Origin of the sequence: Pseudomonas sp. Je.1.5.c (genome assembly GCF_051129895.1) — a bacterium.
GTDB lineage: Bacteria > Pseudomonadota > Gammaproteobacteria > Pseudomonadales > Pseudomonadaceae > Aquipseudomonas > Aquipseudomonas urmiensis.
The window spans coordinates 1-40,469 of record NZ_JBCPSP010000046.1; the positions used below are offsets into that span (position 1 = coordinate 1).

Genomic DNA, 40,469 nt, shown 5'->3' on the forward strand with positions numbered 1-40,469 from the left:
GCTAACGCTTCGTTCTAAGGCATCTGAGGCACAACGCTGGGCTGGTCAGCCAAAGCCACTGGCGGCCGGCCTGGCGCGATCGCGGGGCAAGCCCGCTCCCACGAGCGCCCAGGGTGAGTACCAGGTCTGTCGCAATCCTGTGTTTTAGAGACACATATGCGGTAGACCGAAAACCCTCATTCCTGTAAGCTACAGCTTTAGTGTGTCCACTAAAAGCGCGCAGAGAAATTCAGCACATGAAGCGGGGTGACGTGTCCATACGTCACTCCGCTTTTTTGCAACCTGCGATCGCCCTTTCAGGCTTGATTTACGGGAGGTCTTCTTGACTAAGCCAGCCATACTCGCCCTTGCCGATGGCAGCATTTTTCGCGGTGAAGCCATCGGAGCCGACGGGCAGACCGTTGGTGAGGTGGTGTTCAACACCGCTATGACCGGCTACCAGGAAATCCTTACAGACCCTTCCTACGCCCAGCAAATCGTTACCCTGACTTACCCGCACATCGGCAACACCGGTACGACTCCGGAAGACGCCGAATCCAACCGCGTCTGGTCTGCCGGCCTGGTCATCCGTGACCTGCCGCTGGTGGCGAGCAACTGGCGTAAGACCCAGTCGCTGTCCGAGTACCTGAAAGAACACAACGTCGTCGCCATCGCTGGCATCGACACCCGCCGCCTGACCCGCATCCTGCGTGAAAAGGGCGCCCAGAACGGCTGCATCCTGGCCGGTGACAACATCAGCGAAGAAGCCGCCATCGCCGCTGCTCGCGGCTTCCCAGGCCTGAAGGGCATGGACCTGGCCAAGGTCGTTTCCACCAAAGAGCGCTACGAGTGGCGCTCCAGCGTGTGGGAGCTGAAAACCGACAGCCACCCGACCATCGAAGCTGCCGACCTGCCGTACCACGTGGTCGCGTTCGACTACGGCGTCAAGCTGAACATCCTGCGCATGCTGGTCGCCCGTGGCTGCCGCGTGACTGTGGTGCCAGCCCAGACCCCGGCCAGCGAAGTGCTGGCGCTCAACCCGGACGGCGTGTTCCTGTCCAACGGCCCTGGTGACCCTGAGCCGTGCGACTACGCCATCCAGGCAATCAAGGAAATCCTCGAAACCGAGATTCCGGTATTCGGCATCTGCCTCGGCCACCAGCTGCTGGCCCTGGCGTCCGGTGCCAAGACCGTGAAAATGGGCCACGGTCACCACGGTGCCAACCACCCGGTCCAAGACTTGGACACCGGCGTGGTCATGATCACCAGCCAGAACCACGGTTTTGCTGTTGACGAAGCCACCCTGCCGGGCAACGTTCGCGCCATTCACAAGTCGCTGTTCGATGGCACCCTGCAGGGTATCGAGCGCACCGACAAGAGCGCGTTCAGCTTCCAGGGCCACCCTGAAGCGAGCCCTGGCCCGACCGACGTCGCGCCACTGTTCGATCGTTTCACCGATGCCATGGCCAAGCGCCGCTGAGCATCCTGCTTCAAGGCCCCGGACCGGCTCGCGCCGCGCCCGGATGCGCCTGACCCAGATTGTTCAAAGCGGCTTGCCGACTGACCCCGGATTTGAGTGACCACCATGCCAAAACGTACAGACATCAAAAGCATCCTGATTCTCGGTGCCGGCCCGATCGTGATCGGCCAGGCCTGTGAATTCGACTACTCCGGCGCCCAGGCCTGCAAGGCCCTGCGCGAGGAAGGTTTCCGCGTCATCCTGGTGAACTCCAACCCAGCCACCATCATGACCGACCCGGCCATGGCCGACGCCACCTACATCGAGCCGATCAAGTGGCAGTCGGTGGCCAAGATCATCGAGAAAGAGCGTCCGGACGCCGTTCTGCCGACCATGGGTGGCCAGACCGCACTGAACTGCGCCTTGGACCTGGAGCGCCACGGCGTTCTGGAGAAGTTCGGCGTAGAGATGATCGGTGCCAACGCCGACACCATCGACAAGGCTGAAGACCGTTCGCGCTTCGACAAGGCCATGAAGGACATCGGCCTGGAATGCCCGCGCTCCGGTATCGCCCACAGCATGGAAGAGGCCAATGCGGTCCTCGAGAAGCTCGGCTTCCCATGCATCATTCGCCCGTCGTTCACCATGGGTGGCACTGGCGGTGGTATCGCTTACAACCGTGAAGAGTTCGAAGAAATCTGCACCCGTGGTCTGGACCTGTCGCCGACCAAAGAGCTGCTGATCGACGAATCGCTGATCGGCTGGAAAGAGTACGAGATGGAAGTGGTCCGCGACAAAAAGGACAACTGCATCATCGTCTGCTCGATCGAAAACTTCGACCCGATGGGCGTGCACACTGGTGACTCGATCACCGTTGCTCCAGCGCAGACCCTGACCGACAAGGAATACCAGATCATGCGCAACGCCTCGCTGGCGGTGCTGCGTGAAATCGGTGTCGAAACCGGCGGTTCCAACGTGCAGTTCGGTATCTGTCCGAATACCGGCCGCATGGTCGTCATCGAGATGAACCCGCGCGTATCGCGTTCGTCCGCCCTGGCTTCCAAGGCCACCGGCTTCCCGATCGCCAAGATCGCCGCCAAGCTGGCCATTGGCTACACCCTCGACGAGCTGCAGAACGACATCACCGGCGGCCGCACTCCGGCTTCCTTCGAGCCGTCGATCGACTACGTCGTCACCAAGCTGCCACGCTTTGCCTTCGAGAAATTCCCGAAAGCCGACGCGCGCCTGACCACCCAGATGAAATCCGTGGGTGAAGTCATGGCCATCGGCCGTACCTTCCAGGAGTCCCTGCAGAAAGCCCTGCGTGGCCTGGAAGTCGGTGCCTGCGGTCTGGACCCGAAAGTCGACCTGGCCAGCCCGGAAGCTGCCGGCATCCTCAAGCGCGAGCTGACCGTGCCGGGCGCCGAACGTATCTGGTACGTCGCTGATGCCATGCGTTCGGGCATGACCTGCGAAGAAATCTTTGCTCTGACCGGCATCGACATGTGGTTCCTGGTGCAGATGGAAGATCTGATCAAGGAAGAAGAGAAGGTCAAGACCCTGGCCCTGTCGGCCATCGACAAAGACCTGATGCTGCGCCTCAAGCGCAAAGGCTTCTCTGACCAGCGTCTGGCCAAGCTGCTGGGTATCACCGACAAGAACCTGCGCCGTCACCGCCACAAGCTCGAAGTGTTCCCGGTGTACAAGCGCGTCGACACCTGCGCCGCCGAGTTCGCCACCGACACCGCCTACCTGTACTCCACCTACGAGGAAGAGTGCGAAGCCAACCCGTCCACCCGCGACAAGATCATGATCCTGGGTGGCGGCCCGAACCGTATTGGCCAAGGTATCGAGTTCGACTACTGCTGCGTACACGCGGCTCTGGCGCTGCGTGAAGACGGTTACGAGACCATCATGGTCAACTGCAACCCGGAAACCGTCTCCACCGACTACGACACCTCCGACCGCCTGTACTTCGAGCCGCTGACGCTGGAAGACGTGCTGGAAGTGTGCCGCGTCGAGAAGCCAAAAGGCGTGATCGTCCACTACGGCGGCCAGACCCCGCTGAAACTGGCGCGTGCCCTGGAAGAAGCCGGCGTACCGATCATCGGTACCAGCCCGGATGCCATCGACCGTGCCGAAGACCGTGAGCGCTTCCAGCAGATGGTTCAGCGTCTGAACCTGCTGCAGCCGCCAAACGCCACCGTGCGCAGCGAAGACGAAGCCATCCGCGCTGCTGGCAGCATCGGTTACCCGCTGGTTGTGCGCCCGTCGTACGTACTGGGCGGCCGCGCCATGGAAATCGTCTACGAACTGGACGAGCTCAAGCGCTACCTGCGTGAAGCGGTACAGGTGTCGAACGACAGCCCGGTACTGCTCGACCACTTCCTCAACTGCGCCATCGAGATGGACGTGGATGCGGTGTGCGACGGCACTGACGTGGTGATCGGCGCAATCATGCAGCACATCGAGCAGGCCGGCGTTCACTCCGGCGACTCGGCGTGCTCGCTGCCACCTTACTCGCTGAGCAAGGAAGTGCAGGACGAAGTCCGCGTACAGGTCGCCAAAATGGCCCTGGAGCTGGGCGTTGTCGGCCTGATGAACGTGCAGTTGGCCCTGCAGGGCGACAAGATCTACGTGATCGAAGTCAACCCGCGCGCCTCGCGTACCGTGCCGTTCGTGTCCAAGTGCATCGGCACTTCCCTGGCCATGATCGCTGCCCGCGTAATGGCCGGCAAAACCCTGAAAGAGCTGGGCTTCACCCAGGAAATCATCCCGAACTTCTACAGCGTCAAGGAAGCCGTCTTCCCGTTCGCCAAGTTCCCGGGGGTTGACCCGATCCTCGGCCCTGAGATGAAATCGACCGGTGAAGTCATGGGTGTCGGTGACACCTTCGGTGAAGCGTTCGCCAAAGCCCAGATGGGTGCCAGCGAAGTGCTGCCGACTGGTGGTACCGCGTTCATCAGCGTGCGTGACGACGACAAGCCACAAGTGGCTGGCGTTGCCCGCGACCTGATCGCCCTGGGCTTCGAAGTGGTTGCAACTGTCGGCACCGCCAAGGTTATCGAAGCGGCTGGCCTGAAGGTGCGCCGTGTGAACAAGGTGACCGAAGGTCGTCCGCACGTGGTCGACATGATCAAGAACGACGAAGTGTCGCTGATCATCAACACCACCGAAGGCCGCCAGTCGATCGCTGACTCCTACTCGATTCGTCGCAATGCGCTGCAGCACAAGATTTACTGCACAACTACCATTGCGGCCGGTGAAGCCATCTGTGAAGCGCTGAAATTCGGCCCTGAAAAGACCGTTCGTCGCTTGCAGGATCTGCATGCAGGACTCAAAGCATGAGCATTACCAAGTACCCGATGACCGTCCAGGGCGCTCGCGCCCTGGAAGAAGAGCACCTGTTCTTGAGCAAGACCGAGCGTCCGCGCTTGAGTCAGGCTATTGGCGAAGCCCGCGAACTGGGCGATCTCAAGGAAAACGCCGAATACCATGCCGCCCGTGAGGAGCAGGGCATGGTCGAAGCGCGCATCCGCGACATCGAGGGCCGTCTGCAGAACTCGGTGGTGATTGATATCACCACCATTGCGCATACTGGCAAAGTGATCTTCGGTACCACCGTGCTCTTGGCTAACGCCGAGACCGGTGAAGAAGTGACCTACCAGATCGTTGGTGAAGACGAAGCCGATATCAAGCAGGGCAAGCTCTCTGCTGGCGCACCCATCGCCCGAGCCATCATTGGCAAGGAAGAGGGTGATGTTGCAGCGGTCAAGACACCTAGCGGTGTGGTCGAGTACGAGATTGTCGAAGTCAAGCACATCTGACCGGCGCCAGCGCGCGCCATCCCTCGAGGGGATCCTCTGGCAGCTGGCCCAGGTATTCTGGGTCGGCGGCTTGTGGGTGTTCCATGTGGGCTTGGTGCCGGCGCTCAAGGTCAGTGGCCTGGCGCCGTTGCTGGTGCACGACGTGGCTGCGCAGATCGACCGTTGGTTGATTGGCGTGGCTTGGCTCGGGTTGATGACCCAGCTGGCGGTGTTGGCGAGGGTGGAGGGCCTGGCGGCCTGGTGGCGGCAATTTCGCGGCCAGATGCTGCTGCTCGGCTTTGCTGCCTGCGTCAGCTACTACACGCTACGCTACGGGATATCCGTGGGCGAACGTTGGCAGATGTTCTGCTTTTTGGTGCTGGGCTTCTCCGGCATCGTGCTGGTGGCCCAGCCGGTCCCGGTCAGGGCGCGCAAGGCGCGCCACTGATCGGAGCCACCGTTACTTGAAGCGGTGGATGTTCGACAGCTGCTTGTTCGGTTGCGGGTTCTTGCGGTAGATCAGCGCTTTTTTGCCGATGGTCTGCACCAGTTCGGCGCGGCCGGCCTTGCACAGCCCGGCGATGGCGGCGGCACGTTCTTCGCGATCCTCGGAGCGAATTTCGACCTTGATCAGCTCATGGTCGGCCAGGGCGCGTTCCAATTCGGCGATAACGCCTTCGTTCAGGCCGTTGCCGGCAACGATCAAGACCGGCTTCAGGTCGTGACCAATAGACTTGTACTGCTTCTTCTGCTCGTTATTGAGCGGCATAATCTGACCCTTTTCGTCTGATTCTGTAAAATTGGTAGCCATTTTACCCGAGGGCCTGTGGCTCCGCCCAGTCAATCACGACGCTAATCATCGAGGTGCCCCGTGGTACAGCGTTCTAAAAGCAGCCATAACTGGCTGAGAGAGCATTTCAACGATCCTTTCGTCAAGCAGGCGCAGAAGGATGGTTATCGCTCGCGTGCGAGCTACAAACTGCTGGAGATCCAGGAAAAGGACAAGTTGATCCGTCCTGGCATGAGCGTAATCGACCTGGGCGCGGCCCCGGGTGGCTGGTCGCAGGTGACCAGTCGTCTGATTGGTGGCCAAGGTCGGTTGATCGCCTCCGACATCCTGGAAATGGACTCGATCCCGGATGTCACCTTCATTCAGGGCGACTTCACCGAGGACGCGGTGCTGCAAAGCATCCTTGAAGCGGTCGGCAATTCACACGTGGACCTTGTGATTTCCGATATGGCCCCCAATATGAGTGGTACGCCTGAGGTGGACATGCCGCGGGCCATGTTCCTCTGCGAGTTGGCACTGGACCTGGCGACCCGGGTTCTGCGTCCAGGCGGAGATTTCCTGATCAAGATCTTCCAGGGCGAAGGTTTTGATGTGTACCTCAAGGACGTGCGCAGCAAGTTCGACAAGGTGCAGATGCGCAAGCCGTCCTCCTCGCGGGATCGATCCCGTGAGCAATACCTGCTCGGCAGGGGCTTCAAAGGGGCGTGAAATGGCACTTGGCGTGGTGGGTGATAGTTAATTCCAATCAGCCGCCGCGTCAGGATTGTCCGAACTTCGTGTAGTCTAGGTTTCACAAAGGGTTACAGACGGCACCTGCGGATGCGTGGGTAATGTAGTAAGTTAGGGCGGTGAATATCATGCGAGGCACGGCTGCGTCGTGCGCCGACCTCAGAGGGTAGCTAATTGAACGACATGGCAAAGAATCTGATCCTGTGGTTGATCATCGCGGCCGTCCTGGTGACGGTGATGAACAACTTCTCCAGCCCGAACGAGCCGCAAACCCTCAACTACTCTGACTTCATCCAGCAGGTCAAAGACGGTAAGGTCGAGCGAGTCACGGTCGACGGTGCCGTCATTACCGGCAAGCGCACCGATGGCGACAACTTCAAGACCGTACGTCCGGCCATCGCCGACAACGGCCTGATTGGCGACCTGGTCAACAACAATGTTGTTGTCGAAGGTAAGCAGCCTGAACAGCAAAGCATCTGGACCCAACTGCTGGTAGCCAGCTTCCCGATCCTGGTGATCATCGCGGTGTTCATGTTCTTCATGCGCCAGATGCAGGGCGGTGCGGGCGGCAAGGGCGGGCCGATGAGCTTCGGCAAGAGCAAGGCGCGCCTGCTTTCCGAAGACCAGGTCAAGACTACCTTGGCTGACGTCGCCGGTTGCGACGAGGCCAAGGAAGAAGTTGGCGAACTGGTCGAGTTCCTGCGCGATCCGGGCAAATTCCAGCGTTTGGGCGGTCGTATTCCACGCGGCGTGCTGATGGTTGGCCCGCCAGGTACCGGTAAGACCCTGCTGGCCAAGGCCATCGCCGGTGAAGCGAAGGTGCCGTTCTTCACTATTTCCGGTTCCGACTTCGTCGAAATGTTCGTGGGTGTTGGCGCAAGCCGCGTTCGTGACATGTTCGAGCAGGCCAAGAAGCACGCGCCGTGCATCATCTTCATCGATGAAATCGACGCCGTCGGTCGCCACCGTGGCGCCGGCATGGGCGGCGGTCACGACGAGCGCGAGCAGACCCTCAACCAATTGCTGGTCGAGATGGACGGCTTCGAGATGAACGATGGCATCATCGTTATCGCTGCCACCAACCGTCCAGACGTGCTCGACCCGGCGCTGCTGCGTCCTGGTCGCTTTGACCGCCAGGTGGTGGTAGGGCTGCCGGATATCCGTGGTCGCGAGCAGATCCTCAAAGTGCATATGCGCAAGGTGCCGATTGGCGAGAACGTCAACCCTGCCGTTATTGCACGTGGTACTCCGGGCTTCTCCGGTGCCGACCTGGCCAACCTGGTCAACGAAGCGTCGCTGTTCGCTGCTCGTTCGAGCAAGCGGGTAGTTGAAATGAAGGAGTTCGAGCTGGCCAAAGACAAGATCATGATGGGCGCCGAGCGCAAATCCATGGTCATGTCCGAGAAGGAAAAGCAGAACACCGCTTACCACGAAGCAGGTCACGCCATCGTTGGTCGTGTCGTGCCTGAGCATGACCCGGTCTACAAGGTCTCGATCATTCCGCGCGGCCGTGCGCTGGGTGTGACCATGTTCCTGCCTGAGGAAGACCGTTACAGCCTGTCCAAGCGTGCGCTGATCAGCCAGATCTGCTCGCTGTACGGCGGCCGTATCGCCGAAGAAATGACCCTGGGCTTCGATGGCGTCACCACTGGTGCCTCCAACGACATCATGCGTGCCAGCCAGATTGCGCGGAACATGGTCACCAAGTGGGGCCTGTCCGAGAAGTTGGGCCCGCTGATGTATGCCGAGGAAGAAGGCGAGGTGTTCCTGGGTCGCAGTGCAGGTTCCCAGCACGCCAGCGTGTCGGGCGAAACCGCCAAGCTGATCGACTCCGAGGTGCGCAGCATCATCGACCAGTGCTATGCCACGGCCAAGCAGATTCTCACCGAGAACCGCGACAAGCTTGACGCAATGGCCGAAGCCCTGATGAAGTACGAAACCATCGATGCCGACCAGATCGACGACATCATGGCCGGTCGTACACCACGCGAGCCTCGTGACTGGGATAACGATGCCGGCACCTCCGGCAACCAGGCTTCCCAGGGTGATCGACCGGAGTCGCCGATCGGCGGTCCTGCGGCTCAACACTAAGGGTTATCATGACCTCACAGCTGTACCCGACCCGGTTGCCTTGCGGCAACCGGGTTCTTGATTTGTCCCGTACCCATGTCATGGGTATTCTCAATATCACCCCTGATTCCTTCTCCGACGGTGGCCGTTTCAGCCAGCGCGATGAAGCCCTGCGCCATGCCGAAGCCATGGTCGCGGCAGGTGCCACCTTGATCGACATCGGCGGCGAGTCCACTCGTCCAGGTGCCCGGGCAGTGTCTGTCACCGAGGAGCTCGAGCGCGTGGCGCCGATGGTCGAGGCGATCAACAGTCGCCTGGATGTGGTTATCTCGGTCGATACCTCTACCCCAGCAGTGATGCGCGAGTCGGCCCGTCTGGGCGCAGGCCTGATCAACGACGTGCGCGCGCTGGAGCGCGATGGTGCGTTGGACGCCGCCGCGGCGACCGGCTTGCCGGTGTGCTTGATGCACATGCGCGGTGACCCGGATAACATGCAGGACAACCCCCACTACGACGATGTCACCGTCGACGTGACGCGCTATCTTGAACAGCGTATGGCGGCCTGCGTGGCGGCCGGAATCAGCGCCGAGCAGATCGTCCTCGACCCGGGCTTTGGTTTTGCCAAGACCCTCGAGCACAACCTGAGCCTGTTCAAGCACATGGAGGCGCTCTATCGCCTCGGTCGCCCGCTGTTGGTGGGCGTATCGCGCAAGAGCATGATCGGCCTGACCCTGGATCGTCCGGTCGGTGAGCGGTTGTATGGCAGCTTGGCCCTGGCCGCCCTGGCCATGACCAAGGGTGCAAGCATCCTGCGTGTGCACGATGTGGCTGAGACAGTCGATGTGGTGCGCATGATCGCCGCCGTGCAGAACGCCGAATAAGTACACTGGAGTTCCTATGAGCAGAAAATACTTTGGTACCGATGGTATCCGTGGCCGCGTTGGCGAATATCCGATTACTCCGGACTTCATGCTCAAGCTGGGCTGGGCGGCAGGAATGGCCTTCCGCAAGCAGGGTGCTTGCCGGGTGTTGGTGGGCAAGGACACGCGGATTTCTGGCTACATGTTCGAATCTGCGCTGGAGGCCGGTTTGTCCGCGGCGGGTGCCGATGTGATGTTGCTCGGGCCGATGCCAACTCCGGCGATCGCCTACCTGACTCGCACCTTCCACGCCGAGGCGGGGATCGTTATCAGTGCTTCGCACAATCCTCATGATGACAACGGTATCAAGTTCTTCTCCGGTCAGGGCACCAAGTTGCCCGACGAAGTCGAGATGATGATCGAGGAGCTCCTCGACCAGCCGATGAATGTGGTCGAATCGAGCAAGCTGGGCAAAGTTTCCCGGATCAACGATGCCGCGGGTCGCTACATCGAGTTCTGCAAGAGCAGCGTCCCGAGCAGCACCAGCTTCGAAGGTCTGAAGCTGGTGATCGATTGTGCTCACGGTGCTACCTACAAAGTCGCGCCAAGCGTGTTCCGCGAGTTGGGCGCCGATGTCACGGTGCTGCACGCACAGCCCGATGGCCTGAACATCAACCTGAACTGTGGCTCGACCCATATCGAGTCGCTGCAGGCTGCGGTGTTGGTCGGTCATGCCGATTTGGGCATCGCCTTCGATGGTGATGGCGATCGGGTGCTGATGGTTGACCATACCGGCGCTATCGTCGACGGCGACGAACTGCTGTTCATCATCGCCAGGGACCTGCAGGAACGCGACAAGCTGCAGGGTGGGGTGGTGGGTACCCTGATGAGCAACTTGGGCCTGGAACTGGCCTTCAAGGAGCTTGATATCCCCTTCGTGCGCGCCAAGGTTGGCGACCGCTACGTGATGGCCGAGCTGATCGAGCGTGAGTGGATCCTCGGTGGGGAAAACTCCGGGCACGTGGTGTGCTGTAACCACACCAGCACCGGTGATGCGATCATTGCCGCGCTGCAGGTGCTGATGGCACTCAAGCGTCGTGGCGAGAACCTCGCCCAGGCGCGTCAGGCGGTGCGCAAGTGCCCTCAGGTGCTGATCAATGTGCGCTATGGTGCCGGTGCCGACGATCCGTTGGAAAACCCTGCGGTGAAAGAAGCCAGTGCCAAGGCTACTGAGGCGATGGCCGGTCGCGGCCGGGTGCTGCTGCGCAAGTCCGGCACCGAGCCGCTGGTGCGGGTGATGGTCGAAGGCGATGATGAACATCAGGTCCGTGGCCATGCCGAAGCCTTGGCTAAGCTGGTTGCCGAAGTTTGTGCGTGAAAGACCCTTGCCAGCGCAGTTCGGGTTGGGTAAGATCTGCGCCCACTTTGACCGACGAGGTAAAGCATGCGTCGCCCCATGGTAGCTGGTAACTGGAAGATGCACGGTACCCGCGCCAGCGTCGCTGAGCTGACCCAGGGCTTGAGCAATCTGTCCCTGCCGAGCGGTGTAGAAGTTGCGGTTTTTCCTCCCGCCTTGTTCATCAGTCACGTGATTGATGGGTTGGCTGGTAAAGGAATTATCGTTGGAGCACAGAATTCTGCTGTACAGTCCGAACAGGGCGCGCTGACCGGCGAAGTTGCACCGAGTCAGTTAGCTGAAGTGGGTTGCAAGTTGGTGCTGGTCGGGCACTCTGAGCGTCGCCAAATCATTGGTGAAAGCGATGAAGTGCTCAACCGCAAGTTTGCAGCCGCTCAGGCAAGTGGTTTAACGCCAGTGCTTTGCGTAGGGGAAACCCTCGAAGAGCGTGAGGCAGGCAAGACGCTCGAAGTTGTAGGGCGTCAACTAAGCAGTATCATCGATGAGTTCGGTGTTAAGGCTTTTGCCAATGCTGTAATCGCCTATGAGCCTGTATGGGCCATTGGTACGGGTTTGACGGCCTCGCCTCAACAGGCTCAGGATGTGCATGCTGCCATCCGTAAGCAGTTGGCGGCAGAGAACGCCGAAGTTGCCGAGAATGTGCAGCTTCTCTACGGCGGCAGCGTGAAGGCGGCCAATGCGGCCGAACTGTTCGGCATGCCGGATATCGATGGGGGGCTCATTGGTGGAGCGTCCCTGAACGCAGACGAATTCGGTGCAATTTGTCGCGCCGCAGGAAACTGAACAAATGATGGAAACAGTCGTAGTTGTTTTTCATCTGTTGGCTGCACTGGCACTGGTAGTGCTGGTATTGCTGCAACAGGGTAAAGGTGCGGAAGCAGGTGCATCTTTCGGCGCAGGTGCTTCTAATACTGTGTTCGGAAGCCAAGGTTCTGCTACCTTCCTGAGTAAATTTACTGCTATACTCGCTGCCACTTTCTTTTTAACTGCACTTGGGTTAGGATACTTCGCGAAAGAGCAAGCTCACCAGCTGACTCAAGCAGGTCTGCCAGATCCAGCAGTTTTGGAAGTTAAAGAGCAGAAGCCGGCAGTAAATGATGATGTACCGGTGCTCCAGGAGCAGAAGAGCGAAGCCACCAACACTGGTGATGTACCTCCTCCGAGCCAAGAGCAGAAGTAACGGGTTTCAAGAAGTAGTATTGCCGAGGTGGTGGAATTGGTAGACACGCAACCTTGAGGTGGTTGTGCCCATAGGGTGTAGGGGTTCGAGTCCCCTTCTCGGTACCAATTGAAGCAAGAGAGCCCGCTTTAGCGGGCTTTCTTGTAGGTGGAGGTCGGATTGACCCAGTAGCGGGTTCAGTCTTATACTTTCGCCCCAGCTTTGTCGCGGGGTGGAGCAGCTTGGTAGCTCGTCGGGCTCATAACCCGAAGGTCGTTGGTTCAAATCCAGCCCCCGCAACCAGCTTCAGCGGAGCCCCTTTTCAGGGGCTTTTTGCTAGCCGAACAGTTTTAGGCGTCGTTGTCCAACGGCGCTTTCAGGGATGGGCGCTTTGCCCATTTTTTATTTGCACAGCATGCACGAGGGGGTTCAGGTGTCGAGCAAGCTAGAACAGTTGCAGGCCTTGTTGGCCCCGGTTGTCGAGGGTCTGGGCTATCAGTGCTGGGGGATCGAGTTCATCTCCCAGGGCAAGCATTCGGTGCTGCGTATCTACATCGACAAGGAAGGCGGAATCCTGGTGGACGACTGCGAAGCAGTCAGCCGACAGGCCAGCGCGATCCTCGATGTGGAAGATCCGATTACTTCCGAATACACCCTTGAAGTGTCCTCTCCTGGCATGGATCGCCCGCTGTTCACGCTTGAACAGTTTGCCTCGCATGCCGGCGAGCAAGTGAAGATCAAGCTGCGTTCACCCTTCGAGGGTCGTCGTAACTTCCAGGGCCTTCTCCGCGGCGTGGAGGAGCAGGATGTGGTCGTCCAGGTAGACGATCAAGAGTTCCTGTTGCCGATCGACTCGATCGACAAGGCCAATATTATTCCCAGTTTTGACTGAGACGTGCCGGACCCGGCGGACTATCCGGGCCCAATGGCTTGCGCAAGGCGAGGCGTACGATGAGCAAAGAAGTACTGCTGGTTGTTGAATCGGTATCCAACGAAAAGGGTGTACCGCCCGGCGTCATTTTCGAGGCGCTGGAAGTGGCTCTGGCCACTGCAACCAAAAAACGTTTTGAGGACGAAGTCGACCTGCGTGTGGAAATCAACCGCCACACCGGTAGCTACGAGACCTTCCGTCGCTGGACCGTGGTCGACGAAGCCGATCTTGATGATCCGGCGATCGAGACCTGGTTGGACAAGATTCACGAGACCCACCCTGAAGCCAAGGTCGGTGACGTGATCGAAGAGAAGATCGAGTCTATCGAATTCGGTCGCATCGCCGCTCAGACCGCTAAGCAGGTCATCGTGCAGAAGGTCCGCGAGGCCGAGCGTGCGCAAGTGGTCGACGCTTACCGCGAACGTGTTGGCGAGATCATCTCCGGCACCGTGAAGAAGGTCACCCGCGACAACGTCATCGTCGACCTGGGCAACAACGCCGAGGCGTTGCTGGCTCGCGAAGACATCATTCCACGCGAGACTTTCCGGGTTGGCGTGCGCCTGCGTGCGCTGCTCAAGGAAATCCGCACTGAGAACCGCGGTCCGCAGCTGATCCTGTCGCGTACCGCGCCGCAGATGCTGATCGAACTGTTCCGCATCGAAGTGCCGGAAATCGCCGAAGGCCTCATCGAGGTCATGGCCGCTTCCCGTGATCCGGGTTCGCGCGCCAAGATCGCCGTTCGCTCCAAGGACAAACGCATCGACCCGCAAGGCGCCTGCATCGGCATGCGTGGTTCGCGTGTCCAGGCGGTGTCCGGCGAGTTGGGCGGTGAGCGTGTGGATATCGTCCTGTGGGACGAGAACCCCGCGCAATTTGTCATCAACGCCATGTCGCCGGCTGAAGTCGCGGCGATCATCGTTGATGAGGATGCCCACGCCATGGATATCGCCGTGGCCGAGGACAACCTGGCCCAGGCCATCGGTCGTGGTGGTCAGAACGTTCGCCTGGCAAGCCAGCTCACCGGCTGGACCCTGAACGTGATGACCGAGAAGGACATCCAGGCCAAGCAGCAAGCCGAGACTGGCGACATCCTGCGCAACTTCATCGACGAGCTGGAAGTCGACGAAGAGCTCGCCCAGGTGCTGGTCGACGAAGGCTTCACCAGCCTGGAAGAAATTGCCTACGTACCGTTGGAAGAAATGCTCAACATCGATGGCTTCGACGAGGATATCGTCAACGAGCTGCGCGCTCGTGCCAAGGACCGCCTGTTGACCAAAGCCATCGCTACCGAGGAAAAACTGGCAGACGCCCATCCGGCCGAAGACCTGCTCTCGCTTGAGGGTATGGACAAGGACCTGGCGGCCGAACTGGCGGTGCGCGGCGTGGTTACCCGCGAAGACCTGGCCGAGCAGTCGATTGACGACCTGCTCGACATCGACGGCATCGACGAAGAGCGTGCCGGCAAGTTGATCATGGCCGCCCGAGCCCACTGGTTCGAGTAATTAGGCGCGGCCTGAGGAGAGAAGTGCATGACGCAAGTCACGGTGAAAGAATTGGCCCAAGAGGTCGCTGCACCGGTTGAGCGCCTGCTGCAGCAGATGCGTGAGGCAGGTCTGCCGCACACCGACGCCGGTCAGGTAGTGACCGACAATGAGAAGCAGGCTTTGCTGGCTCATCTGAAGAGCAGCCACAAGGCAAAAGTGGAAGAGCCGCGCAAGATCACCTTGCAGCGCAAAACCACCAGCACCCTGCGTGTCGCCGGTAGCAAGAGCATCAGCGTAGAAGTACGCAAGAAGAAAGTTTTCGTTCAGCGCAGCCCGGAAGAGATCCAGGCTGAGCAGAACCGCGAGCTGGAAGAGCGCCGCGCCGCTGAAAACGCTGCACGCGACAAGGCTAACGCCGAAGCGCGTCAGCGCGCCGAGGAGCAATCCCGTCGCGAAGCGCCACAAGCCGCTGTTGCCAGCAAGCCTGAGGCCGCGCCTGCCGCTGCCCCGGTGGCTGCTGCCCCAGCTGCGGCCCAGGAGCCTGTGAGCGAAGAAGCCGCAGTCCGCGCAGCCGAGCGCAAGAAAGAAGAAGCGCGTCGCACCGAAAACCGCACCCGCGATGAAGATCGTCGTGGCGGTCGTGGCGAAGCGCCGCGCGTCTCGATCAAGGTCAAGGTCAAGGAGAAAGAAAAAGCTCCGACGCCTCGTGCCGCTCCGCGTACCACCGAAGAAGAAAGCGATGGCTTCCGTCGCGGTGGCCGTGGCAAGGGCAAGCTGAAAAAGCGCAACGCGCATGGCTTCCAGAGCCCGACCGGTCCAGTCATTCGTGACGTGACCATCGGCGAGACCATCACGGTTTCCGACCTGGCCAACCAGATGTCCGTCAAGGGCGCTGAAGTGGTCAAGTTCATGTTCAAGATGGGTACTCCGGTCACCATCAACCAGGTGCTCGATCAGGAGACCGCTCAGCTGGTCGCCGAAGAGCTCGGCCACAAGGTCACCCTGGTCAGCGACACTGCCCTGGAAGATTCCCTGGCCGAATCGCTGAAGTTCGAAGGTGAGAGCGTACCGCGTGCTCCGGTTGTGACCGTCATGGGTCACGTTGACCACGGTAAGACCTCGCTGCTCGACTACATTCGTCGTGCCAAGGTTGCCGCTGGCGAAGCCGGTGGTATCACCCAGCACATCGGTGCTTACCACGTCGAAACCGACCGCGGTATGGTCACCTTCCTCGACACCCCAGGTCACGCTGCGTTTACCCAGATGCGTGCCCGTGGTGCCAAGGCGACCGACATCGTCATTCTGGTGGTGGCGGCGGACGACGGCGTGATGCCGCAAACCCGCGAAGCCGTTCAGCATGCCAAGGCAGCTGGCGTTCCGCTGGTCGTTGCAGTGAACAAGATCGACAAGCCGGGTGCCGACCTCGATCGCATTCGTAACGAGCTGTCCGTCGAAGGCGTGACCTCCGAGGACTGGGGTGGTGACACTCCATTCGTCAAGGTTTCGGCGAAGATGGGTACCGGTGTCGACGAGCTGCTCGAAGCCGTACTGCTGCAGGCCGAGATCCTCGAGCTCAAGGCCACCCCAACCGCGCCTGGTCGTGGTGTCGTGGTCGAATCGCGCCTGGACAAGGGCCGCGGCCCAGTTGCCACCATCCTGGTTCAGGACGGTACGCTGCGTCAGGGCGACATGGTCCTGTGCGGTTCGAACTATGGCCGCGTTCGCGCCATGCTCGACGAGAACGGCAAGCCTGTGAAAGAAGCCGGTCCGGCCATTCCAGTCGAGATCCTCGGCCTGGACGGCACGCCGGAAGCCGGTGACGAGCTGTCGGTAGTGGCTGACGAGAAGAAGGCCCGTGAGGTCGCTCTGTTCCGTCAAGGCAAGTACCGTGAGGTCAAGCTGGCCCGTGCTCACGCTGGCAAGCTGGAAAACATCTTCGAGACCATGGGTCAAGAAGAGAAGAAGACCCTCAACATCGTCCTCAAGACCGATGTTCGTGGTTCTCTCGAAGCGCTGCAGGGCTCGCTCGGCGGCCTGGGCAACGACGAAGTGCAGGTGCGCGTGATTGGTGGTGGCGTCGGTGGTATCACCGAGAGCGACGCCAACCTGGCCCTGGCGTCCAACGCGGTGCTGTTCGGCTTCAACGTGCGTGCCGATGCCGGTGCCCGCAAGATCGTCGAGCAGGAAGGTCTGGATATGCGTTACTACAACGTGATCTACGACATCATCGAAGACGTCAAGAAAGCACTGACCGGCATGCTCGGCAGCGATGTTCGCGAGAACATCCTGGGCGTCGCCGAAGTGCGTGACGTGTTCCGTTCGCCGAAGTTCGGCGCCATCGCTGGCTGTATGGTCATCGAGGGTACCGTTCACCGCAACCGTCCAATCCGCGTTCTGCGCGAGGACGTGGTGATCTTCGAAGGCGAGCTGGAATCGCTGCGTCGCTTCAAGGACGACGCGGCCGAAGTCCGCTCGGGCATGGAGTGCGGTATTGGCGTCAAGAGCTACAACGACGTCAAGGTCGGCGACAAGATCGAAGTCTTCGAGAAAGTCCAGGTGGCTCGTACCCTGTAAGGGTCGAGCTGGCAGAAGCCCCGCCCCAGGGCGGTTGGCAACGCCTCTGCAGGTAGCGCCCGGTCCGGCTTCAAGCCTGGCCGGGCGTTTGCCGCTTTAAGTTACAGGTAGCAAAGAATGGCAAAAGAATATAGCCGTACCCAACGCATTGGCGATCAGATGCAGCGTGAGCTGGCCGAGCTGATCCGCCGTGAAGTCAAAGACCCGCGCGTCGGCCTGGTGACCATCACCGCCGTCGACGTCAGCCGTGACCTGGGCCATGCCAAGGTGTTCATCACGGTCATGGGCCAGGAAGATGCCCCCGACGCGATCAAGCAGTCGGTCAAGGCCCTGAACAGCGCCGCCAGCTTCCTGCGCCTGCACCTGGGGCGCTCGATGCAACTGCGCAGCGTGCCGCAACTGCATTTCCATTTCGATGAAAGCGTCAGCCGCGGTGTGCACCTGTCGGCACTGATCGAGCGTGCAGTGGCTGAAGACCGTCTGCATCAGGGTTCCAACGAGCCGGACACCAAGGAGTAACGGGTGGCCCAGGTCAAACGAATCCGCCGCAACGTCAGCGGCATCATCCTGCTCGACAAGCCATTGGGGTTCACCTCCAACGCCGCCTTGCAGAAGGTCCGCTGGTTGCTCAATGCCGAGAAGGCCGGCCATACCGGCAGTCTCGATCCCCTGGCCACCGGCGTGTTGCCGCTGTGCTTCGGTGAAGCGACCAAGTTCTCCCAATACCTGCTCGATTCCGATAAAGGTTACGAGACGGTCATGCAGTTGGGGCAGACTACCAATACCGCCGATGCCGAAGGCGAAGTCTTGCAGACTCGCGAGGTGACCGTTGGTCGCGCCGATATCGAGGCCTTGCTGCCACGTTTTCGCGGCCCGATCAGCCAGATCCCGCCGATGTACTCGGCGCTCAAGCGTGACGGTCAACCGTTGTACAAATTGGCCCGTGCAGGAGAGGTAGTGGAGCGCGAGGCGCGTTCTGTTACTATTAACCGCTTGGAGCTGCTCGAGTGCGAAGGCACCCGTGCGCGCCTGTCGGTTGGTTGCAGCAAAGGCACCTATATTCGTACCCTGGTGGAGGATATCGGTGAGGCGCTGGGCTGTGGTGCCTATGTCGCCGAACTGCGTCGAACCCAGGCTGGCCCCTTCGAGTTGGCACAGACCGTGACCCTCGAGGCGCTCGAACAAGCCCATGCCGAAGGTGGCAATGAAGCGCTCGATCGCTTCCTGATGCCGTCCGATAGCGGGTTGCAGGACTGGCCGCTGGTGCATCTATCCGAGCACAGTGCGTTCTACTGGCTGCATGGCCAGGCAGTACGTGCGCCGGATGCGCCGCAGTTCGGCATGGTCCGGGTACAAGATCACAATGGTCGCTTCATCGGTATCGGTGAAGTGAGCGAAGACGGGCGCATTGCGCCGCGTCGCTTGATTCGGTCGGAATGACCGATACCAGCTGCGAAAGCCTTGGCTGACACAGGTGGATACGAGGATGGCTGTCAGTAGGCACGGTCACACCTCTTTTTATTAATACAGGGTTCGTCCCTGGCCTATTGGACCCCGCTTGCGGGATCCGTTTATCTGGAGATGCCAAATGGCCCTCAGCGTTGAAGAAAAAGCTCAAATCGTTGCCGACTATCAGCAAGCCGCCGGCGACACCGGTAGCCCGGAAGTGCAGGTTGCTCTGCTGACCGCCAACATCAACAAACTGCAAGGCCACTTCAAGGCCAACGGTAAAGACCACCACTCGCGTCGTGGCCTGATCCGTATGGTTAACCAGCGTCGCAAGCTGCTGGACTACCTGAAGGGCAAAGACACCACTCGTTACAGCGCCCTGATCGGTCGTCTGGGTCTGCGTCGCTAATAGCGGCCTGGCCAGTGGTGTGCATGGCGTGTCGCATTCTTCGGCAGTGCTGCTTGGCAGCGCTACCGTCGGACACGCTACGCGTATCTTCGAGGTTGGCAGCCTGGCATCGCTGAGCGGTTTATCCGCCCAGCAGCCAGGCTCCCAGCCTCGATTTGTATCTGGACGGTCAATGGGGCCGATTCCCCGTTCTGCCCAAGAATTCGTAAGAAACCAGTTCCCCCAGAGCCACTGAAAAGGTAGGAAACCGTGAACCCGGTAATCAAGAAATTCCAGTTCGGTCAATCGACCGTTACGCTCGAAACCGGCCGCATTGCCCGTCAGGCATCCGGCGCCGTGCTCGTCACCGTCGACAACGACGTCACCGTTCTGGTGACCGTGGTCGGTGCCAAGCAAGCTGATCCAGGCAAGGGCTTCTTCCCGCTGTCTGTTCACTACCAGGAAAAGACCTACGCCGCGGGCAAGATCCCAGGTGGTTTCTTCAAGCGTGAAGGCCGTCCTTCCGAGAAAGAGACCCTGACCTCGCGCCTGATCGACCGTCCGATCCGTCCGCTGTTCCCAGAAGGCTTCATGAACGAAGTGCAGGTTGTCTGCACCGTCGTCTCCACCAGCAAGAAGACCGATCCGGACATCGCTGCGATGATCGGTACCTCGGCTGCCCTGGCGATTTCCGGCATTCCATTCGAAGGCCCGATCGGCGCCGCCCGTGTTGCTTTCCATGAGAGCACCGGCTACCTGCTCAACCCAACCTACGAGCAACTGGCCGCTTCGAGCCTGGACATGGTCGTCGCCGGTACTGCCGACGCTGTCTTGATGGTTGAATCGGAAGCCAAAGAGCTGACCGAAGACCAGATGCTGGGCGCTGTGCTGTTCGCCCACGATGAGTTCCAGGCCGTTATCCAGGCTGTCAAAGAGCTGGCTGCCGAAGCTGCCAAGCCGACTTGGGACTGGAAACCTGCCGTTGCCAACACCGAGCTGCTCAACGCTATCCGCGCTGAGTTCGGCGACGCCGTTTCCCAGGGCTACACCATCACCGTCAAGGCCGACCGTTATGCGCGCCTGGGCGAGCTGCGCGATCAAGCGATCGCCAAGTTCTCCGGCGAAGAAGGCCAGCCTTCTGCCGCCGAAGTCAAAGAAATCTTCGGTGAGATCGAGTACCGCACCGTTCGCGAAAACATCGTTAACGGCAAGCCACGTATCGACGGTCGCGACACCAAGACTGTACGTCCGCTGAACATCGAAGTCGGCGTTCTGCCAAAGACTCACGGTTCGGCCCTGTTCACCCGTGGCGAAACCCAGGCCCTGGTCGTTGCGACCCTGGGTACTGCCCGTGACGCCCAGTTGCTGGACACCCTCGAAGGCGAGAAGAAAGACCCCTTCATGCTGCACTACAACTTCCCACCGTTCTCGGTAGGTGAGTGTGGTCGTATGGGCGGTGCTGGCCGTCGCGAAATCGGCCACGGCCGTCTGGCCCGTCGTTCGGTTCAGGCCATGTTGCCTGCTGCTGACGTGTTCCCGTACACCATCCGTGTCGTTTCGGAAATCACCGAATCCAACGGCTCGAGTTCCATGGCTTCGGTCTGCGGCGCTTCGCTGGCCCTGATGGACGCTGGTGTACCGATGAAGGCGCCGGTTGCCGGTATCGCCATGGGTCTGGTCAAGGAAGGCGAGAAGTTCGCCATCCTCACCGACATCCTCGGTGACGAAGACCACCTGGGCGACATGGACTTCAAGGTAGCCGGTACCGCCAAAGGTGTTACCGCGCTGCAGATGGACATCAAGATCAACGGCATCACCGAAGAGATCATGGAAATCGCCCTGGGCCAGGCCCTGGAAGCGCGCCTGAACATCCTCGGCCAGATGAACCAGATCATCGGTCAATCGCGTACCGAGCTGTCGGCCAACGCTCCGACCATGATCGCGATGAAGATCGACACCGACAAGATCCGCGACGTGATCGGCAAAGGTGGCGCGACCATCCGTGCCATCTGCGAAGAGACCAAGGCTTCGATCGACATCGAAGACGACGGCTCGATCAAGATCTTCGGCGAAACCAAGGAAGCGGCTGAGGCAGCACGCCAGCGCGTTCTGGGTATCACCGCTGAGGCCGAGATCGGCAAGATCTACGTGGGTAAGGTTGAGCGCATCGTCGACTTCGGCGCGTTCGTCAACATCCTGCCTGGCAAAGACGGCCTGGTGCACATCTCGATGCTCAGCGATGCGCGTGTCGAGAAAGTCACCGACGTGCTCAAAGAAGGTCAGGAAGTTGAAGTACTGGTACTGGACGTGGACAACCGCGGCCGTATCAAGCTGTCGATCAAAGACGTTGCCGCGGCCAAGGCTTCGGGCGTTTAACAGCACAGCTGTAGCGTAAGAAAAGGACCCTTCGGGGTCCTTTTTTTTGCCCTGGATTTTACCGCTGGTGCTCTGGCAGCAAACCCTTGGTGTACTTGCATCTTGCACGCAGGTTTATCCCGCTACATGCAAAATGCACGATACCTACTGTTGAGTAAAAATACTAAGGTATTGATTTATAAGGATTTTATTGAATGCAAAAACCTGGCACAGCCCCTGCAATAGTATCTTCACCTGACGCCAAAAGACCTGGCGCAGACCTTTCGAACAACAGGAGTGTCTCGTATGAAGAAGTTCGCCATTGCTGCCGCTGCTGCAACCGCTCTGACCCTGACCATGGCTAACGCGGCCTTTGCCCAGCAGCCAACCCAGGCGCCTATGATGCTGGCGGCTGGTGAAGTCACCAAGGCCAAGGAAGAGACCAAGGACACCTGGATCACCACCAAGGTAAAAGCTGATCTGCTGACTGAAAAAGGGATTCCAGGCAGTGACATCAAAGTCGAGACCAACAAAGGGGTAGTTTCTCTGTCCTCGGATGTAGCTATCACCGAAGCCCAGAAAACGACCGCTGTTGCGATTGCCAAGAAAATCAAAGGCGTTCAAGCCGTTTCGGCTGACGGCCTGAAAGCCGAATAAGGATTGTCCCGACGGCCACAAGGATTTGGCCACCCACACAAAAACCCCGGCTCAGGCCGGGGTTTTTATTTGCCTGGTGGGCTTTCAACTCACCGGGTTACGCGCCACTACATCACTTTCAAAACACGTTTGATCGACAATCAACGGCTCAACCAGCGGCCGGCTGTCGCGAAAGTGCGCGGTTTGTGTGTGTGCTTCATAAGCTGCGTCGTCGCAGTAGATCTCGTAGAGATAGATCACATCGGGGTCGAGGCGATCCTGGGATACGTCGAACACCAGGCAACCAGGCTCAGTCGCCACAGAGGCAGCAGCGTTGGCTGTGATTGCGCTCAGGAAAGCATCCGCACTGCCGGGTTTGACACGGGTCTTGATGAACAGGCTATACACAGGTCGTCCTTTTTGTTTTAAATTCTGTTTTGAATTGTATACAAAAATGGAGCCCTGCCAATGTCCGAATTACCTGCCCGCCCTGGTCGACTCAACGGTCTGCGCCACATTGCCCTGTTGGTACCCAATCTGGAGGAGTGCGAGCGCTTTTATGTCGATGTACTCGGTATGGAAGTGCTGCACCGAGCCAACGAAGACCTGGTCTATCTCACCTGCGGCAACGACAACCTATCGTTGGGGCGTGGCGCTGGGGCTGCCAACGGGCTGCAGACCTTGGATCACTACGGGTTCATTGTCGACAGCGTGGAAGAGTTGGACGCCTGGTACCAGTATTTCAAAGCGCACGGCGTCACCCTGCTCGATAGGCCTTTCAATCATGGCGATGGCGCGCGCAGTTTCCATTTGCTCGATCCTGCGGGCAATAAAGTGCAGCCGCTGTATCACCCGGCAGTATCGGGGCAGCGGTTGGTCTAGGCGGGAGGAAGCTGCAGGGTTGCGATTTGAGTTGTCTGTTTTGGGGCTGCTTTGCAGCCCTTCGCGGGTACAGGGACCGCGCCGCTCTGTAGAAGCGGGTTTGGCGAGGCACCGGAACGCCGCGAAGGGCTGCACAGCAGCCCCAAGACAGACGATACTACTCAGCGTCTAGATGCATCGGCGTGATCACCCGCCCATCGCTCTCGGCTTTACCCAGGGTGGTATCGATGAAGTACACCCGGTCATCCTCAAGCTTGCCCTTGTCCACCAGGTAATCCTTGATGTTGCCGGCGCGTTCCTGGCCCAGCTGACGCAGCAGTGCAGCGCTTTCCGCCCACGACTTGATCACCGCTTCGCGCAGCTTGGCCGTACGTTCATCGCGGCTCAGTTCCTGCCATTCGCCCGGGGGCTGCTGTTTCAAGCGCGTGCGGTAGATGCCTTCGAGCATGGCCGGCTTGTCGCTGTCATCTACCACCAACATGGAGGCGTTGGCCGGCACCTTGTCACCACGGCGCTGGAGGATCTTGTACCAAGTAGCCTGGTACTCGCGCTCCAGACGCTGTTCGGCGATCAATGGGCCGTCGCTGGTCTGGGCGCTGGTGCCTTCGATTTCCAGGCGCAGTTCCGGGCGCTCTTTAAGGGCGGAGGCCAGCTTGTCCAGGGCCGACTGGGCGTCGCCACTCAGGTCGCTGGAACCTGGAGCAAAGGCCACGGTACCGAGGTCTTCCGAACCGCCGCCGGCGACCAGCCCACCAATGAACTTGAACGGCGCCTGGGCTGCACGCAGCACCAGGTTGCGCAGGGTCTGCCAGACGATCGGCATGACGCTGAACTGGGGATTATTAAGGTCGCCGGTGACCGGCAGCTCGATCGAGATCTTGCCTTCGGTATCCTTGAGCAGCGCCACCGCCAGGCGGATGGGCAGGTCCACGGCATCCGGGCTGTCGACTTTCTCACCCAGTTGCAGCTGCTCGACCACCACTTTGTTCTCGGCTTTGAGCTGGCCGTTGGTGATCAGGTAGTGCAGGTCGAGGTTCAGCCGCCCCTTGCGGATGCGGAAACCTGCGAACTTGCCGGAGTAGGGCGTCAGGGTGGTCAGCTCGACCCGCTTGAAGCTGGTAGCGATGTCCAGGCTGGCCATCGGGTTGAATGGATTGAGCGCACCTTTGATGGTGACCGGGGCATAACGGTCGACCTTGCCCTTGATGTCGACTTTCGCCGGAGCCGGCTTGCGGTTGTCGATGGTGCCAACCTGGCCATTGAGCTGCTGCACCGCCGTGGCGAAGTTGGGGGTCAGGGTCAGATCGGCGAAATTCGCCGAGCCATCGTTGATGTCGATCTGGCCGATGTGAATCCCCAGCGGCTTGTCGTTGCTGGCCGCTGCCGGCTTGGCTTGGGCAGTACTGGCGCTACCGGCCGGTTGTGGAATCAGCAGGTCATCGACGTTGGTGGTGCGGTCTTCGTTGATGATGAAGCGCGCATACGGCTGCAGCAGATTGACCTTGTCGATCGACAGGGCATCACCATGCACATAGGACAGACCGTCGAGGTTCAGTTGCTGCCATTTGACGAAGTCGCGGTTCTTGATCGTATCGAGGGTGTGCAGTTGGTTGACCTGGGCCTTGCCGCCGACGCTGAAGGCCAGCGGCTCGGTGCTCTTGAGGTCGACCTTGAGGTTGCTCGAGAGCATGCCACTGCGCAGTTCCAGGCGAATGAACGGGCTGATGTAGGCCTGGGCCACCCGCAGGTCGATATCGCTGGTAGTGACATCGAGCTTGGCCGTTACCGGTGCCAGGTTGACCTGGCCTGCGGCCTGCAGCTTGCCTTGCTTGCCGACGCCAGTGTCGAGCTTGAGGGTGAAGGGCGACTTGTTGAGGCTGTCGAAACCCTGCAGGTCAAGGTTGAGCGGACCGACGTCCAACGCTACCGGCTCTTTCTGGCTGCGGTCAGCCAGGTGAATCATGTAGTTGCGCGCCTGTACATCCTTGAGCAATACCTGCCAAGGCTTGCTCGGCTCTGCTGCGGCTTTCTCCTCGCTGCTGGGCTCAGCGGCAGCGGGTTCGGCTTTTTCTTTTGGGCTGGCCTTGGCCGGCTGGCTGGCGAATAACTTCTGCCAATCGAGCTGGCCATCTTTTTCCAGTGCTGCCCAGGTTTCCAGTTTCTCACTACGGATCTTGCCGACGGTGACCAACTGCTTGGCCAGGTCGATAGAGGTCTCGCTGACCTCAAGGCTCGCCAGGCGGGCCAATGGGCGGCCGTCCGGTGCCTTGATGGCGAACGGGGCGATGCGCACCGAAGTGTTGTCCAGCAACAGCTCGGTTTCCTTTGCCAGGTTGAGCTTGTAGTGGGTGTCGAGGCTGATTACGCCGTCTTCCAGGACCAACGGCACAGCGTCGCGCACGTAGGGCCACCAGGCTTTCATCTTGCCGTCGGTGATCTTCAAGGTGCCTTCGGAGGCAATCGGGGCCAGACCCAGGGTGCCTTTCCAGTCGATGCGGCCACCGGCCGGGCCATTGGCGACCAGGCTCATGTCAGCGTTGTCGTCAGGTAGGGTGCTGAGGTTCTTCAGCTCAAGGTTCATCGAGTCGTAAAGAAACTCGATGGGCTCACTCGGACGCAGGTCCTGGAAGTGCAGGTAGCCTTCGTTGAGCTTGATGCTGCCAATGCGCAGCGGGAACGGATCGCTCGCCGGCTCTTCAGCTTTCGGCTCGCTGGGCGGCAGTTTGAACAGCTGGGTGAGGTTGAGGCTGCCGTCTTTGGCGAACAGCACTTCGCTGCGCGCCTTGTCCAGCTCCACTGCATCCAGGTGCAGGGCGCCGCTCCACAGGCTGTCGAGCGAGAGGTTGGCGTAAAGGCGTTCGAAGCCGACCTGCTCTTTGCCCGGCTCGCCAATCTGCAAGCCCCAAAGCGTCAGTTCAAGGCTGAAGGGGTTGAGCTCGATACGCGTCAATTGCGCCGGCACCGTGGCGTACTTGGCCAACTGCTGGTTGGCAATACGCAGGCCGACGCCGGGGAGAATGAGGAAGCCGAGCAGGCTATACAGGGCCACGAGGGCCAGCAAGGCGCCGATGGCGCGAGTCAATCCTTTGGGCATGTGCAGCTTCGTCTATCCAAGCGGGAGTGCTTGGAGTATGGCACGTTAAATCGGTTCCGCAGAACCAGCCAAATTACCTTAGTCGATGCCCATGCGCCGCCTGGCCCGATGCGCCGAGCTGTCGCGCATGGCCCAGCGCAAGACCGGCGCGGTGCGGGCTATGCCCAGGCGGATCATGCGACTGCGCAATTGCCCCTGGTGCAGACCGAGCATGTCCCGGCCCCAGTCCGGCAGCAGGTCGATGCCCGCTTGCAGCATGAGCTTGCCCACAGGCTCAGCCAGACGGCTGGGGGCAGGGGCCTTGAGCAGAATGCTCACTACCTCAAGGCTACGGGCGTCGCACTGCAGGTGCGGGCGCATGCGTTGCAGGTAGTCGTCGATCTGCTGGCAGGAGCGAGGCACGTTACGTGCCCCAAGGCGCTCGGCGATCAGTGCGATCTCATCGTAATACGCGTCCTGGTCGGCGCGAGACAGATGGGGGTTGCGGTAACGCAGGTGCGCGGCAAGAAAACTGCTGACCTCGGCCACATGTACCCAGGTCAGCAGATCGGGATCACTGGCGGCATACGGGCGGCCATCGGCAGCGGTGCCGACCACTTGCAGGTGGATGGTGCGCACCTTGTCGATCAACCATTGGGCATCGCGGGTCGAGCCAAAGGTGGTGCCGGAGATGAACTGGCTGGTGCGGCGCAAGCGACCCAGCAAGTCCTGACGAAAGTTGGAGTGATCCCATACCCCGGCCAACGCCAGCGGATGCAGCAGTTGCAGCATCAGCGCACTAATGCCGCCTACCAGCATGCTGGGGAAGTCGCCATGCACCTGCCAGCTGATGCTCTTGGGTCCGAACAAGCCAGGGTCGCCTTTGGGCGATTCCAGGTCGAGCTGGCCGAGGGCCAACCCGGTGAGGCTCATGACCTGGGTTTCGATACGACGGCGTAAGGCTTCCATGGCGACCTGCTGTTGGGGGCAGCCCGCCATGGGCCGCCGTCATTGGTTGAGGCGTTTGTCGATCAAGCCCTGGACCACGCTGGGGTCGGCCAAGGTCGAAGTATCGCCCAGGTTGTCCAGCTCGTTGCAGGCGATCTTGCGCAGTATACGCCGCATGATCTTGCCCGAACGGGTCTTGGGCAGGGCAGGCGCCCACTGGATCATCTCGGGCTTGGCGAAGCTGCCGATCTCCTTGCTGACCAGTGCCAGCAGTTCAGCCTTGAGAGTATCGTCAGGGTCGACCCCATTCATCGGCGTGACGAAGGCGTAGATGCCTTGCCCCTTGAGATCGTGAGGGTAACCGACCACGGCCGCCTCGGCGATGCTGTCGTGCAGCACCAGCGCGCTTTCCACCTCGGCAGTGCCGATGCGGTGGCCGGAGACGTTGATCACATCGTCGACCCGCCCGGTGATCCAGTAGTCGCCATCGGCGTCGCGGCGGGCGCCGTCACCGGTGAAGTAGTAGCCGGGCAACGGCTTGAAATAAGTGTCGACCATGCGCTGATGGTCGCCATACACACTGCGAATCTGTCCAGGCCAGCTGGCCTTGATCGCCAGCAGCCCAGCGCCTGCGCCCTCGATCAGCTTGCCCTGCTCGTCCAGCAGCACCGGCTGCACACCAAACAGCGGCTGGGTGGCGCAGCCTGGCTTGAGCTGCGGGTTGCCTGGCAGCGGGCTGAGCATGATGCCGCCGGTTTCGGTCTGCCACCAGGTATCGACGATCGGGCAGCGCTTCTGCCCAACCTCCTCGAAGTACCATTCCCAAGCTTCCGGGTTGATCGGCTCGCCGACGCTGCCAAGCAGCCGCAGGCTTTTCCTCGAGGTGCTTTGCAGTGGGCCTGAGCCTTCGCGCATCAGCGCGCGCAGGGCGGTTGGCGCGGTGTAGAAGATGTTCACCTGATGCTTGTCGACCACCTGCCAGAACCGCGAGGTGTCCGGGTAGTTGGGCACGCCCTCGAACATCAGCGAGATCGCCCCATTGGCCAATGGGCCGTAGACGATATAGCTGTGGCCAGTGACCCAGCCGACATCGGCAGTGCACCAGAACACCTCGCCGTTACGGTAATCGAACACCACCTTGAAGGTCAGCGTGGCTTGCAGCAGGTAACCGCCGGTGGTGTGCAGCACGCCTTTGGGTTTGCCGGTGCTGCCGGAGGTGTACAGGATGAACAGCGGGTCTTCAGCTTCCATTGGCTCAGGCGGGCAGTCGTCGCCAGCCAGTTCGGTCGCGGTGTGGTACCAGAGGTCGCGGTTGTTGTCCCAGGCGACTTCGCCACCGGTGCGCCGCACCACGAACACGCTGCTGACGTTGGGGCAGCTGGCCAGGGCCTTGTCGACGTTTTGTTTGAGCGCGATACGTTTGCCACCGCGTACGCCTTCGTCGGCGGTGATCACGGTGCGGCAATCGGCATCGAGAATACGGTCGCGCAGGGCATCGGGGGAGAAGCCGCCGAAGACCACCGAGTGAATCGCGCCGATGCGAGCGCAGGCGAGCATGGCGTAGGCCGCTTCAGGGATCATCGGCATATAGATGCATACCCGATCGCCTTTGTTCACGCCGCGGGCCTTGAGCGCGTTGGCCAGGCGGCAGACTTGCCGGTGCAGTTCGCGGTAGCTGATGGCGTTCGAATCTTGCGGATCGTCACCTTCCCAGAGCAGCGCGGTCTGCTCGCCGCGCTTGGCCAAGTGACGGTCGATGCAGTTGTAGCTGACGTTCAGTTGGCCACCGTCGAACCAGCGCGCCTCGCCGGTTTTCAGGTCCGACTGCTGCACGCGGGTCCAGGGTTTGATCCAATCCAGGCGTTTGGCCTGTTCGGCCCAGAAGTTGTCTGGGTCGTCTACCGACTGGCGGTAGAGGCGTTGGTAATCGTCCACAGTCAGCTGTGCGGACTGGCTGACGGCCAAGGCGGTGGGGTATTTGCTGAGATCGAACATGGCGGGTTGTCCTGCTCTTGTCGTGGCAATCATTCGATGGACAGTGTAGTCAGCGAACGTGTTCCACGAAGTTGGCAGGGCAGAAACCATCGCGGGGCAAGCCTGCCCCCACGCCCTTCAAGGCTGCGTGAGAGCGGGCTTGCCCCGCGATAGAGAGTGGGCAGCGGTAGGATCAGCCGCGGTGACGCCCACGGAAGTAGTTGATCAAGCCTTGGGTAGAGCCGTCTTCGGCGGACTCTTCCTGAGCGCCCACCAGACGCTGGTAAACACCCTTGCCGAGTTCTTTGCCCAGTTCCACTCCCCACTGATCGAAGGCGTTGATGCCCCACACCACGCTTTGCACGAACACCTTGTGCTCATACATCGCCACCAGTGCGCCGAGGCGGCGCGGACTGATGCGCTCGACTACCAAGGTGTTGCTCGGGCGGTTGCCCGGGATCACCTTGTGCGGCGCGAGCTTGTCGATATCCGCTTCGTTCAGGCCTTTGCCGCGCAGTTCGGCCTCAGCCTCTTCGCGGGTCTTGCCGAGCATCAGCGCCTGGCTCTGCGACAGGCAGTTGGCGTACAGCCACTGGTGATGGTCGGCGACCGGATTGAAGCTCACCACAGGGACGATGAAGTCCGCCGGGATCAAGTGGGTGCCTTGGTGCAGCAACTGGTGATAAGCGTGCTGACCGTTGCAACCCACACCACCCCAGATCACCGGGCCAGTCTCGGTTTTCACCGGGGTGCCGTCTTGCAGCACGCTCTTGCCGTTGGACTCCATGTCCAGCTGTTGCAGGTGCTTGGTGATGTTACGCAGGTAGTGGTCGTATGGCAGGATCGCGTGGCTGTTGGCGCCCCAGAAATTGCCGTACCAGACGCCGAGCAGGGCCAGCAGGACCGGCATGTTCTTGTCGAACGGCGCGGTCTGGAAGTGCTGGTCCATGGTGTAGGCGCCAGACAGCAGTTCTTTGAAGTTGGCGGTGCCGATGGCCAGGGCGATCGGCAAGCCGATGGCCGACCACAGCGAGTAGCGCCCGCCGACCCAGTCCCACATGGGGAAGATGTTCTCTTCGCGAATACCGAAGGCCACGGCGGCGGCCTTGTTGCTCGAGACGGCGATGAAGTGGCGATACAGCTCGGCCTCGGAGCCGCCTTGGGCCAGGTACCAGGTCCGTGCGGCCATGGCGTTCTTCAAGGTCTCGAGGGTGTTGAACGACTTCGACGAGACGATGAACAGCGTGGTTTCGGCGCGCAGGTTGGCCGACAGCTCATGGAATTCACTGCCGTCGATGTTCGCCAGGTAATGGCAGCGTACCCCGCGCTGCGCGTAGGGCAGCAGGGCTTCGGAAACCAGCTCCGGGCCGAGGAACGAGCCACCGATGCCGATGTTGACCACATCGGTGATCGGCTTTTCGCTGTATCCGCGCCACAGGCCGTCGTGGATGCGGCCGACCAGCTCGGTGATCTGGTTGAGGACCTTGTGCACCTCAGGCATCACGTTGACGCCATTGACGCTGAGCTTGTCGCCCACCGGGCGGCGCAGCGCGGTGTGCAGCACCGGGCGTCCTTCCGAGGCGTTGATGATTTCGCCGTTGAACATCGACTCGATGGCCTGGGCAAGATCGACTTCATTGGCCAGGTTGACCAGCAGCTCGCGGGTCTGCTCGGTAATCAGGTTTTTCGAGTAGTCGAGGAACAACCCGCAACTGCTCAGGGAAAACTGGTCGAAGCGCTTGGAATCGGCAGCGAAGGCTTCGCGCATGCTGAAGCCCTGCATGGCGTCGCGGTGTTGCACAAGCGCCTGCCAAGCGGGCAGCGCCGTCACATCATGGGGGGTACGGTAATACGCCATTGCGGATGGTTTCCTTGATGCATGATCGTGCCTTGGACAACGGGCAGTCGCTGCCGGTTGCAGGCTGGGGATCATTATAGGCATTGCTTGCGTGGGGGGAATGGGGGCAGGCAGGGAGAATTTGGGCCGCTGCGCGGCCCTTCGCGGGCAAGCCCGCTCCCACAGGGATCGAGATGACCTTGAGAGATTCACTATGACTCACGGCAAGCAGTGGGCCTCACAGGCACAACAATGATCGCGTGAAACATGCAAGTCCCTGTGGGAGCGGGCTTGCCCGCGAAGAGGCCAGCACTGACACAGCAAGGCCAGTTGCTCCCCCAAGGCCTAGGCAGTCAGTTCATCCAGATGCAGGTACAGGTTATCGATCAGTCGTGTAGTACCCAGGTACGCTGCAGCAATTACCACCACATCGCGATCATCGATCATTGCCGGACGCAAGGTCAGTGCATGGCGCACCTCCAGATAGTCCGGGCGAAAACCTGCTGCCAGCAGCTGCGCCTGAGCCGCAACGATCAACGCTGCATAGTCGCGCTGACCATGGCGAATGGCGTCGGCCATCGCACTCAGTTCACGATACAGCGCCGGCGCCGCTGCGCGCTGCTCCGGGCTCAGGTAACCATTGCGCGACGACAGTGCCAGGCCATCCTCGGCGCGCACGGTCGGCTCGCCGATGATCTGGATCGGCATGTTCAGGTCGCGCACCATGGCGCGGATCACCGCCAGCTGCTGGAAGTCTTTCTCGCCGAATACGGCAAGGTCGGGCTGGACCATGTTGAACAGCTTGCTGACCACGGTTGCGACACCTTCGAAGTGCCCAGGACGGCTGGCGCCGCACAAGCCTTCGGACAACTGCGGCACGCTGACCCGGGTCTGCACGCTCATGCCGTCGGGGTACATCTCTTCGACGGTGGGTGCGAATAGCAGGTGGCAGCCAGCCTGGAGCAAGCGCTCCTGGTCGGCGGCCAGGGTCCGTGGATAGCTGTCGAGGTCTTCGCCGGCGCCAAACTGCAGCGGATTGACGAAGATGCTGGCAACCACGAAATCAGCACGCTGGGCGGCCTTGGTCACTAGCGCAGCATGGCCGCTGTGCAGGTTGCCCATGGTCGGGACGAAGGCGATGCGCTTGCCTTCGCCACGCGCGCGGGCGACGGCAGCGCGCAGCTCGCGCACGGTCTTGACTGTGTTCATGCGCTGAATCCGTGTTCGCTGGCGGGGAAGCTGACGTCTCTGACCGCAGTGACATAGGCGACCAACGCACTGTGGATATCTGGCTGGCCGACCATGAAGTTCTTCACGAACTTCGGCACGCGACCGCTCAAGGACAGGCCGAGCATGTCGTGCAGCACCAGCACCTGGCCGTCAGTTGCACTGCCGGCACCAATACCAATGACCGGAATGCTCACCGCCTGGGTGATCTCCGCCGCCAACTCGCTGGGTACGCATTCGAGCAGCAGCATGGCCGCGCCGGCTTGCTCCAGGGCAATGGCGTCAGCGCGCATCTGCCGCGCTTGGGCTTCCTGGCGGCCTTGGACCTTGTAGCCACCCAGTACATTGACAGTTTGCGGGGTCAAGCCCATGTGCGCGCACACCGGCACGCCGCGCTCGGCCAGCAGGCGGATGGTTTCGGCCAGCCAGGCAGCACCTTCGAGTTTGATCATGTGGGCGCCGGCCTGCATCAGTGTGGCGCAGTTGGCAAAGGCCTGTTCGGCGGTGGCGTGGGCCATGAACGGCAGGTCGGCAAGGATCAACGCGCCGTCATTGCCGCGTTTGACGCAGGCTGTGTGATAGGCCATCTCGGCGGTAGTGACCGGCAGGGTGCTGTCGTGACCTTGCAGGACCATGCCCAGCGAGTCACCCACCAGCAGTACGTCCACACCGGCCTGGCTGGCGACCTTGGCGAAGGTCGCGTCGTAGCAGGTCAGCATGGTGATTTTCTCACCTTTGGCCTTACGGCCGTGCAGGGTGGTCAGGGTTACTTCAGGCATGTAGGAAATCCTCGTTCAGGCGCTGTGAAAAACGACTGCGAACAACGCATGCATTCATCTTCCGGAGCGGCACATCATCGACTGTGATGTTCGGGCACAGGTCCGTCCGGGCCTAAATAGGTGATATGTGGCACATCGACGCCACGGGACGCCTATAGTCGTGAGCGAGGGGGGCGAAGTCAATGACCCTGTTACCGCATTGTTACGGCGCGGGTGTTACTGGCGTTACCGTCGCCTGCAACGCCCGAATTACAGGCGTTCCAGACCGACGAACGGACAGTCTTCGAGCAGCTCGGCGAGGCGCCGGCCATCGGCGAGGGTGAAATCCGCCGGGACCAGTTCGGCCAGCGGGTAGAGCACGAAGGGGCGCGCCTGCATGTGGTAATGCGGCACTTTCAGGCGGGGAATATCGATGACCTGGTCAGCGAACAGCAGTACATCCAGGTCGAGGGTGCGTGGCCCCCAGCGCTCCTGACGGACCCGGCCCTGCTCATTCTCGATCGCTTGCAAGGCATCGAGCAGTTGCAGCGGGGCCAGCGAGGTGTCCAGCGCGGCCACGGCATTGGTGTAGCGCGGCTGGCCTGGCAGCAGCGAGTCACTGGCATAGAAGCTCGACACGCCTGCCAGGCGGGTGCCCTCGGCCTTGTCCAAGGCATCGAGGGCATTGCGCAGCTGTTCGGCGGGATCGGCCAGGTTACTGCCCAGGCCGATGTAGGCGCGGCTGCTCATGCTCAGTCAAAGGCCTCGTCACCGCTGCGCTTGCGCTTGGAGCCGCTGCGCTTGCGTTTGCGTGGGGCGGCACCGGCGCCATCGTCACGGTTGCCCAGGTCGCGGATCATGTCGCGACGCTCGCTGTCGTTGGCTTCCTGGTAGTCAGTCCACCATTGGCCCAGTTCTTCGGTTTCCTCGCCTGCGCTTTCACGCAGCAGCAGGAAGTCGTAGCCGGCACGGAAACGAGGGTTGTCGAGCAGCATGTCGGCGCGTTTGCCGCTGCGGCGCGGCAGGCGCTCCTGCATGTCCCAGATCTCGCGGATCGGCAGGGTGAAGCGTTTCGGGATAGCGATACGCTGGCACTGCTCGGCGATCAAGTCGTGCGCGGCCTGGTTCATGGCCGGGATTGGCGGCACGCCTTGGCTTTGCAGATACAGCGCGCGGCCCGGCAGGGCTGGCCAGAGCAGGGCGGCGAAGAGGAAGGCGGGGGTAACCGGCTTGCCTTGCTTGACGCGCAGGTCGGTGTTGGCCAGTGCCTGGCTGATCAGTGTATGGGTATAGGTCGGACGCTCTTCCAGGGCATGGCTGCTGCCTGGGAACAGCGGCTCGAACAACTCCAGGTCGACCAGCATTTCAAAGACGATTGCGCCTTGGCCGGAGAGGAACAGCTTGAGGCTCTCCTCGAACAGGCGGGCAGCGGGAATCTCGCGCAGCAGTGGCGCCAGCTCACGAATCGGCTTGACCGTGTGCTTTTCGATGCCGAAGTCGAGCTTGGCGGCGAAACGCACGGCGCGCAGCATGCGCACGGGGTCTTCCTGGTAGCGATGGACCGGGTCGCCAATCAAGCGCAACAGGCGGTTGCGGATGTCATGGATACCGTTGGCGTAGTCGAGAATGCGCTCGCTGACCGGATCGTAGTACAGCGCATTGATGGTGAAGTCGCGGCGCTGCGCGTCTTCTTCCAAGGTGCCGTAGACGTTGTCACGCAGGATGCGACCGCTGGCATTGTGCGACGAGCGATGGCTATCGCCTTCGCCTTCGTCCGAATGATGGGCGCGGAAGGTGGCGACTTCGATGATCTCACGGCCGAAATGCACGTGGACCAGCTTGAAGCGACGGCCAATGATCCGGGCGTTGCGGAACTCGGCACGGATCTGTTCGGGGGTGGCGCTGGTGGCGACGTCGAAGTCCTTGGGGTTGATCCCCAGTAGCAAGTCGCGCACGCAGCCACCGACCAGGTAGGCCTGATAGCCGGCGGCCTGCAGGCGGTCGACGATGCTTACCGCATGGCGGCTGAACTGGCTGCGTTGCAGCGAGTGCTGGCTCTTGTTGATCACTTCAGGCGTGGTGCGCCTGTGGTGTTGACCACCGGTGGGCGGACGGAATGACTGGAACAGCTTCTTCAGCATGGGATGCACTGTTTGAAGGAATGTTCGGCCACGGATAGGAGAATGGCCGCATGATGGGCGGGGATTCTAGCATTTACTGGGGGAATGGTGTAGGCGATGCGCCAAGGGGTGTTTCAGGGGGGGAGAAACGACAAGGGGAGCCTAAGCTCCCCAAGAAGTCGTTGCGTGCTCTTATTGTTTTTCTGCTGGGCTTCTTGTTTTTGTTGAGTGCCCTGTCCACAAAGCTCGAAACTTGTGGACGACCCCCAAACCGGGGGTAAAGAGCAAACGGATTGCTTTGGCCGCTGAGGTGATGCTGATCTGTCGATCCAACCAGTGTAGGCGCTGCTTTAGTGCAGTTTTTGTTGTTCTCTGCCTGGTTGTGGGGCAAGCCCCAAACACAACTCCTCTCCAAAAGAATCAGTTAGCTGCGCCTCCGCCGTCTTGTTTTTATTGTGCGTGAGCCGTTTCGTCTTGTTCTTATTCTGAGTTGCAGTGCTTGTTATTGTTCTTGTACCAAACATATAGCAGGTGCCGTGCCAACTTTGGCAGGTCCAGCAAAATCAGGGGTTTGCGGGTTTCTGGCGGGGTTGTCGGGCGGGCAAATGTAGAAATTTCGTTACCGTACGCCTCGGCATCTGTTACGGCGGGAGGGGTGGGGTAACAGATTTTTGCGCGAACTGATCTGTTACCTCTGAACGCATCGCGGGGCAAGCCCGCTCCCACGCGCGTGGGAGCGGGCTTGCCCCGCGATGATGTCGGATCGTTATCAGTTATCGCTGGTAGCGTTGCTCTTGCGCCGTGGAATGCCCAGGCGCTGGCGGCGTTCCCACAGGCACTTGCGGCTGACACCCAGCTTGCGGGCAAGCTCGGTCTCGGTCATGTGGTCCTGGTGTTCGAGGACGAAATGTTGGAAGTAATCTTCCAGCGACAGATCCTCGGTCGGCTCATGGCTGGCGTTGTTGGCGCTGACACCGCTGATGGTCGGCAGATTGTTCAGCAGGTCGTCATCGTCCAAATCGCTCAGTTCGATGTCGATGCCCAGCAGCTCGGCGGAAATTTCCGGGCTCTCGCTGAGAATAACCGCGCGCTCGACAGCGTTTTCCAGCTCGCGCACGTTACCCGGCCAGCTGTAATGACGAATGGCCTGCTCGGCTTCGTGGGAGAAGTGCAGGTCAACGCGACCGATGCGCGCGCTCTGTCGGGCGAGGAAGGCATTGGCGATCTCATTGACGTCACTGCCACGCTCACGCAGGGCCGGCAGCTTCAGGGCGATCACGTGCAGGCGGTAATAAAGGTCTTCGCGGAACTGCCCAGCCTTGGCCAGGTTCTTCAAGTCGCGGTGGGTCGCTGCGATCAGGCGCACATCGACTTTCTGCGACTGCACCGAGCCGACCCGGCGAATTTCGCCTTCCTGCAACACACGCAGCAGACGCGCCTGGGCTTCGAGTGGCAGTTCGCCGATTTCATCGAGGAACAGCGTCCCGCCGTCGGCCGCTTCGACCAGGCCGGCACGACCCGCGCTGGCGCCGGTGAATGCGCCTTTCTCGTGGCCGAACAGCTCCGACTCGATCAGGGTCTCCGGGATGGCCGCGCAGTTGACCGAGATCATCGGCGCCTTGGCCCGTCGCGATAGATTGTGCAGGGCGCGGGCGACCAGCTCTTTACCGGTGCCGGATTCGCCCTGGATCAACACATTGGAGTCAGTCGGGGCGACCTTGCGGATCTTGCTGTACATATCCTGCATCGGCGGGCACGAGCCGATGATGCCGATCTCGCCGTTGGCGGCGTTGTTGCTGCCCTTGTCGGCGGCGCCTGCCTTGCCATTGGCCCGTGGCTCGGCGCTGGCTGGCGCCGCGGCGGGGGCGTTCTGGCGGTCGCGCAGAATCCGCGCCACGGCCTGGAGCATCTCGTCATGGTCGAAGGGCTTGGCGATGTAGTCCACCGCGCCCATCTTCATCGAGTCGACTGCCGAGCGCAGGCTGGCGTAGCTGGTCATGATCAGCACCGGGGTGCCCTGGCCGAGCTTGATCAGCTCGGTGCCGGGCGCGCCAGGCAGACGCAGATCGCTGACGATCAGGTCGAAGGTGGCAATGCTGAAGCGTTCCTGGGCTTCCTGCACCGAGCCGGCTTCGCTGACCTGGTACTGGTTGCGCTCGAGCAGTCGACGCAAGGCCGAGCGGATGATGGTTTCGTCTTCGACGATCAGAATATGCGGCATTGATTCAATTCTCTCGACGGTCTCGAATTTCAGGGGACGTCGCTACGACATGCCGGGGCAGGGTCACGCGGATCCGGGTGCCACGCTGCCGTTCGATATCGGCGGGGCTGTCGATGGTGATTTGCCCATAATGCTCTTCCACGATGGAATAGACCAGAGCGAGCCCCAGTCCGGTTCCCTCGCCTGGGTCCTTGGTGGTGAAGAACGGTTCGAACAGGCGGTCCATGATGTTTTTCGGGATGCCACTGCCTTCGTCCTCGACGATCAGGTCGACGGCGTGCTCGCTCATCTCGCTACGCACCCGCACGGCGCTGCCCGGGGGCGAGGCGTCGCGAGCGTTGGAGAGCAGGTTGATCAGCACCTGGGCCAGGCGTTGCGGGTCGCCCTCGACCCAGTGATCGGGGTCGCAGAGGTTGAAGAACTGTACTTCGAAATTGCGCCGGTTGAGGGCCAGCAGACCGATGGCATCTTGCGCCACCTCCGCTAGGCACACCGGCTCTTCGCTGTTCTGCTGGCTGCCGCCGGCGTGGGCGAAGCTCATCAGCGACTGGACGATGCGCGATACGCGCTTGGTCTGCTCGATGATCTGGCTGGACAGTTCGGTGATCTCGCCATCGCCTTCGCGTTCTTCGCGCAGGTTCTGCGCCAGGCAGGCGATGCCGGTGATCGGGTTGCCGATCTCGTGGGCCACCCCGGCGGCCAGGCGGCCGATGCTGGCCAGGCGCTCGGAGTGCACCAGCTTGTCTTCCAGGGCCTGGGTTTCGGTGAGGTCTTCGACCAGCAGGACCAAGCCGCTGTTACCTGGCGCGAGAGGCTCGTCGATGGCTGCCTTGTGCAGGTTGAGCCAGCGGATTTGGCCATCCAGGCCCAGGCGCTGCTTGTGCAAGTGCTCATCGGGTACGTTGATGAAGCCTTGCAGCAGGCCGCGCCAGGGTTCGCTGATGGTCATCAGGCGTGAACCGACCACGTGCTTGGCGGCGATCCCGGTCAGCTCCTCCATGGCTTTGTTCCACATGAGGATTTCCTGGTCCTTGGCCAGCGAGCAGACCCCCATCGGCAGCTCCTGCAGGGTCTGGCGGTGGTAGCGGCGCAGGGCATCGAGTTCGGCGGCAAGGCCGGTCAGGCGCGAGTGGTAGTCTTCCAGGCGGCTTTCGATGAAGTGGATGTCTTCGGTGACGTAGTTCTCGTTGCCAGACTTGTACGGCAGGAACGTCTCGACCATGTCCTGGGCCACGCTTGGCCCCATCAGCCCGGACAGGTTGGCCTCGATGCGGTCGCGCAAGCGGCGCAGGGCATACGGGCGGCGCTCGTCGAAGGGCAGGTAGAGATCGCGCAGGGCCTGCTCGACTTCTTTTTGCGCGGCCTTGGCGCCGAGCGGCTTGGCCAGTTGGGTGGCGAACTCTTGTGGCGAGGCGGCGTGCAGCTCGCGGCGTTGTGGCCGGCGCACGTTGTCCACCGCACAGGCTTCGGCGGCGCTGATTTCTTCGCTGCTGGCATTGGTGAACAACGAGATCAGGGTGAACAGCAGGACGTTGGCCGCCAGCGAGGCGATTGCCGCCATGTGCCAGCTGGTGTCGTCGAGCACGTAGATCATGTTCAGCAGCGGGATGTAGAAGCCCTGCAGGTTACCCAGTAGCGGCAGCAGCATGGTCACCATCCACACCAGCATGCCGGCCAACAGCCCGGCGATGAAGCCGCGCCGGTTCGCGGTTGGCCAGTACAGGACCGACAGCACGCCAGGGAGGAACTGCAAGGTGGCGACGAAGGCGACGATGCCCAGGTTGGCCAGGCTCTGGTGAGTGTTCTGGGTCAGGTAGAAGATGAATCCGGCGGTGATGATGGCGACGATCAGCGCGCGCCGGGTCCATTTCAGCCACCGGTAGATGTTGCCTTCCGCCGGTGGCTGGTAGAGCGGCAGCACCAGATGATTCAGCGCCATGCCTGACAGCGCCAGGGTGGTGACGATGATCAAGCCGCTGGCGGCGGACAGCCCGCCAATGTAGGCCAGCAGCGCCAGTGCCTCATTGTTTGCGGCAATGCCTAGGCCCAGGGTGAAGTATTCAGGGTTGGTGCTTGCCCCCAGGCGCAGGCCAGCCCAGAGAATCAGCGGCACGGCCAGGCTCATCAACAGCAGGAACAGCGGCAGGCCCCAGCTGGCGCTGACCAGCGAGCGTGGGCTGAGGTTCTCGGTGAAGGCCATGTGGTACATGTGCGGCATGACGATGGCCGAGGCGAAGAACACCAGCAGCAGGGTGCGCCATGGGCCTTCTTGCAAAGGTGTATGCAACGCGGCCAGGGCGGTCTGGTTCTGCAGCAGCCAGACTTCCAGCCCGTGCGGCCCGCCAAACACGCCGTACAGGGCATACAGGCCGACTCCGCCTAGAGCCAGCAGCTTGATCACCGACTCGAAGGCGATGGCGAACACCAGGCCTTCGTGCTTTTCGCGGGTGGCGATGTGGCGTGAGCCGAAGAAGATGGTGAACAGGATAATCAATGCGCAGAAGGCGAACGCCACCCGGGCTTTGACCGGCTCGCCGGTGAGGATGCTGATCGAGTCGGCCACAGCCTGGATCTGCAGGGCCAGCAACGGCAATACGCCAATCAACATGAAGATGGTGGTCAGGGCCCCGGCCCAGGTGCTGCGAAAGCGAAACGCGAGCAGGTCGGCCAGTGACGACAGCTGGTAGGTGCGGGTGATCTTCAAGATCGGGTAGAGCAGCACCGGTGCCAACAGGAAGGCCCCGGACACCCCCAGGTAGCAGGCCAGGAAGCCATAGCCGTACTGATAGGCCAGGCCCACCGAGCCATAGAAGGCCCAGGCACTGGCGTAGACGCCCAGCGACAGGGTGTAGGTCAGCGGGTGGCGGATGACCGAGCGCGGGATCAGCCCGCGTTCGCTGATCCAGGCCACGCCGAACAGCACCAACAGGTACCCGGCGCTGATCAGGATCATCTGGGTCAGGCTAAAGCTCATCGGCATCTCGTTGGCTCTGCAGGATGAAGGTGACGACGATCAGGATCAGCCAGAGCAGGTATGGGCGATACCAGGCTCCGGTCGGCTCGATCCACCAGTCCATGATGGCTGGGGAGAACAAGTAGATCCCCACGACCAGAAGCAGGACCAAACGATAGATGTACATGCTGGCCTCGATGGTTGGGCGCTGCGGGCTTGGACTTATTATTGGCGCAAATGGCGGGGGCGATGCTAGCGGGATTCCGTGTTGTACGGCAAGAAATTGAATTTATTGGGTTTTCGCGTCGTTTTTCAGTGCCAGTGGAGGCCCTATCGCGGGGCAAGCCCGCTCCCACGCCGGCCTATCTCAACTGGGCGCAGGCGTGGGAG

At 61.0% G+C, this 40,469-nt stretch carries 32 protein-coding genes and 2 tRNA genes; 21 read left to right on the forward strand and 13 right to left on the reverse strand.

From position 1 onward, the window contains the following. Positions 1 to 322: 322 nt before the first annotated feature. From carA to AAZU54_RS23575, 4 genes are all read left to right on the forward strand, one after another. Entirely contained in the window at positions 323 to 1,459 is a 1,137-nt protein-coding gene (gene carA / locus AAZU54_RS23560; RefSeq protein WP_186556503.1) for a glutamine-hydrolyzing carbamoyl-phosphate synthase small subunit, read from the forward strand. A 105-nt stretch (positions 1,460 to 1,564) separates the two neighbouring features. Further along, the gene (gene carB / locus AAZU54_RS23565) at positions 1,565 to 4,786 is read left to right on the forward strand and encodes a carbamoyl-phosphate synthase large subunit (protein ID WP_186556502.1); all 3,222 of its coding nucleotides are present in this window, start codon (positions 1,565 to 1,567) and stop codon (positions 4,784 to 4,786) included. Next, complete coding sequence (gene greA, locus AAZU54_RS23570; protein ID WP_312151256.1) at positions 4,783 to 5,265, forward strand: transcription elongation factor GreA; 483 nt, start codon at positions 4,783 to 4,785, stop codon at positions 5,263 to 5,265. Before carB ends, greA begins: the two co-directional genes overlap by 4 nt. Next, on the forward strand, positions 5,243 to 5,692 hold the full coding sequence (locus tag AAZU54_RS23575) for an MFS transporter (RefSeq protein ID WP_186556500.1): 450 nt from the start codon (positions 5,243 to 5,245) through the stop codon (positions 5,690 to 5,692). Before greA ends, AAZU54_RS23575 begins: the two co-directional genes overlap by 23 nt. Positions 5,693 to 5,704: 12 nt before the next feature. Here the strand turns inward: AAZU54_RS23575 and yhbY are convergent, their stop codons facing one another. Beyond that, positions 5,705 to 6,013, reverse strand: coding sequence for a ribosome assembly RNA-binding protein YhbY (gene yhbY / locus AAZU54_RS23580; protein WP_186556499.1), 309 nt, complete (start codon positions 6,011 to 6,013; stop codon positions 5,705 to 5,707). A gap of 102 nt (positions 6,014 to 6,115) precedes the next feature. Between yhbY and rlmE the strand changes: the two genes are divergently transcribed. From rlmE to AAZU54_RS23660, 16 genes are all read left to right on the forward strand, one after another. After that, entirely contained in the window at positions 6,116 to 6,742 is a 627-nt protein-coding gene (gene rlmE / locus AAZU54_RS23585) for a 23S rRNA (uridine(2552)-2'-O)-methyltransferase RlmE (protein WP_186556498.1), read from the forward strand. A gap of 204 nt (positions 6,743 to 6,946) precedes the next feature. Next, on the forward strand, positions 6,947 to 8,854 hold the full coding sequence (gene ftsH / locus AAZU54_RS23590) for an ATP-dependent zinc metalloprotease FtsH (protein WP_186556497.1): 1,908 nt from the start codon (positions 6,947 to 6,949) through the stop codon (positions 8,852 to 8,854). Between the two features lie 8 nt (positions 8,855 to 8,862). Further along, positions 8,863 to 9,714, forward strand: coding sequence for a dihydropteroate synthase (gene folP / locus AAZU54_RS23595; protein ID WP_186556496.1), 852 nt, complete (start codon positions 8,863 to 8,865; stop codon positions 9,712 to 9,714). 16 nt (positions 9,715 to 9,730) lie between these two features. Beyond that, complete coding sequence (gene glmM, locus AAZU54_RS23600) at positions 9,731 to 11,071, forward strand: phosphoglucosamine mutase (RefSeq protein WP_186556495.1); 1,341 nt, start codon at positions 9,731 to 9,733, stop codon at positions 11,069 to 11,071. Between the two features lie 66 nt (positions 11,072 to 11,137). Further along, positions 11,138 to 11,893 carry a triose-phosphate isomerase gene (gene tpiA, locus AAZU54_RS23605; RefSeq protein ID WP_186556494.1) on the forward strand — a complete coding sequence of 252 codons (756 nt, stop codon included), beginning with the start codon at positions 11,138 to 11,140 and terminating at the stop codon, positions 11,891 to 11,893. Positions 11,894 to 11,897: 4 nt separating this feature from the next. Further along, positions 11,898 to 12,290, forward strand: coding sequence for a preprotein translocase subunit SecG (gene secG, locus AAZU54_RS23610; RefSeq protein ID WP_186556493.1), 393 nt, complete (start codon positions 11,898 to 11,900; stop codon positions 12,288 to 12,290). Positions 12,291 to 12,311: 21 nt separating this feature from the next. Further along, a tRNA-Leu gene (locus AAZU54_RS23615) sits at positions 12,312 to 12,397 on the forward strand. Between the two features lie 98 nt (positions 12,398 to 12,495). Continuing rightward, positions 12,496 to 12,572, forward strand: a tRNA-Met gene (locus AAZU54_RS23620). Positions 12,573 to 12,702: 130 nt separating this feature from the next. Continuing rightward, the gene (gene rimP, locus AAZU54_RS23625) at positions 12,703 to 13,161 is read left to right on the forward strand and encodes a ribosome maturation factor RimP (RefSeq protein WP_186556492.1); all 459 of its coding nucleotides are present in this window, start codon (positions 12,703 to 12,705) and stop codon (positions 13,159 to 13,161) included. Positions 13,162 to 13,220: 59 nt separating this feature from the next. Then, on the forward strand, positions 13,221 to 14,702 hold the full coding sequence (nusA, locus tag AAZU54_RS23630; RefSeq protein WP_186556491.1) for a transcription termination factor NusA: 1,482 nt from the start codon (positions 13,221 to 13,223) through the stop codon (positions 14,700 to 14,702). Positions 14,703 to 14,729: 27 nt separating this feature from the next. Continuing rightward, a complete protein-coding gene (gene infB, locus AAZU54_RS23635; RefSeq protein WP_186556490.1) occupies positions 14,730 to 17,258 on the forward strand; it encodes a translation initiation factor IF-2 in 2,529 nt (842 codons plus the stop codon). A gap of 117 nt (positions 17,259 to 17,375) precedes the next feature. Next, a complete protein-coding gene (gene rbfA / locus AAZU54_RS23640) occupies positions 17,376 to 17,777 on the forward strand; it encodes a 30S ribosome-binding factor RbfA (protein WP_186556489.1) in 402 nt (133 codons plus the stop codon). A 3-nt stretch (positions 17,778 to 17,780) separates the two neighbouring features. Beyond that, positions 17,781 to 18,698 carry a tRNA pseudouridine(55) synthase TruB gene (gene truB, locus AAZU54_RS23645; RefSeq protein WP_186556488.1) on the forward strand — a complete coding sequence of 306 codons (918 nt, stop codon included), beginning with the start codon at positions 17,781 to 17,783 and terminating at the stop codon, positions 18,696 to 18,698. A 148-nt stretch (positions 18,699 to 18,846) separates the two neighbouring features. Next, complete coding sequence (gene rpsO, locus AAZU54_RS23650) at positions 18,847 to 19,116, forward strand: 30S ribosomal protein S15 (RefSeq protein ID WP_009404303.1); 270 nt, start codon at positions 18,847 to 18,849, stop codon at positions 19,114 to 19,116. Between the two features lie 249 nt (positions 19,117 to 19,365). Next, positions 19,366 to 21,471 carry a polyribonucleotide nucleotidyltransferase gene (gene pnp / locus AAZU54_RS23655; protein WP_186556487.1) on the forward strand — a complete coding sequence of 702 codons (2,106 nt, stop codon included), beginning with the start codon at positions 19,366 to 19,368 and terminating at the stop codon, positions 21,469 to 21,471. Between the two features lie 285 nt (positions 21,472 to 21,756). Further along, positions 21,757 to 22,107, forward strand: coding sequence for a BON domain-containing protein (locus AAZU54_RS23660; protein ID WP_186556486.1), 351 nt, complete (start codon positions 21,757 to 21,759; stop codon positions 22,105 to 22,107). An 84-nt stretch (positions 22,108 to 22,191) separates the two neighbouring features. Here the strand turns inward: AAZU54_RS23660 and AAZU54_RS23665 are convergent, their stop codons facing one another. After that, positions 22,192 to 22,494, reverse strand: coding sequence for a putative quinol monooxygenase (locus AAZU54_RS23665; RefSeq protein WP_186556485.1), 303 nt, complete (start codon positions 22,492 to 22,494; stop codon positions 22,192 to 22,194). A 60-nt stretch (positions 22,495 to 22,554) separates the two neighbouring features. On the opposite strand from AAZU54_RS23665, the gene AAZU54_RS23670 reads away from it, so the two are divergent. Then, complete coding sequence (locus AAZU54_RS23670) at positions 22,555 to 22,968, forward strand: VOC family protein (RefSeq protein WP_312151264.1); 414 nt, start codon at positions 22,555 to 22,557, stop codon at positions 22,966 to 22,968. Positions 22,969 to 23,125: 157 nt separating this feature from the next. Here the strand turns inward: AAZU54_RS23670 and AAZU54_RS23675 are convergent, their stop codons facing one another. The 11 genes from AAZU54_RS23675 to AAZU54_RS23725 all read right to left on the reverse strand — a co-directional run bounded on the left by AAZU54_RS23675 (position 23,126) and on the right by AAZU54_RS23725 (position 40,266). Continuing rightward, positions 23,126 to 26,062 carry a DUF748 domain-containing protein gene (locus AAZU54_RS23675; RefSeq protein WP_312151265.1) on the reverse strand — a complete coding sequence of 979 codons (2,937 nt, stop codon included), beginning with the start codon at positions 26,060 to 26,062 and terminating at the stop codon, positions 23,126 to 23,128. A 78-nt stretch (positions 26,063 to 26,140) separates the two neighbouring features. Further along, positions 26,141 to 27,010 carry an oxygenase MpaB family protein gene (locus tag AAZU54_RS23680; protein WP_186556482.1) on the reverse strand — a complete coding sequence of 290 codons (870 nt, stop codon included), beginning with the start codon at positions 27,008 to 27,010 and terminating at the stop codon, positions 26,141 to 26,143. Positions 27,011 to 27,049: 39 nt separating this feature from the next. Beyond that, entirely contained in the window at positions 27,050 to 28,984 is a 1,935-nt protein-coding gene (gene acs, locus AAZU54_RS23685; RefSeq protein ID WP_434727742.1) for an acetate--CoA ligase, read from the reverse strand. A gap of 172 nt (positions 28,985 to 29,156) precedes the next feature. Further along, the gene (gene pgi, locus AAZU54_RS23690) at positions 29,157 to 30,821 is read right to left on the reverse strand and encodes a glucose-6-phosphate isomerase (protein ID WP_186556480.1); all 1,665 of its coding nucleotides are present in this window, start codon (positions 30,819 to 30,821) and stop codon (positions 29,157 to 29,159) included. Between the two features lie 324 nt (positions 30,822 to 31,145). Then, on the reverse strand, positions 31,146 to 32,009 hold the full coding sequence (gene panC / locus AAZU54_RS23695; protein WP_186556479.1) for a pantoate--beta-alanine ligase: 864 nt from the start codon (positions 32,007 to 32,009) through the stop codon (positions 31,146 to 31,148). Further along, on the reverse strand, positions 32,006 to 32,806 hold the full coding sequence (panB, locus tag AAZU54_RS23700; RefSeq protein ID WP_186556478.1) for a 3-methyl-2-oxobutanoate hydroxymethyltransferase: 801 nt from the start codon (positions 32,804 to 32,806) through the stop codon (positions 32,006 to 32,008). The genes panC and panB overlap by 4 nt, the downstream gene beginning before the upstream one ends. 249 nt (positions 32,807 to 33,055) lie before the next feature. Then, positions 33,056 to 33,535: a 2-amino-4-hydroxy-6-hydroxymethyldihydropteridine diphosphokinase gene (gene folK / locus AAZU54_RS23705; protein ID WP_186556477.1), complete on the reverse strand. Its 480-nt coding sequence runs from the start codon at positions 33,533 to 33,535 to the stop codon at positions 33,056 to 33,058. A 2-nt stretch (positions 33,536 to 33,537) separates the two neighbouring features. Further along, positions 33,538 to 34,926 carry a polynucleotide adenylyltransferase PcnB gene (locus AAZU54_RS23710; RefSeq protein WP_186556476.1) on the reverse strand — a complete coding sequence of 463 codons (1,389 nt, stop codon included), beginning with the start codon at positions 34,924 to 34,926 and terminating at the stop codon, positions 33,538 to 33,540. 748 nt (positions 34,927 to 35,674) lie between these two features. Beyond that, the gene (locus tag AAZU54_RS23715; protein ID WP_434727743.1) at positions 35,675 to 37,126 is read right to left on the reverse strand and encodes a sigma-54-dependent transcriptional regulator; all 1,452 of its coding nucleotides are present in this window, start codon (positions 37,124 to 37,126) and stop codon (positions 35,675 to 35,677) included. Between the two features lie 4 nt (positions 37,127 to 37,130). Continuing rightward, the gene (locus tag AAZU54_RS23720) at positions 37,131 to 40,106 is read right to left on the reverse strand and encodes a sensor histidine kinase (protein ID WP_186556474.1); all 2,976 of its coding nucleotides are present in this window, start codon (positions 40,104 to 40,106) and stop codon (positions 37,131 to 37,133) included. Then, positions 40,090 to 40,266 (reverse strand): hypothetical protein, encoded by a 177-nt coding sequence (locus AAZU54_RS23725; RefSeq protein ID WP_003250005.1) that lies wholly within the window; start codon positions 40,264 to 40,266, stop codon positions 40,090 to 40,092. The genes AAZU54_RS23720 and AAZU54_RS23725 overlap by 17 nt, the downstream gene beginning before the upstream one ends. Between the last annotated feature and the right edge of the window lie 203 nt (positions 40,267 to 40,469).

Excerpts from the sequence above, each read along its gene's own strand:
- carB (WP_186556502.1), top strand. The coding sequence starts at position 1,565 with ATGCCAAAACGTACAGACATCAAAAGCATCCTGATTCTCGGTGCCGGC.
- greA (WP_312151256.1), top strand. The coding sequence starts at position 4,783 with ATGAGCATTACCAAGTACCCGATGACCGTCCAGGGCGCTCGCGCCCTG.
- yhbY (WP_186556499.1), bottom strand. The coding sequence starts at position 6,013 with ATGCCGCTCAATAACGAGCAGAAGAAGCAGTACAAGTCTATTGGTCAC.
- ftsH (WP_186556497.1), top strand. The coding sequence starts at position 6,947 with ATGGCAAAGAATCTGATCCTGTGGTTGATCATCGCGGCCGTCCTGGTG.
- folP (WP_186556496.1), top strand. The coding sequence starts at position 8,863 with ATGACCTCACAGCTGTACCCGACCCGGTTGCCTTGCGGCAACCGGGTT.
- glmM (WP_186556495.1), top strand. The coding sequence starts at position 9,731 with ATGAGCAGAAAATACTTTGGTACCGATGGTATCCGTGGCCGCGTTGGC.
- tpiA (WP_186556494.1), top strand. The coding sequence starts at position 11,138 with ATGCGTCGCCCCATGGTAGCTGGTAACTGGAAGATGCACGGTACCCGC.
- secG (WP_186556493.1), top strand. The coding sequence starts at position 11,898 with ATGATGGAAACAGTCGTAGTTGTTTTTCATCTGTTGGCTGCACTGGCA.
- nusA (WP_186556491.1), top strand. The coding sequence starts at position 13,221 with ATGAGCAAAGAAGTACTGCTGGTTGTTGAATCGGTATCCAACGAAAAG.
- infB (WP_186556490.1), top strand. The coding sequence starts at position 14,730 with ATGACGCAAGTCACGGTGAAAGAATTGGCCCAAGAGGTCGCTGCACCG.
- rbfA (WP_186556489.1), top strand. The coding sequence starts at position 17,376 with ATGGCAAAAGAATATAGCCGTACCCAACGCATTGGCGATCAGATGCAG.
- rpsO (WP_009404303.1), top strand. The coding sequence starts at position 18,847 with ATGGCCCTCAGCGTTGAAGAAAAAGCTCAAATCGTTGCCGACTATCAG.
- AAZU54_RS23660 (WP_186556486.1), top strand. The coding sequence starts at position 21,757 with ATGAAGAAGTTCGCCATTGCTGCCGCTGCTGCAACCGCTCTGACCCTG.
- AAZU54_RS23670 (WP_312151264.1), top strand. The coding sequence starts at position 22,555 with ATGTCCGAATTACCTGCCCGCCCTGGTCGACTCAACGGTCTGCGCCAC.
- AAZU54_RS23675 (WP_312151265.1), bottom strand. The coding sequence starts at position 26,062 with ATGCCCAAAGGATTGACTCGCGCCATCGGCGCCTTGCTGGCCCTCGTG.
- AAZU54_RS23680 (WP_186556482.1), bottom strand. The coding sequence starts at position 27,010 with ATGGAAGCCTTACGCCGTCGTATCGAAACCCAGGTCATGAGCCTCACC.
- acs (WP_434727742.1), bottom strand. The coding sequence starts at position 28,984 with ATGTTCGATCTCAGCAAATACCCCACCGCCTTGGCCGTCAGCCAGTCC.
- pgi (WP_186556480.1), bottom strand. The coding sequence starts at position 30,821 with ATGGCGTATTACCGTACCCCCCATGATGTGACGGCGCTGCCCGCTTGG.
- panC (WP_186556479.1), bottom strand. The coding sequence starts at position 32,009 with ATGAACACAGTCAAGACCGTGCGCGAGCTGCGCGCTGCCGTCGCCCGC.
- panB (WP_186556478.1), bottom strand. The coding sequence starts at position 32,806 with ATGCCTGAAGTAACCCTGACCACCCTGCACGGCCGTAAGGCCAAAGGT.
- folK (WP_186556477.1), bottom strand. The coding sequence starts at position 33,535 with ATGAGCAGCCGCGCCTACATCGGCCTGGGCAGTAACCTGGCCGATCCC.
- AAZU54_RS23710 (WP_186556476.1), bottom strand. The coding sequence starts at position 34,926 with ATGCTGAAGAAGCTGTTCCAGTCATTCCGTCCGCCCACCGGTGGTCAA.
- AAZU54_RS23715 (WP_434727743.1), bottom strand. The coding sequence starts at position 37,126 with ATGCCGCATATTCTGATCGTCGAAGACGAAACCATCATCCGCTCGGCC.
- AAZU54_RS23720 (WP_186556474.1), bottom strand. The coding sequence starts at position 40,106 with ATGCCGATGAGCTTTAGCCTGACCCAGATGATCCTGATCAGCGCCGGG.
- AAZU54_RS23725 (WP_003250005.1), bottom strand. The coding sequence starts at position 40,266 with ATGTACATCTATCGTTTGGTCCTGCTTCTGGTCGTGGGGATCTACTTG.